43 protein-coding genes (1 of these 43 cut by a window edge) are annotated in these 57,671 nt (G+C 72.2%); 28 read left to right on the top strand and 15 right to left on the bottom strand.

All coding sequences use genetic code 11. The annotated features are described in order from the left end of the window. Positions 1-20: 20 nt before the first annotated feature. Entirely contained in the window at positions 21-260 is a 240-nt protein-coding gene (locus ACFYX4_RS13240; protein ID WP_389330702.1) for a hypothetical protein, read from the top strand. Positions 261-264: 4 nt separating this feature from the next. Here ACFYX4_RS13240 and ACFYX4_RS13245 read toward each other — a convergent pair whose 3' ends face one another. Both ACFYX4_RS13245 and ACFYX4_RS13250 read right to left on the bottom strand, forming a co-directional pair. After that, complete coding sequence (locus tag ACFYX4_RS13245; protein WP_389330704.1) at positions 265-972, bottom strand: 4'-phosphopantetheinyl transferase; 708 nt, start codon at positions 970-972, stop codon at positions 265-267. Continuing rightward, a complete protein-coding gene (locus ACFYX4_RS13250) occupies positions 969-1,829 on the bottom strand; it encodes a metallophosphoesterase family protein (RefSeq protein ID WP_389330707.1) in 861 nt (286 codons plus the stop codon). Before ACFYX4_RS13250 ends, ACFYX4_RS13245 begins: the two co-directional genes overlap by 4 nt. A gap of 269 nt (positions 1,830-2,098) precedes the next feature. On the opposite strand from ACFYX4_RS13250, the gene ACFYX4_RS13255 reads away from it, so the two are divergent. From ACFYX4_RS13255 to ACFYX4_RS13265, 3 genes are all read left to right on the top strand, one after another. Next, a complete protein-coding gene (locus tag ACFYX4_RS13255) occupies positions 2,099-3,274 on the top strand; it encodes an ATP-grasp domain-containing protein (protein WP_389330710.1) in 1,176 nt (391 codons plus the stop codon). Positions 3,275-3,547: 273 nt separating this feature from the next. Further along, complete coding sequence (locus ACFYX4_RS13260) at positions 3,548-3,976, top strand: hypothetical protein (RefSeq protein ID WP_389330713.1); 429 nt, start codon at positions 3,548-3,550, stop codon at positions 3,974-3,976. Continuing rightward, complete coding sequence (locus ACFYX4_RS13265; RefSeq protein WP_389330716.1) at positions 3,973-9,534, top strand: hypothetical protein; 5,562 nt, start codon at positions 3,973-3,975, stop codon at positions 9,532-9,534. The genes ACFYX4_RS13260 and ACFYX4_RS13265 overlap by 4 nt, the downstream gene beginning before the upstream one ends. A 285-nt stretch (positions 9,535-9,819) precedes the next feature. Here the strand turns inward: ACFYX4_RS13265 and ACFYX4_RS13270 are convergent, their stop codons facing one another. The 4 genes from ACFYX4_RS13270 to ACFYX4_RS13285 form a co-directional block, all read right to left on the bottom strand. Further along, positions 9,820-11,091, bottom strand: coding sequence for an alpha-L-fucosidase (locus ACFYX4_RS13270; protein WP_389331710.1), 1,272 nt, complete (start codon positions 11,089-11,091; stop codon positions 9,820-9,822). Continuing rightward, complete coding sequence (locus tag ACFYX4_RS13275) at positions 11,088-14,144, bottom strand: alpha-mannosidase (RefSeq protein ID WP_389330719.1); 3,057 nt, start codon at positions 14,142-14,144, stop codon at positions 11,088-11,090. Before ACFYX4_RS13275 ends, ACFYX4_RS13270 begins: the two co-directional genes overlap by 4 nt. Positions 14,145-14,224: 80 nt before the next feature. After that, positions 14,225-15,562, bottom strand: a complete 1,338-nt coding sequence (locus ACFYX4_RS13280) for a 6-phospho-beta-glucosidase (protein ID WP_389330722.1) — start codon at positions 15,560-15,562, stop codon at positions 14,225-14,227. Next, on the bottom strand, positions 15,559-16,323 hold the full coding sequence (locus ACFYX4_RS13285; protein ID WP_389330725.1) for a DeoR/GlpR family DNA-binding transcription regulator: 765 nt from the start codon (positions 16,321-16,323) through the stop codon (positions 15,559-15,561). Before ACFYX4_RS13285 ends, ACFYX4_RS13280 begins: the two co-directional genes overlap by 4 nt. 184 nt (positions 16,324-16,507) lie before the next feature. On the opposite strand from ACFYX4_RS13285, the gene ACFYX4_RS13290 reads away from it, so the two are divergent. The 7 genes from ACFYX4_RS13290 to ACFYX4_RS13320 all read left to right on the top strand — a co-directional run bounded on the left by ACFYX4_RS13290 (position 16,508) and on the right by ACFYX4_RS13320 (position 27,347). Then, positions 16,508-17,527 (top strand): carbohydrate kinase family protein, encoded by a 1,020-nt coding sequence (locus ACFYX4_RS13290; RefSeq protein WP_389330728.1) that lies wholly within the window; start codon positions 16,508-16,510, stop codon positions 17,525-17,527. 121 nt (positions 17,528-17,648) lie between these two features. Further along, positions 17,649-18,935: an ABC transporter substrate-binding protein gene (locus ACFYX4_RS13295; protein ID WP_389331713.1), complete on the top strand. Its 1,287-nt coding sequence runs from the start codon at positions 17,649-17,651 to the stop codon at positions 18,933-18,935. Next, positions 18,935-19,897 carry a carbohydrate ABC transporter permease gene (locus ACFYX4_RS13300; protein ID WP_389330731.1) on the top strand — a complete coding sequence of 321 codons (963 nt, stop codon included), beginning with the start codon at positions 18,935-18,937 and terminating at the stop codon, positions 19,895-19,897. Before ACFYX4_RS13295 ends, ACFYX4_RS13300 begins: the two co-directional genes overlap by 1 nt. 15 nt (positions 19,898-19,912) lie before the next feature. After that, the gene (locus ACFYX4_RS13305; protein ID WP_389330734.1) at positions 19,913-20,776 is read left to right on the top strand and encodes a carbohydrate ABC transporter permease; all 864 of its coding nucleotides are present in this window, start codon (positions 19,913-19,915) and stop codon (positions 20,774-20,776) included. Next, the gene (locus tag ACFYX4_RS13310; RefSeq protein ID WP_389330737.1) at positions 20,773-23,712 is read left to right on the top strand and encodes a glycoside hydrolase family 2 TIM barrel-domain containing protein; all 2,940 of its coding nucleotides are present in this window, start codon (positions 20,773-20,775) and stop codon (positions 23,710-23,712) included. Before ACFYX4_RS13305 ends, ACFYX4_RS13310 begins: the two co-directional genes overlap by 4 nt. A 74-nt stretch (positions 23,713-23,786) precedes the next feature. Next, positions 23,787-25,637, top strand: a complete 1,851-nt coding sequence (locus ACFYX4_RS13315) for a LamG-like jellyroll fold domain-containing protein (protein WP_389330740.1) — start codon at positions 23,787-23,789, stop codon at positions 25,635-25,637. Positions 25,638-25,664: 27 nt separating this feature from the next. Next, positions 25,665-27,347, top strand: coding sequence for a histidinol-phosphatase (locus ACFYX4_RS13320; protein ID WP_389330743.1), 1,683 nt, complete (start codon positions 25,665-25,667; stop codon positions 27,345-27,347). Positions 27,348-27,456: 109 nt separating this feature from the next. Here the strand turns inward: ACFYX4_RS13320 and ACFYX4_RS13325 are convergent, their stop codons facing one another. From ACFYX4_RS13325 to ACFYX4_RS13340, 4 genes are read right to left on the bottom strand one after another with little or no spacing between them, the layout of a single operon-like run. Then, positions 27,457-27,912, bottom strand: a complete 456-nt coding sequence (locus ACFYX4_RS13325; RefSeq protein WP_389330746.1) for a MaoC family dehydratase — start codon at positions 27,910-27,912, stop codon at positions 27,457-27,459. Positions 27,913-27,952: 40 nt separating this feature from the next. After that, a complete protein-coding gene (locus ACFYX4_RS13330; RefSeq protein ID WP_389330749.1) occupies positions 27,953-29,458 on the bottom strand; it encodes a long-chain fatty acid--CoA ligase in 1,506 nt (501 codons plus the stop codon). A 12-nt stretch (positions 29,459-29,470) separates the two neighbouring features. Beyond that, on the bottom strand, positions 29,471-30,346 hold the full coding sequence (locus ACFYX4_RS13335; RefSeq protein WP_389331716.1) for an amidohydrolase family protein: 876 nt from the start codon (positions 30,344-30,346) through the stop codon (positions 29,471-29,473). Between the two features lie 12 nt (positions 30,347-30,358). Next, complete coding sequence (locus ACFYX4_RS13340) at positions 30,359-31,276, bottom strand: SDR family NAD(P)-dependent oxidoreductase (RefSeq protein WP_389330752.1); 918 nt, start codon at positions 31,274-31,276, stop codon at positions 30,359-30,361. 235 nt (positions 31,277-31,511) lie between these two features. Between ACFYX4_RS13340 and ACFYX4_RS13345 the strand changes: the two genes are divergently transcribed. Next, positions 31,512-31,937 (top strand): MarR family winged helix-turn-helix transcriptional regulator, encoded by a 426-nt coding sequence (locus tag ACFYX4_RS13345; protein WP_389331719.1) that lies wholly within the window; start codon positions 31,512-31,514, stop codon positions 31,935-31,937. Positions 31,938-32,275: 338 nt separating this feature from the next. Further along, positions 32,276-33,085 carry an IclR family transcriptional regulator gene (locus ACFYX4_RS13350; protein ID WP_389330755.1) on the top strand — a complete coding sequence of 270 codons (810 nt, stop codon included), beginning with the start codon at positions 32,276-32,278 and terminating at the stop codon, positions 33,083-33,085. A 45-nt stretch (positions 33,086-33,130) separates the two neighbouring features. Here ACFYX4_RS13350 and ACFYX4_RS13355 read toward each other — a convergent pair whose 3' ends face one another. Next, positions 33,131-33,325 carry a hypothetical protein gene (locus tag ACFYX4_RS13355; RefSeq protein WP_389330758.1) on the bottom strand — a complete coding sequence of 65 codons (195 nt, stop codon included), beginning with the start codon at positions 33,323-33,325 and terminating at the stop codon, positions 33,131-33,133. A gap of 223 nt (positions 33,326-33,548) precedes the next feature. Here ACFYX4_RS13355 and ACFYX4_RS13360 point away from each other — a divergent pair, with 223 nt between their 5' ends. Beyond that, positions 33,549-34,955, top strand: coding sequence for a glycoside hydrolase family 16 protein (locus ACFYX4_RS13360; RefSeq protein ID WP_389330761.1), 1,407 nt, complete (start codon positions 33,549-33,551; stop codon positions 34,953-34,955). A gap of 52 nt (positions 34,956-35,007) precedes the next feature. Here ACFYX4_RS13360 and ACFYX4_RS13365 read toward each other — a convergent pair whose 3' ends face one another. Next, positions 35,008-35,901, bottom strand: coding sequence for a helix-turn-helix domain-containing protein (locus ACFYX4_RS13365; RefSeq protein WP_389330764.1), 894 nt, complete (start codon positions 35,899-35,901; stop codon positions 35,008-35,010). A gap of 145 nt (positions 35,902-36,046) precedes the next feature. Here ACFYX4_RS13365 and tkt point away from each other — a divergent pair, with 145 nt between their 5' ends. Genes tkt through ACFYX4_RS13400 form a run of 7 tightly spaced genes read left to right on the top strand, consistent with a single transcriptional unit; the run spans position 36,047 to position 45,823 of the window. Further along, on the top strand, positions 36,047-38,140 hold the full coding sequence (gene tkt, locus ACFYX4_RS13370) for a transketolase (RefSeq protein WP_389330767.1): 2,094 nt from the start codon (positions 36,047-36,049) through the stop codon (positions 38,138-38,140). Between the two features lie 19 nt (positions 38,141-38,159). Continuing rightward, the gene (gene tal, locus ACFYX4_RS13375; protein ID WP_389330770.1) at positions 38,160-39,329 is read left to right on the top strand and encodes a transaldolase; all 1,170 of its coding nucleotides are present in this window, start codon (positions 38,160-38,162) and stop codon (positions 39,327-39,329) included. After that, a complete protein-coding gene (zwf, locus tag ACFYX4_RS13380) occupies positions 39,326-40,858 on the top strand; it encodes a glucose-6-phosphate dehydrogenase (RefSeq protein ID WP_389330773.1) in 1,533 nt (510 codons plus the stop codon). Before tal ends, zwf begins: the two co-directional genes overlap by 4 nt. Next, entirely contained in the window at positions 40,855-41,790 is a 936-nt protein-coding gene (gene opcA / locus ACFYX4_RS13385; protein ID WP_389330777.1) for a glucose-6-phosphate dehydrogenase assembly protein OpcA, read from the top strand. The genes zwf and opcA overlap by 4 nt, the downstream gene beginning before the upstream one ends. Then, positions 41,783-43,429: a glucose-6-phosphate isomerase gene (gene pgi, locus ACFYX4_RS13390; RefSeq protein ID WP_389330780.1), complete on the top strand. Its 1,647-nt coding sequence runs from the start codon at positions 41,783-41,785 to the stop codon at positions 43,427-43,429. The genes opcA and pgi overlap by 8 nt, the downstream gene beginning before the upstream one ends. Position 43,430: 1 nt before the next feature. Beyond that, positions 43,431-44,321 (top strand): phosphogluconate dehydrogenase (NAD(+)-dependent, decarboxylating), encoded by an 891-nt coding sequence (gnd, locus tag ACFYX4_RS13395; RefSeq protein ID WP_389330783.1) that lies wholly within the window; start codon positions 43,431-43,433, stop codon positions 44,319-44,321. Positions 44,322-44,380: 59 nt separating this feature from the next. Further along, positions 44,381-45,823, top strand: a complete 1,443-nt coding sequence (locus ACFYX4_RS13400) for a membrane-associated oxidoreductase (protein WP_389330786.1) — start codon at positions 44,381-44,383, stop codon at positions 45,821-45,823. Between the two features lies 1 nt (position 45,824). Here the strand turns inward: ACFYX4_RS13400 and ACFYX4_RS13405 are convergent, their stop codons facing one another. Both ACFYX4_RS13405 and ACFYX4_RS13410 read right to left on the bottom strand, forming a co-directional pair. Beyond that, positions 45,825-47,630 (bottom strand): bifunctional sugar phosphate isomerase/epimerase/4-hydroxyphenylpyruvate dioxygenase family protein, encoded by a 1,806-nt coding sequence (locus tag ACFYX4_RS13405; RefSeq protein WP_389330788.1) that lies wholly within the window; start codon positions 47,628-47,630, stop codon positions 45,825-45,827. A 23-nt stretch (positions 47,631-47,653) separates the two neighbouring features. Then, positions 47,654-48,529 (bottom strand): shikimate dehydrogenase, encoded by an 876-nt coding sequence (locus ACFYX4_RS13410; protein WP_389330791.1) that lies wholly within the window; start codon positions 48,527-48,529, stop codon positions 47,654-47,656. 156 nt (positions 48,530-48,685) lie between these two features. Between ACFYX4_RS13410 and ACFYX4_RS13415 the strand changes: the two genes are divergently transcribed. The 4 genes from ACFYX4_RS13415 to ACFYX4_RS13430 all read left to right on the top strand — a co-directional run bounded on the left by ACFYX4_RS13415 (position 48,686) and on the right by ACFYX4_RS13430 (position 54,074). Next, positions 48,686-49,351, top strand: coding sequence for a TetR family transcriptional regulator (locus ACFYX4_RS13415; protein ID WP_389330794.1), 666 nt, complete (start codon positions 48,686-48,688; stop codon positions 49,349-49,351). Positions 49,352-49,623: 272 nt separating this feature from the next. Further along, positions 49,624-50,991 (top strand): MFS transporter, encoded by a 1,368-nt coding sequence (locus tag ACFYX4_RS13420; protein ID WP_389330797.1) that lies wholly within the window; start codon positions 49,624-49,626, stop codon positions 50,989-50,991. Between the two features lie 160 nt (positions 50,992-51,151). After that, positions 51,152-51,595: a helix-turn-helix transcriptional regulator gene (locus tag ACFYX4_RS13425; protein ID WP_389330800.1), complete on the top strand. Its 444-nt coding sequence runs from the start codon at positions 51,152-51,154 to the stop codon at positions 51,593-51,595. Positions 51,596-51,683: 88 nt separating this feature from the next. Next, positions 51,684-54,074, top strand: a complete 2,391-nt coding sequence (locus tag ACFYX4_RS13430; protein ID WP_389330803.1) for an ATP-binding cassette domain-containing protein — start codon at positions 51,684-51,686, stop codon at positions 54,072-54,074. Positions 54,075-54,344: 270 nt separating this feature from the next. On the opposite strand, the gene ACFYX4_RS13435 is transcribed toward ACFYX4_RS13430, so the two are convergent. Further along, complete coding sequence (locus tag ACFYX4_RS13435) at positions 54,345-54,752, bottom strand: VOC family protein (protein ID WP_389330806.1); 408 nt, start codon at positions 54,750-54,752, stop codon at positions 54,345-54,347. A 91-nt stretch (positions 54,753-54,843) separates the two neighbouring features. On the opposite strand from ACFYX4_RS13435, the gene ACFYX4_RS13440 reads away from it, so the two are divergent. The 3 genes in view from ACFYX4_RS13440 to ACFYX4_RS13450 are tightly spaced (at most 58 nt apart) and all read left to right on the top strand, a layout consistent with a single transcriptional unit that may run on beyond the window. Beyond that, positions 54,844-55,500 carry a TetR/AcrR family transcriptional regulator gene (locus ACFYX4_RS13440; RefSeq protein ID WP_389330809.1) on the top strand — a complete coding sequence of 219 codons (657 nt, stop codon included), beginning with the start codon at positions 54,844-54,846 and terminating at the stop codon, positions 55,498-55,500. Next, positions 55,497-57,008, top strand: coding sequence for an MFS transporter (locus tag ACFYX4_RS13445; protein WP_389330812.1), 1,512 nt, complete (start codon positions 55,497-55,499; stop codon positions 57,006-57,008). The genes ACFYX4_RS13440 and ACFYX4_RS13445 overlap by 4 nt, the downstream gene beginning before the upstream one ends. A 58-nt stretch (positions 57,009-57,066) precedes the next feature. After that, on the top strand, positions 57,067-57,671 hold the 5' end (the start) of the coding sequence (locus ACFYX4_RS13450) for a serine hydrolase domain-containing protein (protein WP_389330814.1). 625 nt of this gene lie beyond the right edge of the window; 605 of the gene's 1,230 nt are visible here — the first part of the coding sequence; it begins with the start codon at positions 57,067-57,069; the stop codon falls past the right edge of the window.

Genomic DNA, 57,671 nt, shown 5'->3' on the forward strand with positions numbered 1-57,671 from the left:
GACACGGGGAGAGCCGACCGATGCCCACTGCCGTACTGACCGACCGCGAGCGCACCGCCGTCCAGGCCTACCTGCGGCTGCTGCACACCGTCCGAGCCGCCTTCGGCGAGGAGACCTCCGACCCGCCGCACGCCCGCCGTCCCCCGGTGGTCCCGCCCGCCGTCCTGGCCGAGGCGGAACAGGCGCTGGCCGAGGCGGGGCTGACGGGCAACGAGGAGGAGTTCTTCCGTCTGCTCCGGCACTGGTGTCCGCCGTCGTGACGGGCTACCGGCTCGCGGCGGGCGGCGGCACCGTGACCGCCGTCGCCGCCAGACCGCGCCCCACCGTCCAGCGGCCGTCGAAGTGCGTGAGCCGCCGCTCCCCGACCAGCGGGCCGGGGACGAGGAGACGGGCCCGGAACGTGCCCCGGGGCTCGGCGCCCGTCGTGGGGCCGGCGTCGATGTCGATGTCGGCCTCGTTGAAGTCGAGCCACTTCCGGGTGAGGGGGAACCACGCCTTGTAGACGGACTCCTTCGCGCTGAACAGCAGCCGGTCCCAGTGGATCCCGGGGCGGTCCGCGGCCAGCCTGCGCAGGCGTTCGGTCTCCGCCGGCAGGGCGACGGCGGCCAGCACGCCTTCGGGCAGCGGTTCGTGCGGTTCGGCGTCGATGCCGAGGGAGGCCAGCTCGGTCGCCCGGACGAGGGCCGCGGCGCCGTAGTCCTCGCAGTGGGTCATGCTGCCGGTCAGCCCGTCCGGCCACCGGGGCGCGCCGCGCTCGCCGGGCAGCACCGGCTGCGCCGGCACGCCGAGCTTCTCCATGGCGCGCCGGGCGCAGGAGCGTACGACGGTGAACTCGCGGCGGCGCTTGAGGACGGCGCGCGCGACGAGCGCCTCCTCCTCGGGGTACAGCGGCCCCTCGCCGAACTCCCGGACGCCTTCGTCGCCGTACGCCTCCACGACGACGACGGTGTCCGGGAGCAGCTTGTCGATCACGGGGCGTGGTCCTCACTCGGCAGGATCCGGCGCAGTCGGCCGGGCGGTCGCGGGCGGTCGCGCCACTCGCGGGGGTAGCCCACCGACACCTCCTCGAAGCGGACGCCTTCGTGCCAGGTGGTGCGGGGGATGTGCAGATGACCGTAGACCATGGTCGTCACGCGGAACCGGCGGTGCCAGTCCGCGGTGAGCCGGGTCCCGCACCACATGGCGAACTCGGGGTACCACAGGACGTCCGTGGGGTGCCGGTCCAGCGGGTAGTGGTTGACGAGGACCGTGGGCAGGTCGGCCGGGAGGGCGGCGAGCCGGCGTTCGGTCTCGGCGACGCGGGCCCGGCACCAGTCCTCGCGGGTCGGGTACGGGTCGGGGTGCAGCAGGTGCTCGTCGTTGCAGACGACGCCCGTGGCGTGCGCGTAGGCCAGGCCCTCGTCCTTGGTGGCGCAGCCGGCCGGCAGGAACGAGTAGTCGTACAAGAGGAACAGCGGGGCGACGGCGACCGGGCCGCCGGGGCCCTCCCACACCGGGTAGGGGTCCTCGGGGGTCGTCACGCCCAGCTCGCGGCAGACCTCGATCAGGTGCTCGTAGCGGGCGACGCCCCGCAGGGTGACGGGGTCCTCGGGGTGGGTCCACAGTTCGTGGTTGCCGGGCGCCCAGAGGACCTTGCGGAACCGGCCGGCGAGCGTGCGCAGCGCCCAGCGGATGTCGGCCACGCTCTCCGAGACGTCCCCGGCGACGAGCAGCCAGTCGTCGTCCGACTCCGGGACCATGCGCTCGACCAGTGCTCGGTTCTCCGGATAGCCGATGTGGAGATCGCTGATGGCCAGCAGCTGCCCGGCTCCACCGGCCGTCGCCGTCACCTCGCGCCCCCGCTCCGCTCGCCCTGTGCGCCGTGCCCGCCGGAAGACCGCACGACAGTCCATCCTTACCCGACCCGGCGTCCGCCGTGAACAAGATCGGAAAATCCGTAACATCCGCGTTGCACGCGGCACCCCTTCGAAGCCGTATGATCGCCCCAACACCACCGCCTCGAACCTCCCTTCGCGCAGGGCGGTTTGGTGTCCCTCCATTTCCCCTGCCCGGGCCGGGCCTGCTTCGCCCTGCCCGCGAACCCCGGAAGGCGGCCTGCATGGTCTCTCGCGTACGCGTCTGGCTCAACCGCACGTACGCGGAGAACGTGTTCTTCATGGATCAGCTGCGGAGAAATCCGAACGATCGCGCGGTCGAGATCCACGCCACGCACGGGGACGCGGACTCGCCCGTCCTGGCCGCCGCCGACACCGCCGACCTGGAGCCGGAGGGCCTGTCCCCCGCCGCGTACGTCGAGTTCGCGCTCGACCAGTGCGCGCGTCGCGGCATCGACGTGTTCGTGCCCCGGCTGCACCAGTCGGCGATCGTGGCGCACCGCGCCGACTTCGAGGCGGTCGGCACGGCGCTGCTGGCGCCGACGCCCGAGGCCGTCGCCGTCTTCCACGACAAGGTGATCGCCTACGAGGCGGTCCAGGCGATCGGCGTTCCGGTGCCGCCGTGGTGGCGGGTGCGGACGGCCGAGCAACTCGTCGCCGCTGTCGAGGAGTTGGAGGCCGGCGGCTATCGGGCGTGCTTCAAGCCGGCGTCCGGCGCGGGCGGTGTGGGCTTCCGCGTGATCACGCGTTCGCCGTTCTCGCTGACGCAGCTCAACGGGTTCCCCAGCTCCTACGTCCAGCTGGACACGGTCGTGGCGGCGCTGGAGCAGGCCGAGGAGCAGGTGGACTGGCTGGTGATGCCGCGCCTGGAGCAGCCCGAGGTGTCCGTGGACTGCCTCACCGGTCCCGACAACGTGCTCCGGATGGCCATCGGCCGCACCAAGAACGGCCGCCGCCGCGGGTTCACCCTCCAGGACCAGTGGCTGGAGCCGGCCCGGCGGATCGCCGAGGGCTTCGGGCTGCACTACCTGTCCAACATCCAGTTCCGGATGCTGGGCGAGCAGCCGGTCCTGATGGACGTCAACACGCGTCCCGCCGGTGGACTCCATCAGCTGTCGCTGTGCGGGGTGAACGCTCCGTGGGCGGCGGTGCAGCTGGCGCTGGGCGAGGACCCCGGGGAGATCGCCCCGCCGTTCCTCGGCCAGGACTACACGGTGGTGTCGGGACCGCGCCCGCTGCGCGCGGTGACGCTGCCGCACCAGCGCGTGGAGGACACGGAGGCGCTGCTCCCGGCGTTGCCGGCCCCGGCCCCCCAGCCGGAGCCCGAGCACACGGCCCAGCCCGCCCCGGCGACGCCCACGGCCCCGCCGGCGACGGCAGCCGCACCGGCCACGGCGTAGGACGGGGACGCCGGGCACGGCGTAGGACGGGGAGAAACCGCCGGGCACGGTGACCGGTGAGCCTCGCAGGGGCGCAGTGCGCCGCGCGCACCCGGGTGGCGCGCCCCGCGTCCGCACCGGGAAGGTTCCGAGGTCGGCCCGGCCCAGCCGTTTCGCCCGCCTGGAGCCCTTTCCTCTGCGTCTGCCGGAACTGTCCCGCGCGGCCTGCCCGCCGGTCTACGCTGGGGCGTCCGACGTGGCCCGGCGGTGGGCGGGCCAAGGAACGGGGGCGACATGGATCCGGTGTCCTTGATCCTCGGGGCGCTGGCCGCCGGGGCGGCGGGCGGCGCCGTCGAAGGGGTGCGGGAGTCGGCGAGCACGGCGGCGCGAGGGGCGTACGACCGGCTGCGCGCGGCGCTCGCGGGGCGCTTCGGCGGTGACCGGCGGGCCGAACGGGCGCTGGCGCGCTACGAGGCCGACCCGCGGGATCCGGCCGTGCGCGACGCGCTCGACGCCGAGCTGACGCGGACCGGAGCGGCCGAGGACCCCGAGGTGCTCGACGCGGCGGCGGCCCTGGTCCGGCTGTCCGCCGGGAGCCGCGTGGTGCAGAAGTACGGCCTCCAGGTCGACGGCGACGTCCACGGCCTGGCGCAGGGCGACCAGCAGCACGTCACGATGCATTTCGGCACGCCACCGCCCGGCACGCCGCCGCGCGGGGAATGACGGCTCCCGGCCCGCCCCGGACCACGGTCACCGCCGACGCCGTACAGGGGCTGGTCGTCGGTGACGGGAACGTCGTCCACCAGCACTTCCTGGGCGGCATCACCGGCCTGCCCACGGACTACGCCCAGCGCGTCGCGAACTTCCTCGTCGAGTACCTCGGGACCCCGGACCGGCCCGTGCCGTTCGGCGGGCGGCGCCGGGAGGCGGAGCTGCTCGACGCCTGGCTGGCCGACCCCGGCGCACCGCCCTGCCTGCTGCTGTGCGCGGGGGCCGGGCAGGGCAAGTCGGCCCTGCTGGCGCGCTGGTCGCGGGCCCTGCTCGCGCGGGGCGAGGCGGTGGCGTTCGTCCCGGCGAGCATCCGCTACCGCACCAACCTGGCCGGTGTCTTCTTCCCCGCGCTGGCCGCCCGCCTCGCCGGGTTCCACGGCGACGAGACGCCGTCGGACTCGCACGCCCCGGCCGAGGTGTGGCGCGGGATGGTCGCCGACTATCTGGCGCGTCCCCTGCCGGACGGACGCCGGCTGCTGGTCGTCCTGGACGGGCTGGACGAGGCGGCCGACTGGGAGGCCGGGGCGGACCTGCTGCCCGCCGCTCCGCCGCCGGGGCTGCGGGTGGTCGTCTCGGCCCGCACGACCGCCGCCGTGCCGACGGGCGCGGACTGGCTGCGCACGCTGGGCCTCGACGGTCCGGGCCGGGCGGTCTCGCTGCCCCTGTCCGGGCTGACCGAGGACGACGTCCTGCACCTGGTCGGCGCCGACGCGCCCGCTCTCGCCCGCGAGTTGCACCGCCTCAGCGGCGGCGACCCGCTGCTGCTCTCGCTCCACCTGCGCGACGGCAGACCCGACGACCTGACCGCGCTCGCGGCCACGCCGCCGGGGCTGGCGGGGTACTTCGACCGCTGGTGGGCGGAGCAGCGGCAGCTGTGGCGGGCCCAGTACGGCGCGTTCGACGCGCTGGAGGTCGAGCGCCGGGTCGGTGCGCTGCTGGCGCTGTTCTCCCGCGCCGCCGGACCGCTCGACCGCGACGACCTGACCGCCCTCGATCCGGAGCTGCCCCCGCACGCGATCACGGCCGCGCTGGCCCCGCTCACCCGTTTCCTCCTCGGCGACGGCCGCTCGTACGCCCTCGCGCACTCCCGGCTGGGCGAGTACTGGGCCGAACGGCACGTCGGCGCCGCCGAGTCCCGGCGACTGGACCGGCGGTTCGCCGCCTACGGCCTCGAGGTCGCGCGGGACCTGCGCGAGGGGAGCCTGACTCCGGCCGAGGCGTCGCCGTACGTCGTGCAGTACCTGTCCACGCACCTGGACCGGGTCGCCGCCGGCCCGGAGGACCGGCTTCCGCTCGTGCACGAGCGCTGGCGGCAGGCCTGGCAGTACGTCGAGGGCACGGACAGCGGCTTCCTTGCTGACGTACGGGCGTGCCGGCGGGCGCTGGGCGAGGCGAACGGGCGTGCGGTCGCCGAGGGGCGGAATGTGCCGTTCCTCGCAGCGGAGGTCCGGTGCGTCCTGACGGAGAACAGCGTCGTGGACCAGTCCCGCAACCTCTCGCCGGCACTGCTGTCCGCGCTGGTGGAGCGCGGTATGTGGAGCGCGGTGCAGGCTTTGGTGCACGCCCGGCGGATACCCGACCCCGATCCCCGGGCGCGGGCGCTGCTGGCCGTCGCGGAGCGGCTGCCGGAGGGGCGGCAGCGCCGGGAGGTGTGCGGGGAGGCGATCGCGGCGGCGGGCGGGGAGATCGCCGGCGGCCGCGACGCTCTCCAGGGTGAGGTACTGCCCCACGCGGCTCGGCTCGGGGCCGCCCGGGAGGCGTGGGAGGTCGCCCGGAACAGGTGCGGGCCTGTTCTCCCGACGATCCTCACCGGGCTCGCGCCGTACGCGGACGACGGGCTGCGCGCGGACGTGCGCCGCTGGGTGGAGGAGAACGTCGACGACCTCGCGGACTTCGAGGACACGCTCGACGTCGCCGGCCCTCACCACCACAGGTGGCCGCTGCTGGCGGGCTGCGCCCCGTTCCTATCCGAGGATCGTCGTCGCGCGCTCGAACGCCGGCTGTCCGACGCGGAGTGGTTTCCGTTCGGTTTCCGACCCCGTGTTCCCTCGGCGGAGACGTCCGCGCCCCCCTCGGCCGAGAAGCGGAAGGCGGCCGTCGAGCAGGCCTCCAAGTCCTTCGCGGACGCCATCGCGTACGACACCGCCGCCACCGACGAAGGCGCGCGGCCGGCCGATCACGCGGACGCGCTGATCGCCCTGGGCCCGTGGCTCCCCGACCGTCAGCACGCCCCGCTCGCAGACGCGGTGGTGGCCCTCCGCCACCCCTGGCCCCGCACGAATGCCCTCGCGGGCGTCCTCGCGCACGTGCGGGGCGAGCCGCGTGCGCGGCTGCTGGCCGCCGTCGAGCTTCTGCCGCTCCATCTGATGCGATGCAAGGCCTACCTCGCCGCGGCGGACAGCGAGGACCGGCCCGACCACCGCGCCCGGCACGCCGTGCGCGCGCTCCAGGAGGCTCACGCCTCGGGCAGCGAGGCGTACTGGCTGGACGCCCTGGAGCGGACGGGCGACGCGCTGCCCGATTCCGCCCTGCCCGGCCTGGTCGAGATCGCGGCCGCCTCGGAGTACGCGGTCGGCGCCCTGAGGTCGCTCATCGGCGTCCACATGCGCCGGGGCCGGACACGGGACGCGCTCGCCGTCGCGGCCCGGGTCCCCGAGGCGGAGGAGCGGCCCTGGCTGCTGCTGCCCCACTGCGACCGGCTCTCCGGAAACGAACTCCGGGATCTGGCGCGCGAGGTGGAGCGGTTCGCGGCGTGCGCGGAGCTGTGGTGGCTGGTCTCGCGGGTCCGCCAGGTGACGGCCGACCTCCCCCCGGACATCGTCGATCCCGCCTGCGCGGCGCTTCTCGCCCGGGGCGGGTCGGCCCTCGGGAACAAGGCGTCAGCGCTGCTCCTGGCGCGACGAAGTCCGGGTACGCCACTGCCGTTCGAGCTGCTCACCGTGTTGCGGGACCTCGGTGACGCCTCGTCCGACGAGGAGCAGCGGCAGGGGGCGCTGGTCGGACTTGTGAGAGCCGGACACACGGCGATGGCCCTCACCATGGTCGGCAACCATATGCGAGGCACGAAAACCCACCTCCGTTTCGTCGAGGCCGTCGTCACCCATGGCTCCGATGCGGACGTGGAAGCCGTGCTGGCGGAAGAACTGCCGCCCGCCGAAGCACGGCTGGAGGCGCTGGCGGCCCTGATCCCCCGAGCACCGGCCGAAGCCCTGCCCGGCTTGGGCGCGGCTGTCGGCCAGAACCGTTCCGACCGCTTCGCCTCTCCGGCCGCCTGCGCCCTGGCCCGCCGCCTGCTGGAAGAAGAGCAGCCCGAGAGGGCCCTCGCGTGCCTGCGGGACACCGAGTTCATCACTGGCGTCACGGCCACCGCCGAGGCAGTCGCGGACGTGCTCCCGCACGTCCCGCGGGAGGCGGTGGCCGCTTCGCTGGACTGGCTCGAAATCCTGTCGCGGCACACATACGAAGAGCAGGCGGCCCAGCGCCTCGCCACGGCTCTGCCGCCGGGCCTGGCCGAGGAGTTGCTCGCCCGTCTCCGGGACGGCTCCGACGGTCGGCAGGGCTGGAGGCCCGTCCCCGCGACCGTCGTGGCCGCGCTGCCGGCACCGCGCAGACAGCGGGCGGCGCTGGAGTCGTGGGCCGACCTGGAGGCCGACCCGAGGCCGGCCGACGGTCTCTTCCTCGCCGCCCCTCCCCTCGTGCGATGGCTGCCCGCCGAGCGACAGGACGCCGCCACGGCCTGGCTCCTGCGCCGCGCCCGGGAGACCGGGTCCGGATTCTTCTCGGACGCGGGCCGGGTGGAGCACCTGCTGCCCTTCCTCCACGACGACGACCTCGACGAAGCGGTACGTCACATCGTCCATTCCTCTTCCACCCAGGAGCGGACCGTCGCCGCCCTGGACGCCCGGCTCGCCGAGTCCGGCCGGGCCGGGCAGCTCAAGGACCGCCTCCCGGAGCTGGACCCTCGACTGAGGACGATCTTCCTCGTAGGGCTGTCGCAGCGAGCAGGCCCGGAAGAGGCCCAGGCGATGCTGCGCGATGCGCTGCGGACCGCGCAGCGCATCGGCGATCAGGAAACGGCCCTCACCGTGATGGCGGACACGGCCCGGCAGGCGATCGGAGAGCGCAGGCCTGCGCTGCTCGAACGATGCCTGCTCGCCTGTAGGCGGTCGCCTGCGGCATGGGAGAGCCCTGCCGTACTTGACGCGCTCGTACCGCAGTTGGGCCCCGAGGACCGCCGAGACCTGCTCGTGCGGGCCGCCGGCCACTGGGAGGCGGGGCACGCCCCGGACGGCCGCCTGCTGGAAACCGTGTTCCGGTTGATGGCCGAGCACGGGCACGCCCGACTCGCGCTGGAGAGACTCGCCTTGTCACCGCTGGGGCCCGGGTGGTCCACCGCGTTCTGCGGGGCCGTGTCGGCGCTCCCTGCGGCGCTGCTGCCCGAGGCGCACGCCCTCGCCGGGCGACAGCGGTCGGATGATGGGGTGTTGGCGTTCGTCGATGTGCTGCTGGCGCTGGCCGTACGGCTACCGGCACCCGAACGCGCGCCGCTGGTCGACGAGTTGCTGGATGTGCTCCCGCTTCTCCAGCCGGAGGAGATCGTCGCCGCCGCGCTGGCCGAACTGCCCGAGGTGACAAGGGAGCAGCGAGCAGCCATCGTCCGCCGGGTCACAGCCGATGCACACCTCTGGCGCCATGTCGGTGCGCTGGTGCATTTCGACCCGGGCGAACTCCTGGACTTGGTGCCGGGTGTGCTCAGGTTGTATTACGGCACGGCCGAACTCGCCCTGCGCGCTGTCGCGCAGCGGCTGCACGTCCTGGGCGAGACCGGACAAGCGATCGATCTTCTGCGGGCCCAACTGGCGGACGCAGCGTTCTGCCGGTCCGTCGTCGTCCTGTCGCCGATGACGACCGGTCCTCAACTCACCCGCCTCGTCCGAGCGGTTCTCGACTGCCCGCCCCACCCGGACCGCGACCGGGCGATCCGCTGCCTCGCCCCTCACGCGGACGCCGTCGACTGGAAGCGGCTCCGGGACGAACTCCCCTCCCTGGTCGGCGAGAACCGCGCCTTCCTGCTCGCCGAGGCGGCCCGCCGCAGCGCCGCCGGCGACGAGGCCTCCCGGTGGATGAAAGCGTGCTTGGACCAGGCAGAAGCGGACCTCGTGCCCGACGAACCCTTCATCCGCCATGCATGCGTTCCGCTGCTCGACCGCCTGAAGGACATGTTGCCGCCCGACCTGGTCGTCGACAAAGCACTGCCTCTACTGACCCACCCGGCCCGGGACGACGCCCCGCAACACCGGAACATGTTCCGCACGCTCGTCACCCCCCTGCCCCCGTCGCTCCAATACACCGCGTTGCGCCAGCTGTTGACGGCCTGCGAAGCCAAGTCCCGCGCCGAGACGCTCGCCTGGATCAGCGACCTGCTCCCCGTCCTGACCCGGCTGGGCGGCCCGGACACTCCCGAGCGGCTGTTCGACGTGGTCGAGGAGATCGCCGCCGCCTGGCCCTGACCCCCGAACCTCGGCCCCGGACCCCTCCCCCCTGGCGCGGAAAGTTTTTTTCCCGGGGGGTGTATCAGGGCGCGGAGTGCGTGCTCTAAACGGTGTAACGCCGAAGGCCCGCGGAGGACATCGGGGGATCACGGGGGAACGGGGGACCACGGGGGCCTCCGCGGGCGGGGAAGCGTTGCACGGCACAGGGACCAACGGGGGACGGGGATCGACGGGGGATCCCCGGGGGTATGGGGGATCGGGTCGGTCGGCCGCTGTCACGGGGAGCGGCCGGCCGGCCCGACGTCAGAACCGCCCCGACCCGCGGTACAACTCCAGCTCCCCGTCCAGCTCCACCGCCAGCACCGTGGCGTACGGGTCGAGGTCGGAGGCGGCCGGCGGGTCGATCCACAGCACGCCCACCGCCTCGTGCAGCCCGCCGACGACCCGGTGGGCCAGTTCCGTTCCGCTGCCGAGCACGGTGACTCTCCGGACGGGCGTGACGATCCCGCGGACGCCGATCTCGGCGCGCGGGGCGTCGAACAGGGTGAGGTAGAGCGTGCGGCGGTCGGCGGAGAGGGTGCTCGGCCCGTAGTGGTGCCCTGCGGGCAGCCCCCGTACCGTGCCGTACACGGCGTCCGCGTGCTTCGCGATCCACTCCCCCAGGCCCTCCAGCCGCTCGACCTGCGGCTGCGGGATGGTGCCGTCCTCCTTCGGTCCGACGTCGAGCAGCAGGTTGCCGCCCCCGCCGATGGTCTCGGTGAAGTAGCGGACGAGCTGGGCGAGCGACTTGTGGTTGTGGTCGTGGTGCTGGAAACCCCATGAGTCGTTGATCGTCAGGCACAGTTCCCAGGGGCCGTCCGGCGGGACGACGGGGGCGCCCTGTTCGGGGGTCGCGTAGTCGCCCTCGCCGAGCATGCGGGCGTTGAAGACGACGTCGGGACTGTACGAGCGGATGAGCGCGGCGAGTTCGGGGATGCGCCACTGCTCCTCGCTGCGGTCCCACTCGCCGTCGAACCACATCAGGTCGGGCCGGTGGCGGGAGGCCAGCTCGCGGATCTGCCCGTCGCGGTAGGCGATGAACCGTTCCCAGGCGTCCAGGTCCTCGTCCTCGGCCGCGCACTCGGAGTAGCGGTTGTCCTCCAACTCCGGTGGGCGGCCGGGCTTGCGGGTGGTGGCGTAGTCGGGGTGGTTCCAGTCGGAGTGCGAGTAGTAGAAGCCCACCTTCAGGTTCTTCTCGCGCAGGGCGTCGACGTAGCCGGAGACGTAGTCGCGGCCCAGGCTGAGGTCGCCGTGGGCGGTGTCCCACAGGGCGACGCCGTCGTGGTGGCGGGTGGTGAGCACGGCGTACCGGGCGCCGGCGCGCGCGAACAAATCGGCCCAGGAGCGCGGGTCGTAGCGGGCGCCGGTGAAGCGGTCGAGCTGGGACATGTATTGGTCGTGCGGCACGATGTCGTCGTAGAACGACCAGGACTCCTGGACGCCGTCGACGGCATAGATGCCCCAGTGGACGAAGATCCCCAACTTGGCGTCGGTGAACCAGGGTTGCATGGGCACGGCTGAACTCCCCTCCGCTATCGGCCGTCGGCGGCGCGTCCCAGACGGAGCGTCAGGATCTGGAAGGGGCGCAGGGCGACGAAGACGCCGCCGTCGCCGTCGGTGTCGGCGGTCTCCAGGGGGCGTTCCAGGAGGTCGGTGACATGGGCGCCGGCCAGCGGGAAGCCGGCGCGCAGGACGCCGGTGGCACGGCCGCCGCGGGACTCGTACAGGCGCACCACCACGTCTCCGGAACCGTCGTCGGCGAGCTTGACGGCCTCCACGGTGACGCCCTCTCCGCTGACGGAGACGACCGGCTCGGGCGCGCCGGCCGCGTCCGCCACCCGCAGCGGCAGGTTGAGGGAGTAGCCCTCGGCGACCGCGTCCTCGATGCTCGCGCCCGGCAGCAGGGAGTAGGTGAAGCGGTGGCGGCCCTGGTCGGCCTCGGGGTCCGGGACGCGCGGGGCGCGCACCAGGCTGAGCCGTACGGTGGTCGTCGTGCCGCCGTCCTCGCGGACCGTGCGGGAGACGTCGTGGCCGTACGTCGAGTCGTTGATGACGGCGACGCCGTAGCCGGGTTCGCCGATGTGCACCCAGCGGTGGCCGGAGACCTCGAAACGGGCCGCCTCCCAGCTGGTGTTGGTGTGGGTGGGGCGCTGGACGTGGCCGAACTGGATCTCGGCGGAGGAGTGCGGCGCGCGGATGTCGACCGGGAAGCCCGCCTTGAGGATCTTCTCCGCCTCGTGCCAGTCGATGTCGGTCTCGAAGTCGATGCGGGGGCTGCCGGCGCGGACGGTGACGGTCTGGGTGATCGTGGAGCCCTTGCCGAAGGAACGGATCACGCGGATCGCGCCGATCAGCGGGTCCTCCTCGACGACGGTCACCGAGTCGGCGTCCAGGAGGTCCGTGTAGCGGTTCTTGTAGTGCTTGTCGATATCCCAGGCGTCCCAGTAGTTCGGCAGGTCGGTGTGCAGGCGGAGCAGGTTGCCCTGTTCGGCGAGGACTTCGCGGCCGGAGCGCAGGTCGAACACGGAGGACAGGGTGCCGTCCTCCGCGATCTCCACCCGCACCAGGCCGTTGTCGAGGACGCGGCCGGTGACCTTGACCGGCTGCGGCGGATCGGCGTCGGTGAGCGGCGCGCTGCCGCCGGCCGGCACCTCCGCGTACGCGGGCACGCCGTCGGCCGTGCGGACCACCTCGGCGCGGTCGTAGGGGCTGGTGTTGAACACGCGGGCGCCGCCGGCGCCGAGCGCGGCGATCGCCTGCGCGGTCAGCTCCTCCAACTCCACTGCCACGCGGGCGTATTCGGCTTCCGCCTCGCGGTGCACCCAGGCGATGGAGGAGCCGGGCAGGATGTCGTGGAACTGGTGCAGCAGGACCGTCTTCCAGAGCCGGTCGAGCTTCTCGTACGGGTAGGCGTAGCCGGGGGCGTGCAGTGCGGCCGTCGTGGCCCACAACTCGGCCTCGCGGAGCCGGTGTTCGCTGCGGCGGTTGCCCTGCTTGGTGCGGGCCTGGGAGGTGTAGGTGGCGCGGTGCAGCTCCAGGTAGAGCTCGCCGACCCAGACGGGGGCGTCCGGGTACTCCTCGCGGGCCTTGGCGAAGAACGCGTCGGGGTGTTCGACGACGACCTTGGCGGAGCCCTCCAGGTCGGCGAGCCTGCGCGCCCGTTCCATGATCTCGCGGGTGGGGCCGCCGCCGCCGTCGCCCCAGCCGAACGGGGCGAGCGAGCGGGTGCCGGCGCCCTTCTCGGAGTAGTTGCGGACGGCGCGGGCCAACTCCTCCCCGCTGAAGCGGGCGTTGTAGGTGTCGACGGGCGGGAAGTGGGTGAAGATGCGGGTGCCGTCGATGCCCTCCCACCAGAAGGTGTGGTGGGGGAACTTGTTGGTCTGGTTCCAGGAGATCTTCTGGGTGAGGAACCAGTCGTTGCCGGCGAGCTTCGCCAGCTGCGGGTAGGCGGCGGTGTAGCCGAAGGAGTCCGGCAGCCAGACGCCCTTGGTCTCGACGCCGAAGTGCTCGATGAAGAACCGCTTGCCGTGGACGAGTTGGCGGGCGATGGCCTCGCCGCCGGGCAGGTTGCCGTCGGCCTCGACCCACATGCCGCCGACCGGCGCCCACTGGCCCTTCTTCACCGACTCCTGGATGCGGGCCCACACATGGGGGTAGTTGTCGCGCACCCACTCGTACTGCTGGGCCTGGGAGCAGGCGAAGATGAAGTCGTCGTACTCCTCGGCCAGCGACGTCACGTTGGAGAAGGTGCGGGACGTCTTGCGCTTGGTCTCGCGGATGGGCCACAGCCAGGCGGAGTCGATGTGGGCGTGGCCGACGCCGGAGAGGGTGTGCGCGCTGGCGTGGGCGGGCTTGGCGAGGACGGGGGCGAGCACCGCGCGGACGGCGGCGGCGCTGCCGGAGACGTCGTCCAGGTCGAGGGCGTCCAGGGCCCGGTCCAGGGCGTGCAGGATCTCGTGCCGGCGGGGCTCGTGCTCGCCGAGGTGGACCATCAGCTCGCGCAGGACCTGGAGGTCCAGGTCGAGGTGCCAGACCTCCTCGTCGAGGACGGCGAGGTCGGCGCGGCGGAAGGTGTACAGCGGGCGGTCGCCGGCCGTGAGCACGTCGCCGAGCTGCGTCGGCCCGGAGAAGTCGCCCGCGAGGATGTCGGGGTTGGAGGCCGCCTCGACCAGGTAGTCGATGCGCTCGCCGCCCGCCGCGGGGTGGGCGACGGGCACGTACTGGTTGAGCGGGTTGACGGCCTTGAGGGGCCGGCCGTCGGGCAGGTGGACGAGCGCCTCGGCCTGGTTGCCGGGCCAGTCGCCGACGAAGCCGAGGTCGATGACCGTCTCGACGCGCTTGCCCGCCCACTCGGCGGGGACCTGTCCGCCCATCCGGAACCAGGTGGTGCCCCAGGGCGGCCCCCACGGGGTGTCCATCGCGAAGGGCTCGTACGGCGCCCCCGCGGCCTCCTCGAACGGGACCGGCTCCCCCGGCGCCTGCCAGGCCTCCACGGTGAGGGGGACGGTGGCCGCGTAGATCGCGGGCTTGATGCGCTGAGTGTGGAGGCGCTCGGCGCGCTCCTCGATCCGGCGGCGTTCGTCGTGCATGAGAGGTCTCCAGGGAGGGAGCGGGGCGAGCGGGGAAAGCGGCGGCCAAGCGAGATGAAAGCGCTTTCCGGACGGGGAGCCTACTTCAGGTACGCGAGGCCGGGGTGGACTTCGGCGTAGCCCTCGACCAGCCTGCGGGCCACGTTGACCGAGTCGACGAGCGGGTGCAGCGCGAAGGCCTTGACCGCCGTCGCCCGCGCGCCGGACTCGGCGGCGGCCAGCACCTCGCGTTCGACCGCCTTCACCGCGCAGACCAGGCCGGTGGCGTGGTCGGGCAGCGGGTCCGCCGCGACGGGGTGCGCCCCGTTGGCGTCGACCAGGCAGGGGACCTCGATGACGGCCTCGGAGTCGAGCACGGACAGCGTGCTGCGGTTGCGGACGTTGAGGATCAGGGTGGTGCGCTCGTCGCGGGCGATGGCCCGCATCAGCGCCAGGGCGACCTTCTCGTAGCCGCCGGACAGGTCGTCGGCGTCGCGTTCGCCCGCGCCGGCCGTCTCCCGGTTCTCGGCCATGTAGGTGGCCTCGCGCTCGGCGCGGGTGCGGTCCCAGGCCGTGAGGGCCGAGGCGTCCGGCTTGCGCGTCTCCTCGTAGAAGTGGGCCTGCTGGTCGCGCAGGAAGGCGCCGCGGGTCCTGTCGGCCTGCTGGTAGGCGCGGACGGCTTCCCGGTTGAAGTAGTAGTAGTGCAGGTACTCGTTGGGGATCGCGCCGAGGGACTGGAGCCAGTCGACGCCGAAGAGCTTGCCCTCCTCGAAGGAGCCGAGCAGGTCGGGGTCGGCGAGCAGGCGGGGCAGCTCGTCGCGGCCGGCCACGCGCAGGCCGCGCACCCAGCCGAGGTGGTTGAGGCCGACGTAGTCGATCCACGCCTCGCGCGGGTCCGCGCCCAGCACGCGGGCGATACGGCGGCCGAGGCCCACCGGCGAGTCGCAGATGCCGATCACGCGGTCGCCGAGGTGGCGGGACATGGCCTCGGTGACCAGTCCGGCCGGGTTGGTGAAGTTGATGACCCAGGCGTCGGGGGCGAGGCGGGCGACCCGGCGGGCGATGTCGACGGCGACGGGGACCGTGCGCAGTCCGTAGGCGATGCCGCCCGCGCCGACCGTCTCCTGGCCGAGGACGCCCTCGGCCAGGGCGACGCGCTCGTCGTTCGCCCGTCCCTCCAGACCGCCGACGCGGATTGCGGAGAACACGAAGTCGGCGCCGCGCAGCGCCTCGTCGAGGTCGGTGGTGGCGGTCACCGAGGGGGCGTCCGGCGCCCCGGCGGCCTGCTCGGCCAGCACGCGGGCGACGGCGTCCAGCCGGCTGCCGTCCAGATCGTGCAGGACGACCTCGGTCACCCGCCCCTCGCCGCGGTCCGCGAGCAGCGCCCCGTAGACCAGCGGCACCCGGAATCCGCCGCCGCCCAGAATCGTCAGTTTCACGCTTGAACCTTTCCTGCCACGACCACCTCGACGCCCGCCTCCTCCAGCGAGGAACGGGTCACCGGGTCGACCGGCGCGTTCGTCACCACCACGTTCAGGTCCTCGGGACCGCAGACCTTCGCCATCCCGGTACCCGGGAACTTCGCCGCGTCGGCGAGCAGGACGGCCTTGTCGCTCGCTTTGATCATGGCTCGCTTGACCGGCACCTCGACGACCGTCGTGTCCATCACCTGCCCGCCGGGGCGCACTCCGCTGGTGCCGAGGAAGAGCCAGTCGGCGTGCAGCTGGCGCAGGTTGTCCTCGGTGAGGAAGCCGACCAGGGAGCGGTACTCGCGGCGGACCATGCCGCCGAGCAGGACCAGCTCGATGTCCTCGTCGTCGGCGAGCTCCTCGTAGACCACCAGGTTGCTGGTGATCACGGTGAGCCGGCGGCCGTGCAGCTGGCGGGCCAGCCGGTAGGCGGTGGTGCCGATGTCGAGCAACACCGACTGTCCGTCCGCCACCATGGCCGCCGCGTGCGCGGCTATGGCGTCCTTCTCGGGCACCCGCACCTCGGCGACCTCGGCAAAGGGCTGGTCGCCCTCGTCGACGACGGCGCCGCCGTGCACCCGCGTCAGCAGGCCGTCCTCCTCCAGTCTGACCAGGTCGCGCCTGATGGTGGCGGGGCTCACACCCAGTTGTTCGGAGAGATCGGTCACGGCTGCGGGGCCGCCGGAGCGCAGGGCCCGCAGGATGAGTTGGTGTCGTCGTTCTGCCAGCACGCCATGAACACTACTCGTCATCTTCAATCATTTCTATGCTCACTTCTGCTCGGCTCTTGACCAATCCCCCGGAGCGGCGCACGATTCCGGTCACGAAATGAAGAAGTTTGACGAGCGCCGGTTCTGACGAGCGCTCGTGCTGGCGAGCCCCTGTGCTGACGAGCCCGGACGAGAGGACGTTCCCGTGGACGACGACCGGCCCGACGTGCTGCTGACCGGGCTGCTCTTCTACGACCTCGTCCTCACCGGGCTGGGGAAGCCGCCGACCCCGGGCGAGGAAGTGTGGACGGCCGGCATGGGCTGCGGCCCCGGCGGCATCGCCAATCTCGCGGTCGCCGCCTCCCGCTTCGGTCTGCGGACCTCGCTGGCCACCGTCTTCGGCGACGACTTCTACGGCGGCCACTGCCGGGAGGTCCTCGCCGGCCAGGAGGGCGTCGACCTCTCGCTCTCCCGTACGGCGGACGGCTGGCCCACCCCCGTCACCGTGGCCCTCGCCCACGGCCACGACCGGGCCCTCGTCACCCACGGCCAGGAGCCGCCGTACTCGCAGGACGTCCTGATGGGCGACCCGCCGGAGGCGCGCACGGCGCTGGTGCACATCGAGGCAGAACCGCGCGCGTGGCTCGGCAAGGCCGCCGCGAACGGCACCCAGATCTACGCCGACGTCGGCTGGGACCCCACCCAGCAGTGGTCCCGCGACCTCCTCGACCAGCTCGCCCTGTGCCACGCCTTCCTCCCCAACGAGGCGGAGGCGATGGCCTACACGCGCACGGACTCCGCGGTCGCCGCCCTCGGCACGCTCTGCGAGCTGGTGCCGGTGGCCGTGGTGACGCGCGGCGGGGACGGCGCGCTCGCCGTCGACCAGACGACCGGCGAGTACGCGGAGGTCCCGGCCCTGGACGTCGACGTCCTGGACGCGACGGGCGCCGGGGACGTCTTCGGCGCGAGCTTCGTCGCGGCCTCGCTCGGCGGCTGGCCGTTGGAGCAGCGGCTGCGGTTCGCGGTACTGGCCGCCGGGCTGTCCGTCCGCCACCACGGGGGCGCGCTGGCGGCGCCCGGCTGGTACGGCGTGGACCGCTGGTGGCGCTCGCTGACCGACCCCGACCTCAAGCGGGCGTACGGCTTCCTGGCGGACCGCCTCCCGGCCGACCCCGGCCCCGCCGTCCGCCACGCCCCCGTCACCCCGCCCGCACCCCGTACCTGACCCGTCACCCCGTCCCGCCGCCCGACCCGTCCCTGACCCGTCACGGCGGTCCGGGCGGGGCGAGCACCGACCCCCCACAGGCATGCGATGAAGCGAACAGATGCGAAAGGCGGTGGGAGCCGTGCGGCTCTCGCGTAGAGGCCTGCTCCGTGCGGGCGCGGCCGGTTCGGCCGGCGCGGCGCTCGGCGGACTGGCGTCCGGCTGCGCCGTTCCGGCCGGCTCCACCGGGCGCGACATGGTCCTCTGGTACTGGAGCGGCGGGCTGAGCGACACCGTCGTGAAGAACGCCAAGGCCCGCTACGGCGGCGAGGTGAGCCTCCAGGCCGTCCAGATCGGCGGCTACTACCGCTCCAAGCTGATCACCACGATGGCCGGCCGCGCCCACGTCCCCGACATCGCGGGGCTCAAGGGCGAGGACATGGCGTCCTACCTGCCCAACGCCGACCAGTTCGTGGACCTGCGGACGCTCGGCGCGGAGAAGTACAAGAACCGGTACCTGTCGTGGAAGTGGGACCAGGGCATCGCCGACGACGGCACGATGGTCGGCTTCCCCATCGACTGCGGCCCCGTCGCGCACTACTACCAGTACGCCGTGTTCCAGAAGGCCGGACTCCCCCACGAGCCCGCCGACGTGTCGGCCGAGCTGAACACCTGGGAGAAGTTCTTCGGCGCGGGCGAGCAGCTCAAGAAGCGGATCCCGGGGACCTACCTGCTCACCGACGTCAACAGCGTCTTCGAGAACGCGGTGCAGCAGGGCGGCGAGCGGTACGTCGACAAGGACCGGCACTTCATCGGCGACGGGGAGCATGTGCGCCGGGCCTGGGACCTCGCCGTCGAGGCCAAGCGGCGCGGGATCGTCTCCGACATCGTCAACGGCACCCCGGACCAGCTCTCGGCCGTCGAGTCCGGGAAGCTGCCCAGCCAGCTCGGCGCCTCCTGGGCCACCAGCGACATCAAGAACGGCGTGCCGAAGACCGCGGGCCGGTGGCGGGTGGCCGACATGCCCGTACGGCCCTCGAACAACGGCGGCTCCTTCCTGTCGATCACCAAGGCGTGCCGCGACCCCGAGCAGGCCTTCCGGATCATCACCTGGCTGCTGGACCCGACGAACCAGACGCAGGGCTTCGTCGACGCCGGACTGTTCCCGTCCACGCCCGCCTCGTACGACATGCGGCAACTGCGCGAGCCCGACCCCTTCTTCGGCGGTCAGATCACGATGGACGTGTTCGGGCCCGCCGCACAGAAGATCACGGTCGCCTACAACAGCCCGTACGACGTGGCGCTCGGGCAGCCCGTCAAGGACGAGATCAAGAACGTCGGCGTCCTCGGCAAGGACCCGCGCAAGGCCTGGAGTGACGCCATGAGCAAGTGCCGGCGCATCGCCGACCACCTGGGGGTGAGCCACTGATGGCCACCGTCCCCGCACTGGAGAAACCCCCGGTGACCGTGGTGGAGACGCCCGCCGTACGGCCCCGTTCGGGCCTGCGCAAGCACTGGCACCTGTACGCCGCGATCTCGCCGTTCTACCTGCTCTTCCTCGCCTTCGGCCTGGTCCCCGTCGGCTTCTCGCTCTATCTCTCCCTGCACCGCTGGGACGGCCTCGGCTCGATGGAGTGGGCGGGCCTGTCGCAGTACGAGTACCTGATCGGCGACTCCGAGTTCTGGAGCTCGATCGGCAACACGCTCGTCATCTGGGCGCTCGCCACCTTCCCCATGATCTTCCTGGCGATGGTGACGGCCGTGATGCTCAACTCGGCGGTCCGTCTCAAGAACCTCTACCGCTTCGCCTACTTCCTGCCGAACGTCACCTCGGTGGTGGCGATCGCGATCGTCTTCGGCTCGGTGTTCTCCACCAACTTCGGCCTCGTCAACGCCCTGTTGCAGGCGGTCGGCCTGGACCAGGTGGCATGGCTGAACACCCCGTGGGGCATCAAGGTCGCCATCGCCACCCTGATGACCTGGCAGTGGACCGGCTACAACGCGATCATCTTCCTCGCCGGTCTCCAGACCGTCCCGAGCGAGCTGTACGAGGCGGCGCGCATCGACGGCGCAGGACCGGTGCAGACGTTCTTCCGGATCACGCTGCCGATGATGCGGCCGGTGCTGCTGTTCGTGCTGGTCGTCTCGACCGTGACCGGCCTCCAGAGCTTCTCCGAACCGCAGGTGCTGCTCCAGACCACCGCCAACGACTCGACGTTCTCCGGCGGTCCTGACCACGCCGGCCGGACGATGGTCCTCTACTTCTTCCAACAGACCTTCGACAACAACGACTTCGGCTACGGCGCCGCCGTGGCGTGGGGCATCTTCCTCGTCGTCGTCCTCTTCTCGATCATCAACTGGCGTCTGGTGCAGCGCCGGGGCGAAGACTAGGAGGGCCCGCTCACCATGGCATCCACCCAAGACACCGCTCGCCCCAGGGGAATTCAGGGCTCGCGACGCCGGGGCGTCGCGCTGCACACGGTGCTGGTCCTCGGACTGCTGCTGTCGGCCTTCCCGTTCTACTGGGCCGTGATCATGTCGACGCACACCTCGTCGGAGATCTTCTCCTACCCGCCGAAACTGCTGCCGGGCTCGCACTTCCTCGAGAACGTCCGCAGCCTGTTCGACACCGTCGACTTCTTCGGCTCGATGGCCAACTCGCTGCTGGTGGCGGGCTCGGTGACGTTCCTGGTGCTGCTCTTCGACTCGCTGGCGGCCTTCGTCTTCGCGAAGTTCGAGTTCCCCGGGAAACGACTGCTGTTCGTGCTGCTCATGTTCATCTTCATGGTGCCGGCGCAGCTCGCGGCGATCCCGCAGTTCGTCATCATGGCGAGGATCGGCTGGATCGGCTCGATGACCGCGCTGATCGTGCCGGCCGCAGCCAACGCCTTCGGGATCTTCTGGATGCGCCAGTACATGAAGGGCGCGATCCACGACGAACTCCTCGACGCCTCCCGCATCGACGGCGCGAGCTTCCTGCGCCAGTACTGGCACGTCGCCCTCCCGGTGGTCCGGCCGGGCCTGGCCTTCCTCGGCATCTTCACCTTCATGGGCCAGTGGAACGACTACGCCTGGCCCCTGATCGCCCTGACCGACCCCGACAACGTCACCCTCCAGGTCGCGCTGTCCCAGCTGAACGGCACGCACGGCACCACCGACTACGGAATGGTCATGACCGGCGCACTGCTCGCCCTGATCCCCCTGCTCGTCGTGTTCGCGATCGGCGCCCGCCAGATCATCGGCGACCTCGCCAAGGGAGCCATCAAATGACGGACCCGCTGACCCGGACGACCGACCCCCTGATCGCGCTCCGCCCCTGGGAGTCGCCCGAGGCGACCTCCTGGCGGCGGCTGCCCATGAACGCCGTCGACCGGCGCTCCGGAGCTCACTCCCTGGACGGCGGCTGGCGCTTCCAGCTGCTGCCCGCTCCGGACGCGCCGGTCGGCGGCACCTGGTCGACGGCCACCGTCCCGGGCGTGTGGACCATGCAGGACACCGCCGACCTGCCCCAGTACCTCAACATCCGCATGCCGTTCCCGGAGATCCCGCCGTCCTCGCCCGCGGCCGATCCGACGGGCGTGTACGAGCGGGAGGTCGACGTCCCCGCCGACTGGGCCGGGCGGCGGATCGTGCTCCAGGTCGGGGCCGCCGAGAGCGTGCTGCTGGTGCACGTCGACGGGCGGCCCGTCGGCCTGTCCAAGGACTCCCACCTGGCCGCCGAGTTCGACCTGACGGGCGTCGTGCGCGCCGGGGAGCGGGCCGTCGTACGGCTGACCGTCGTCAAGTGGTCGGACGCCTCGCACATCGAGGACCAGGACCACTGGTGGCACGGCGGGATCACCCGCTCAGTGCTGCTGTACGCGACCGACCCGCTGCACCTGGCCGACGTGACCGTGCGGGCCTCCCGAGGCGGTGAGCTGCGGGTGGACTGCCGGGTGCGGGACGCGCGCGGGGCGCTGCCCGAGGGCTGGTACGTCAGCGGGGAGCTGGACGGGCTGCCGCTGGCGCAGGACACGGCGTTCGACCGGGCCAACGCCGAGGACGAGCGCGTCTCCGGCTTCCTCGGCGAGGCCCGGCTGCACGCGCGCGTGCCCGACGTGCGCCCGTGGACCGCCGAGACGCCCGAGCTGTACGACCTGACCGTCCGGCTGCACCGCGCCGACGGCACGATCGCCGACGTCTCGCGCCACCGCGCCGGGTTCCGCGACGTGGAGATCGTCGGGCGGGACCTGCTGGTCAACGGCGAGCGGGTGTTCATCCGGGGCGTCAACCGCCACGACTTCCACCCGCTGACCGGCCGCACGGTGTCGTCCGACGACATGCGGGCCGACCTGGTGCTGCTGAAGCGCTTCGGCTTCAACGCGATCCGCACCGCGCACTATCCGAACGACCCGGCGCTGTACGACCTCGCCGACGAGCTCGGTTTCTACGTCGTCGACGAGGCGGACATCGAGTCCCACGACCACGCGCACGAGATCGCCGACGACCCCCGCTATCTGAGCGCCTTCGTGGACCGGGTCTCGCGCATGGTCCTGCGCGACAAGAACCATCCGTCGATCATCGTCTGGTCGCTGGGCAACGAGTCCGACTACGGCGCGAACCACGACGCGGCGGCCGGCTGGGTGCGCCGCCACGACCCGACCCGCCCGGTGCAGTACGAGGGCGCCGCCAAACGCGGCTGGGCCGACCCGGACGTCGCCTCCGACATCGCCTGCCCGATGTACGCGCCGCTGGAGGACTGCCTCGCGCACGCGCTGTCCGGTGAGCAGACCAAGCCGCTCATCCAGTGCGAGTACTCCCACGCGATGGGCAACAGCAACGGCACGCTCGCCGACCACTGGGCCGCCATCGAGGCCACCCCGGGTCTTCAGGGCGGGTTCATCTGGGAGTTCTGGGACCACGGGATCCTCCAACGTGTGAACGACGGAAGACCGGCCGGCCTCGCGGGCGCCGGACACTATGACAACGGTGTCACCGCACCCGGCTACCGCTGGGCCTACGGCGGCGACTTCGGCGAGCCGGACCACGACGGCGCGTTCATCGCGGACGGCGTCGTCCTGCCGGACCGCACGCCCAAGCCCGTGATGTACGAGCACCGCGAACTCGCCGCGCCGGTACGGCTGAAGTGCTTCCGGCACGAGGGCCTGGTCCTCTCCAACCACCAGCACTTCCGCGGCCTGGAGTGGCTGGCCGCCGAGTGGGAGCTGTCCCTGGAGTACGACGGCACGCTGACCGCGCCGGCCGAACTGCCGGACCTGCGGCCGGGCGAGACGGCGGTGGTGCCGCTGCCGTTCGAGCTGCCCCCGGACGGCGGCGAGGCCTGGCTGACCCTGCGGGTGAGGACGGCGGAGGACCTGCCGTGGGCGCCGCGCGGCACGGAGGTGTGCGCGCCGCAGCTGCGGCTGCGGGCGGCAGAGCCCGTCGAGGAGCAGGCGGTGGCGGCCCGTGTCGAGGTCGACGACGAAGGCCTGCTGTCGCACCCGCTGTTGACGGCGGCGCCCACGCTGTCGCTGTGGCGGGCGCCCACCGACAACGACGAGCTGGGCGGGATGGCGCGGCGCTGGCGGGCCTGGGGGCTGGACGCGCTGGTGCGCAAGCCGGTGTCGGTGGGCCGGGACGGTGTGTCGGTGACGGTGGTCGCCGAGTACGCGGGCGCGGCCGGCGTCGTCCGGCATCGGCAGGTGTTCACCCCGGTCGAGGGCGGCATCCGGATCGACGAGGAGGCCGAACTGCCGGACGAGTTCGACGACGTGGCCCGGGTCGGCTCGGTCTTCGAGACGGTCGCGGGACTCGATCTGCTGGAGTGGTTCGGGCAGGGCCCCTGGGAGTCGTACCCGGACCGCAGCACGGGCGCCCCGGTGGGCCATCACTCGGTGCCCGTCGACGCGCTGTTCACGCCCTACCTGCGACCGCAGGAGAGCGGCGGCCGGCACGGGGTGCGGCGCTTCACGCTGTCCGCGCCGGACGCCACGGGCCTCGCGGTCACGCTGGACGAGCCGCGCCAGGTCTCCGTCACCCGGTACCGCGCCACGGAGCTGACCGCCGCCGCCCATCACGACGAGCTGGTGCCGCGCGCGGGCTGCGTGGTGCACATCGACGCGGCCCACCGGGGCCTGGGCACCGCCTCCTGCGGCCCCGACACCTTCCCGTCCTACCTCGTCGCGCCGGGCGTCCACCGCTGGAGCTGGACCCTGCGTGTCCTGTAACCGCCCCTGAAATCGACCCACTTCACTCTGTCCGGCTCGTGGCTTAGTCCGCCGGCTTTCCCCATGGAGCACCCGTGTGTACTTCGCATGCCCAGGAACAGGGCGAGGCCGCGCAGGCCGGCGCCGGGCGGCGCGGCTTCCTGAGAGCCACCGCGCTGCTCGGCGCGGCCGCCACCGCCTCGGTCGCGCTGCCGGCGACCGCCGAGGCGGACGCCAAGGCCGCCCCGGCGTCGGCCCGTTGGCGTCCCGACCCCGACAGCCGCCGGTTCACGCTCGCGGTGATGCCGGACACGCAGTACCTCTTCGACGGGCCGAGCATCGACAAGGCCCCGGTGGAGGCGTCGCTGCGGTATCTGCTGGAGCACGGAGGGAGCGAGAACGGCGAGAACATCGTCTTCCTGTCCCACCTCGGGGACCTCACGCAGAACGGGACGAAGGACGAAGTCACCGCGATCGGCGAGGCGTTCGCGCTGCTCGACCGGCGCGGCGTCGGTTACAGCGTGCTGGCCGGCAACCACGACGTGAAGTCGTCCACGACCGACCAGCGCGGGGCTAGTCCCTACCTGGACGTCTTCGGCCCCCGCCGCTTCCGGGGCGGCCCGGCCTTCGGCGGGGCCTCGCCGGACGGCTACAACACCTACCACCTGTTCCGGGCCGCCGGACGGGAGTGGATGGTGCTGGCGCTGGACTGGCGGCTGTCGGACCAGGGTCACGCGTGGGCCGCCGACGTGCTGGCGCGGCATCCGAAGACCCCCGTGGTGCTCACCACGCACGAACTGGTCGTCGAGGACGACGCGTTGTCGGCGTACGGGCAGCAGCTGTGGGACCGGCTGATCGCGGACCACGACCAGATCTTCCTGACCCTCAACGGCCACTACTGGCCCGCCGGGCGGGCGGTCCGCCGCAACAGGGCGGGCCACGACGTCCATCTGCATCTGACGAACTACCAGAACCGCTACTTCGGCGGCGCGGCGATGATCCGCCTCTACCGTTTCGACCTCGACCGGAACGTCATCGACGTGGAGACGGTCTCCCCCTGGATCCTGGGCCGGGCCGCGAAGGGGCTCAACGAGCTGGAGCGCCAGGAGATCGAACTCAGCGGCGACGCCGACCGGTTCAGCGTCGACATCGACTTCGCCGAGCGCTTCTCCGGCTTCGACCCGGTGCCGGTGCGCCCCGAGCGCCCGGTGGCGCGGACGCTGGTCCGCGGCACGGTCGCCTACTGGCGCTTCGACTCCGCCGTCTCCGGCACCGTGCGGGACCTGTCCGGGCACGGCAACGACCTCACCGTCGTCTCGGTCGGCGGCGGCTCCCTCGGCTGGTCCCCGGACCACCACCCGGACCAACCCGGCCACGGCAGCCTGGAGTTCCAGGGCCACAAGTCCCCGCTGAAGGGCGCGTACCTGCGCACCGTCGACGGGGCTCCGCTCAACTCGGCCACTTTCCGGCGCGGTTACACCATCGAGGCGTTCTACCGTCTGCCCGCCGACTGGGACCCCGCGCACCACGCCTGGTCCGGGATCGTCGGCCGCGCCGGCACGGGCGGGGCCGCCGGGAAGACCGCCGACGACCCCGACGAGCCGCTCGCCACGCTCTCCCTGTCGAACGACCGTGAGCCGCAGTGGGCGATGCGCCCGCTGAACCAGCAGGGCATCGCCACCAACTGGGGCCAGGAGACGCCGTTGGAGACCTGGTGGCACCTCGCCGTCGTCAACGACGGCAAGCACACCACGCTGTACGTCGAGGGCTGCCCGGTGGTCCGCAACCCGAGGGCGTCCGCCGTGGGGATCGCCTCCGTCGGGCTGCCGTGGCTGCTCGGCGGCTACGAGTACGCCGGACGGATCGACCAGATCCTGCACGCCCGCCTCGGCGACGTCCGGATCGTCGAACGGGCGCTGCCGGTGACCTCCTTCATGACCCACTGACCCACTGAGATCCGCTGAGAGACTTCGATGACCGAGCAGCAACTGCCCGCCTGGGCCGACCCGTCCGTCTCCCCCGCCGACCTCGACGCCCAGGGCGTCTCCCGGCGCGGACTCCTGCGCCGCGCGGGCCTGTTCGGGGCCGCGTTCGCCCTGGGCGGTGCGGCGGCCCCGGCCGTCGCCGCCCCGGCCGCCGCCGCCGCGGGCCGGGGCTACGGCGGCGAGGACCCGCGGCTCGCCTACCTCGTCGGCGACCACCACGTCCACTCCGTCTACAGCCACGACGCGAAGTACACCTTCTCCCAGCAGGCCCGCGCCGCCGCCCGGTACGGCCTGGACTGGATGGTGTTCAACGAGCACTCCAACTTCGGGCACGCCCGCTACGGCGCCGCGCTGGAGCACAAGGAGATAGTCAAGGCGCGCGCCGAGAACCCGCGCCAGCTGATCTTCCAGGGCCTGGAGTGGTACATCCCGGCCGCCGAGCACTGCACGGTGTTCGCGGCGCCCGGCCCGCACGAGGTGGACCTGCTCACCCGGTTCGAACTCGCCTACGACGGCAAGCTGCTCGGCTACACCGAGGGCGCCGCCGGAGCGGCCGACACCGCCCGCAACGAGGCCCACGCCGTGAAGGCCCTCCAGTGGCTGGCCGAGCAGCGCCGCACCGGTTACGTGGACGACGTCCTGGTCCTCGCCAACCACCCGCTGCGCCTCGGCATCGACTCCCCGCACGAGCTGCGCGCCTGGCGTGACGCGGCCCCCGAGATCATGATCGGCATGGAGGGCGCGCCCGGCGCCCAGGGCGCGGCGATCCCCGGCTGGCGCGGCACCACCTCGATCCGGGGCGAGTACGAGAACAAGCCCTCGGCGCAGTCCTGGGCGGGCTACCCGGCGGACGCCTACCTCACGTACGGGGGTTTCGACTGGGCGACCGCGACGGTCGGTGGACTGTGGGACGCGATGCTGGCGGAGGGCCGGCTGTTCTCGATCACCACCAACTCCGACAACCACCGGACCGTCTTCGACACCTGGAAGAACGGCGACTGGCCGGCCGGCCAGAACTTCGACAGCACCGGGAAGCTCCCGGACCCGGTGAACACCGACACCCCGCAGCCCGGCAGCGACTTCTGGCCGGGTCAGTTCAGCCGCACCCACGTGGGCGTGACCCGGCACGGCTACCGGGCGGTGATGACGGGCCTGCGCGAGGGGCGGGTCTGGGTGGACCACGGGCATCTGCTCGACGGACTGGAGGTCCGCCTGCGGCGTGAGCACAGCGACGGCCGGGGCGTCACCCTGGGCGGCCGACTGCGCGTCCGCAAGGGCGAGAAGCTCACCCTGAACATCACGGTGACCTCCGCGACCCGCCGCAACCCCCAGGGGATCCTGCCCGAGTTGGCGCACGTGGACGTGATCCGGGGCGCGGTGCGCGGCCCGGCGTCCGACCGCGACAGCTGGCGGGCCCCGGACACGAAGGTCGCCTGGACCAAGGACGTGAGCGGCCGCAAGGGCACGTACACCCTGCGCGTCCCGCTGACCGTGGGCGAGGACTCCTTCTACATCCGCCTACGAGGCAGCGACGGCAACCGCAACGCCGCAGGCTACCTGGGCGCCTCGACCGACCCCCACGGCCCGATCCCCCACGCCCCGGGCAACGGAGACCCGTGGGCAGACACGTGGTTCTATACCAACCCGATCTTCATAGACGTAGTTCACTGAAGCGCCCCAAGGGGGCGCGGGGAACTGCGCGATCAGCCACACTGAACCCGCACTCCCCCACGACCAAAGCCCCAACGGCGCCCGCTTTTACGGCGCACCCGGCGGAGCCTCACGCGTAGAAGCGCGAGAGGCTCTGAAGAACAGCGGCGGGCTTCCCACCGCCGTCGATCTCGATCGCCCCGTCCACGGTGATCTGCACCCCGCCCGGCACCTCCTCGACATCGCTCAGCTTGCCGACCAGCCGGATCCGGGAACCGACCTTCACCGGCGAGGGGAACCGCACCTTGTTCAGGCCGTAGTTGACCTTCGTCGTGACGCCCTGCACGTCCAGCAGCTCGGTGAAGAGCGGGATGAACAGGGAGAGCGTCAGATACCCGTGGGCGATGGGCGCGCCGAAGGGCCCGTCCTTCGCGCGCTCGGGGTCGACGTGGATCCACTGGTGGTCCCCGGTCGCGTCGGCGAACGTGTCGATGCGCTCCTGCGTGACCTCGATCCACTCGCTCGTGCCGAGGTCGCTGCCGGCGAGCTTCTTGAGTTCGTCGAGGCCGTTGACGGTGATGCCCATGTGGCTTTCCTTAACTGGGAGTTGAAGTTACGAGTCGAGGTCAGGAGTCGATGCCGAAGCGCTGCCGCACCCGGGCTTTCAGGAGCTTTCCGGAGGCGGTGCGCGGGAGTTCGTCCGCGACCACCACCGACTTGGGGATCTTGTACTTGGCGAGCCGGCCGACGAGGGACGCGAGCACCTCGTCGGGATCCAGCGAAGCGCCCTCGCGGGGCACGACGACCGCGCGCGGCACCTCGCCCCACTTGTCGTCGCGCACGCCGATGACCGCGCACTCGACGACGTCGGGGTGGCCGAGGAGCAGGTCCTCGATCTCGGCGGGGTAGATGTTCTCCCCGCCCGAGATGATCATGTCCTTGATGCGGTCGACGATGTGGACGTACCCGTCCTCGTCGACCTTCGCCGCGTCCCCGCTGCGGAACCAGCCGTCGGCGAAGGAGGCGGCCGTCTCCTCGGGCAGCCCCCAGTAGCCGGGCATGACGTGCGGTCCGCGCACGATCACCTCGCCGGTCTCGTCGACGTCGACGGGGGCCAGGTCGGGCCGGACGACCCGGACGTCGCTGAAGAAGTGCGGGACGCCGGCCGAGCCCGCCTTGCTGATCGCGTGCTCGGCGTCCAGGAAGAGGGTGCCGGGGGCGGCCTCGGTCATGCCGTAGCCCTGGAGGAAGGTGAGTCCGCGCTTCTGGTAGGCCGCGATCAGCGGGGTCGGGACCGGGGAGCCGCCGCAGGTCAGCAGGCGCAGCGAGGACAGGTCGGCGTCCGGCCAGCGCGGGTGGCGGGCGATCTGGTCGAACATGGTCGGCACGCCGAACATGAAGGTGATCCGGTGCCGTTCGACCAGATCGAAGGTGGCGTCCGGGTCGAAGGCCTCGACCAGGACGCACGCGCCGCCCTTGAGCAGCACCGGCAGCGTCAGCATGTTCAGCCCGGCCGTGTGGAACAACGGCGCGGAGACGAGGGCGCGTTCGTCGGCGATCAGATCGGTGTCGACGAGGACGTTGATCGCGTTCCAGGTCAGGTTGCCGTGCGTGAGCATGGCGCCCTTGGGGCGGCCGGTCGTGCCCGAGGTGTACATGATGATGCAGGTGTCGTCGGCGCCGACCGGCTCGTCGACGGGCTCGTCCTTGGCTCCGGCGAGCGCCTCCTCGTACTCCGCGCCGACCTCGACGTAGGTCCGTACGTCGGTGCTGCCGGGCAGTCCGGCGACGAGGCCCGCGTAGGCCGGGCCGTAGACGAGGGCCTTGGCGCCGGAGTCGGCGAGCTGGTAGGCGATCTCGGGGCCGGCCAGCCGGGTGTTGAGCGGGACGAAGACCGCGCCGAGGGTACCGGCCGCGAACAGGGTCTCCAGGTAGGAGGGGTGGTTCGGGCCGAGGTAGGCGATGCGGTCGCCGCGGCGCACGCCCCGGGCGCGCAGGGCGTGGGCCAGGCGTGTGGTGCGGAGGTGCAGGGTGCGGTAGTCGGTCGACTGCTCGCCGTGGATCAGGGCGGTGCGGTGCGGGGTCTTGCGGGCCCGGCGTGCGGGCCACGACCCCAGTCCCTCGTTGCGCATCTTCACGCCCCTTTACGGTGTGGTCAGCCCGAGCAGACGGGCCGCGTTCTCCTTGAGGATCTTCGGCTTCACCTCGTCCTTGATCGTCAGCTTGTCGAAGTCGGCGAGCCAGCGGTCGGGGGTGAGGACGGGGAAGTCGGAGCCGAAGAGGACCTTGTCCTTGAGCAGGGTGTTGGCGTACTGCACGAGCTGCGGCGGGAAGTACTTCGGCGACCAGCCGGACAGGTCGATGTGGACGCCCGGCTTGTGGGTGGCGACGGCGAGGGCCTCGTCCTGCCAGGGGAAGGACGGGTGCGCCAGGATGATCTTCAGATGGGGGAAGTCGGCGGCCACGTCGTCCACGTGGAGGGGGTTGCTGTACTTCAGCCGGATCCCGCCGCCGCCCGGGACGCCCGCGCCGATGCCGGTCTGCCCGGTGTGGAAGAGGGCGATGGAGCCGGTCTCCTCGATCACCTCGTAGAGGTCGTAGGCGACCGCGCGGTCGTTGGGGAAGAAGCCCTGGATGCTGGGGTGGAACTTGAAGCCCTTGACCCCGTACTCCTCGACCAGCCGGCGGGCCTGCCGCACGCCCGCCTTGCCCCGGAAGGGGTCGATGGAGGCGAAGGGGATGAGGACGTCCGCGTTGGCGGCGGCGGCCTCGGCGACCTCCTCGTTCGGCACCGGCGGGGTGCCCGTGGCGGACTCGGCGTCCACCGTGAAGATCACGGCGGCCATCTTCCGCTCGCGGTAGTAGGCGGCCGTCTCCTCGATGGTCGGCTTCCGCTTGCCCTCGACCTTGAAGTAGGCGGAGGAGGCGTCGTGCAGGTCGTCGTCCAGCGAGGAGTGCCCCTTGGAGGACACCTCGGCGTGGGTGTGGACGTCGATCGCGACGAGTTCCTCGACGTCGATGCTCGTCATGGCTCACGCCTCCGGGAACTTGGGCGCCGGGATGCCGACCGTCTGGAGCTCGGCGCCGACCGAGGTGGGGAAGGCGTCGGCCAGGGTCGCCGGGGTCCAGCCGCCGTCGGCGTAGGCCGCGCGGATCTCCTGCGGATGCGACCAGAGTGCCACCTTGTCCCCGCCGATGCCGATGGCCTGGCCGGTGACGCCCCGGGCGGCCTCGGAGGCGAGGAAGGGCACGAGCGCGGCGCAGTCCTCGGGGGTGCCGAAGCCCTCGCCCTTGCGCAGGAAGTCCGGGAGCGGCTCGCCGTTCTTCATGGCCTCGATGTACGGGGCGAAGGCGGGGATGGTCTCGGTCATCGCGGTGGCGGCGACCGGCACGATCGCGTTGACGGTGATGTTCGCGCGGCCCAGTTCCATGGCCCAGGTGCGGGCGAAGGCGGCGATGCCGGCCTTGGCGGCGGCGTAGTTCGTCTGCCCGAAGTTGCCGCGCTGTCCGGCCGGGGAGCCCACCAGGATCAGGCTGCCGCCGTCGCCCTGCTCGCGCATCCGTACGGCGGCGGCGCGGGCGCAGGTGAAGGTGCCCTTGAGGTGGGTGGCGATCACCGCGTCGAAGTCGTCGTCGGTCATCTTCCACAGCACCTTGTCGCGCAGGATGCCGGCGTTGGTGACCAGGACGTCGAGCCGTCCGAACTCCTCGACCGCGCGGCCCACGAGCCGGTCCGCGGCCTCGGTCGTGCCGACCGGCACCACCTCGGCGACGGCGGCGCCGCCCGCCGCGACGATGGACTTCACGGCCTGCTCGGCGACGGTCTCGTCGACGTCGTTGACGACCACGGAGGCGCCGTGGGCGGCCAGGGCGTGCGCGTAGGCGAGGCCGAGGCCCCGGCCGCTGCCGGTGACGACGGCGACCTTGCCGGTGAGATCGATGGTGGGCACGGGTGAGTCCCTTCACGCGGTGACACGGGTGGTGCGGCTACGGAATCGAAGCTAAGAGCAATAATTGTTGTCGTCAATAGTTGTTGTCGACCTTCGGGTGAGTCATGCTGGAATCTGTACGACGACGAACCCGCACCGCCGACGTACCCGCGCCGCCGCCGAGACCAGGGAGCACGCCATCGCCCGCCAGCACGACACCGTGAACGCCACCCCGATCGACTCGGAGGAGCCGTGGATGCGCGGGCTGCACGCGGACACGGGCTACCTCCTCTACCGCCTCGGCCTGCGCTCGGGGCAGTTGTTCAACACGTTCCTCCAGGAGTCGGGGCTGCGCCTGCGCCACTACGCGGTGCTGCGCTTCCTTGCCACCGCCGAGGGCGCGCTCCAGCGTGAACTGAGCGCGCGGCTCGGCTACGACCCGAGCGCGATCGTCGGTCTGGTTGACGACCTGGAAAAGCTGGGCTTCGCGGAGCGCCGGCCTGCCCCGGACGACCGCCGCAGCCGGATCGTCGTCCTGACCGAGGCCGGCGGCGCGTTCCTGCGCGGCACCGACGAGGCGGGGCTTCGTGTGACCAACGAACTGCTGGCCCCGCTCGCCCCGGCCGAACGCGAGACGCTGCACGCCCTGCTGCTGCGCGTCGCGGAGGACGGGCTCAGCTGAGCAAGGGCCCGGCCGAGCGAGAACCTGGCCGACGCCGTGCGCCCGATGTCGTGCGGCCGGCGTCGTGCGGACGATTGACGTCGGCTCGCCGGTCTGCCTAACTTCGCGACGGAGGGGGACGACGTCCGTCTCGCCGCAGCACGGGGAGGAGGAACCCCTTGCCGACGACCCCGAAAAGGCCCCTGGCGGCCATGCCCCCGGCCGCCGCGCCGTCACGGGCCGCCGCGGTCCCCCCGACCGGGACATCGACCGCGACGCCCGCCGCGACGAGACCGCCGACCACACCCGCGACCCCGGCTCCAGCCCCAGCCCCGGCCGCCGGACCGGCCCGCGCCGCCGTGACACACCCCGCCCCGCCCACGACCAGGCCGCCGTCCGCACCCGCGCCCCCCGCCCCCAACTCCTCCGCCCGCTCCGCCCCCGACCGGCTGCTGGCCGTGCTCGCCGCGTTCGATCATGCTCATCCGGCGTTGTCGCTGACCGACATCAGTCGTCGGGCCGGGCTGAGTCTCACCACCGCTCACCGGCTCGTGGCCGCCCTCACCGAGTGGGGTGCGCTGGAGCGGGACCCGGTGGGCGCGTACCACGTGGGGCTGCGGCTGTGGGAGGTCGCGGCGCTCGCCCCGCGGGGGCTGGCCCTGCGCCAGGCGGCGCTGCCCTACCTGGAGGACCTGTACGAGGCCACGCACGAGAACGTGCAGCTGGCGGTGCGGGACGGCGCCGAGGTCGTCTACACCGAGTGGCTCTCCGGGCACTCGGCGGTCGGCGTGCGCATCCGCGTCGGCGCGCGCTGGCCGCTGCACGTGACCGGCGTCGGACTGGTCCTGCTGGCACACGGCGGGCCGGAGCTTCAAGAGGCCTACTGCGCGGCCCCGTTGTCCGCCTACACCGATCACACGATCGCCGACCCCGCGCGGTTGCGCCGGGTGCTCGCCGAAGTCCGGCGCACCGGAACGGCGGTGAGCGACCGTCAGGTGACCGACGACGCCCTGTCGGTGGCCGCTCCGGTGCGCGGGCCGGACGGCACGGTGGTGGCGGCGGTGTCGGTGGTCGTGCCGGCCGCGGACGCCCAGGTCCCGGCGCTGCGACCGGCGGTGCGGCTCGCCGCCCGGGGAATCTCCCGCGCCCTGGGCTGGCAGCCGGGCTGACCTACCCGTCGTCCGCCGCAGGGCGCCCACACCGAACAGCCTCCCTCAGCCGCGACGCCGGGCGCGCAGTTGCCGCACGTCACGCACGAGCGTGTAGGCGGCGATCCCGAAGACGCAGGCTCCGAGCACGGGCCAGAGGGCCGACTCCCCGTCGCCGTAGTCGCGCACGCCGACGACGAGCAAGAGGGCGCTGGCCATGACGCCGACAACCGAGATCGACACACTGATGCGTTGGTCCACGGGGACATTCTGCCCGCCGGCCCAGCCCAGCGGCCGGCGTCCCCGTCGATTCCCCCATTCACAGACTGAACCCGCCCGCCCCGGAACGACTTTCACTGTTTCACCTCTTGACGGCCGGAGTGCCCGAGAGCACATTGGGCCCACTTTGAGAGCGCTCTCACCCTCCCCTCGCGTACTCGAAGGCACCCGCACTCCCCCACTCCGTACCCGAGAGGCACACCCCATGAGTGAAACCTCCGGCACCCCCCGCGGACGGCGGCGCCCCCTGCGGCGGGCGTTCGCCGCCGTCCTGAGCACCCTGGGTCTCGCGGCCCTCGCCGCCACGGCCGTCACCCTGCCCGCCGACGCCGCCGCGCCCACGCCCCCGACGGGCTGGACGCAGGTCTTCCTCGACGACTTCAACGGCGCCGCGGGCACCGGCGTCAGCACCTCCAACTGGCAGTACGCCACCGGCACTTCGTACCCCGGCGGCCCCGCGAACTGGGGCACGGGCGAGGTCGAGACGATGACGAACAGCACGAGCAACGTCTCGCTCGACGGCAACGGCAACCTGCGCATCACCCCGCTGCGCGACTCCGCCGGCCGCTGGACCTCGGGCCGCATCGAGACCAACCGCACCGACTTCCAGCCCCCGTCCGGCGGGAAGCTGCGCGTCGAGGCCCGCCTTCAGATGCCCAACGTCACCGGCACCGCCGCCGAGGGCTACTGGCCGGCGTTCTGGATGCTGGGCGCGCCCTACCGGGGCAACTACCAGAACTGGCCCGCCGTGGGCGAGTTGGACATCATGGAGAACGTCCAGGGCCTGAACCGGGTGTGGGCGACCCTGCACTGCGGCACCAACCCGGGCGGCCCGTGCAACGAGACCAGCGGCCTCGGCAACTACACCGCCTGCCCCAACACCACCTGTCAGTCCGGCTTCCACACCTACACGATGGAATGGGACCGCTCGGTGACCCCGGAGGCGATCCGCTTCTCGGTCGACGGCGCCGTCTTCCACACCGTCACCGCCAACCAGGTGGACGCCACGACCTGGAACAACGCCACCAACCACGGCTTCTTCATCATCCTGAACGTGGCGATGGGCGGCGCGTTCCCCGACGCCTTCGGCGGCGGCTTGGACGCGGACACCCGCTCGGGCGTGCCGATGGTCGTCGACTACGTGCAGGTCCTCCAGGCGGCGGGCGGCACCGGCGGTACCACCCCGCCCCCGACCGGCAACCGTGACGCCTACAGCGCCATCCAGGCCGAGTCCCACGACGGCCAGTCCGGCACGACGACCGAGACCACCACCGACACCGGCGGCGGACAGAACATCGGCTCCCTCGCCAACGGCGACTGGGCGCTCTTCCGCGGTGTCAACTTCGGCTCCACGGCGGCGAGTCAGTTCGTCTGCAGGGTGGCGAGCGGCGCGGGCGGCGGCGTGAGCGGCCTGGTCGAGGTCCGCCTCGACAGCCGGAGCAACGCGCCCGTCGGCAGCTTCGCCGTCGGCAACACCGGCGGCTGGCAGTCCTGGCGGACGATCCCGGCGAACATCGCCTCCGTCACCGGCACCCACGACGTCTACCTCACCTTCACCAGCGGCCAGCCGGCCGACTTCGTGAACGTGAACTGGTTCAACTTCGGCCGGTGACAGAAGGGTTCGGCCCGTCCACGGCCTGAACAGCCCGGCACCCGGCGGCGTTTCAGCGCAAGTCCGCGCGGAACGCCGCCGGTGTCGTGTCCGTGTGCTGGTGGAAGAACTTGGAGAAGTTCGCCGGGTCGGGGAAGCCCACCGCCGCGCCGACGCGGCCGATGGGCAGGTCGGTGTGGGCCAGCAGGCGCTTGGCCTCCAGGACGACCCGCTTGTCGATGAAGCCCTTGGGCGTCTCGCCGGTCGCGGCGCGGACCGCGCGGACGAGGGTGCGGCGGGAGTAACCGAGCGCGTCGGCGTAGGCGCTGACGCTGTGCACGGTGGCGAAGTCCCTCTCCACGGCCTCCCGGAAGAGGGTGAACGTGGTGTCGGCCTGGCGGCGGGCCGCCTCGGCGGAACTGGCCGCGAGGTGCGCGAGGCGCAGCAGGAACGCGGTCAGGGAGTGCCGCAGCACCGAGGTGTGCAGGCCGGGAGGCAGGGTCGCGCTGTCCTCGTACTCGCGCCGCAGTTGGGCGAGGGCGGCGCGCAGACCGTCCGACTGGGCCGCGTCGGGGTGGAGCAGCGGCGGCAGGTCGTAGCGGTACAGGCCCGCCGCCTCGACGGTGGCGCGGGGCAGGAAGCCGGGCTGCATGGTCAGGGCGGTTCCGCGGTACTCGCCGGCCCGGGAGAAGCGGTGGACCTGTCCCGGGCGGATCCACAGGACGTCGCCGGCGGTCGCCTCGTACTCGTGGAAGTCGACCATGTGACGGACGGGGCCGTCGGTGAAGAGCAGCACGACGTGGAAGTCGATCCGGTGGACGCGTTCCAGCGGTGCGTCGGCGTGCCAGGTGCGGCCCGTTCCCATGGGGCCGACCTGCATGCCGACGCCGCCGACGCTCAGTTCGACGGGGAAGGGGAAGGTTCTGATCCCGTCATCGGCGTCGTCCTGGGTACTTGTATCCACCATGTCCTTCTTGTGCTGCTCCGCTGCCGCGGTCCGTGTCCCACTTTCACCACAGGCTGACACAGGCTGACCTTCCCCCGTAAAAGTCAGACTTTTAAGTTTGAACGCGTAGCACCAAGAACCGGCTCCTATCGAGGATTTCTTGAAGATGAGCACGCAGACCACGAACAGCTTCGAGTGGACCGACCTGGACCGGCGCGCCGTCGACACGGCCCGCGTCCTGGCCGCCGACGCCGTGCAGAAGGTCGGCAACGGTCACCCCGGCACGGCGATGGCCCTGGCCCCTGCCGCGTACACGATCTTTCAGAAGGTGATGCGGCACGATCCCGCGGATCCGGAGTGGACGGGACGTGACCGCTTCGTCCTGTCCCCGGGCCACACCTCGCTGACGCTCTACACCCAGCTGTTCCTGTCCGGCTACGAGGTCGAGCTCGACGACCTCAAGGCGTTCCGCACCCACGGGTCCAGGACGCCGGGGCATCCCGAGTACGGCCACACGGCCGGTGTGGAGACCACCACCGGGCCGCTCGGCCAGGGCGTCGCCAACGCCGTCGGGATGGCGATGGCCGCCCGCTACGAGCGCGGTCTGTTCGACCCGCGGGCCCCCGAGGGCGACTCCCCCTTCGACCACACGATCTGGGCGATCGTCTCCGACGGCGACCTCCAGGAGGGCGTCTCCGCGGAGGCCTCCTCCCTCGCCGGCCACCAGCGGCTCGGCAACCTCGTCTTCCTCTACGACGACAACCACATCTCCATCGAGGGCGACACCTCGACCGCCTTCTCCGAAGACGTGCTGAAGCGCTACGAGGCCTACGGCTGGCACACCCAGCGCATCGAGCCGCGGGAGGACGGCGACGTCGACGTGCACGCGCTGCACGCGGCCCTGGAGGCGGCGCGGGCGGAGACCGGCCGCCCCTCCATCGTCGCCATGCGCACGATCATCGCCTGGCCGGCCCCGAACGCGCGGAACACCGGGGCCTCCCACGGCTCCGCGCTCGGCGAGGACGAGGTGGCCGCCACCAAGCGGATCCTCGGCTTCGACCCCGAGCGCTCCTTCGAGGTCGCCGACGACGTCCTCGCGCACACCCGCGCCGCCCTGGACCGGGGCGCGGAGGCGCACGCCGCCTGGGACAAGCGGCTCGCCGTCTGGCGCGGCGCCGAACCCGAGCGCGCCGAGCTCTTCGACCGCGTCGTCGCCGGTCAGCTCCCCGAGGGCTGGGAGGACGCGCTGCCCGTCTTCGAGGAGGGCAAGTCGGTCGCCACCCGCGCCGCCTCCGGCAAGGTGCTCCAGTCGCTGGGCGCGGTCGTCCCCGAGCTGTGGGGCGGCTCCGCCGACCTGGCCGGCTCCAACAACACCACCATCGACAAGTCCTCGTCGTTCCTGCCCGAGGGCAACCCGCTGCCCGAGGCCGACCCGTACGGCCGCACCCTCCACTTCGGCGTCCGCGAGTTCTCGATGGCGGCCGAGATGAACGGCATCGCCCTGCACGGCAACACCCGTGTCTACGGCGGCACCTTCCTGGTGTTCTCCGACTACATGCGCAACGCCGTCCGGATGTCCGCCCTGATGCAGCTGCCGGTCACCTATGTGTGGACGCACGACTCCGTCGGGCTCGGCGAGGACGGCCCCACCCACCAGCCCGTCGAGCACCTCGCCTCGCTGCGCGCCGTCCCGGGCCTCAATGTCGTGCGCCCCGCCGACGCCAACGAGACGGCGATCGTCTGGGCCGAGATCCTGAAGCGGCACGCCACCCGTCCGGCCCCGCACGGCCTCGCCCTCACCCGGCAGGGCGTGCCGACGTACGCGCCGAACCCGGACGCGGCGAAGGGCGGTTACGTCCTGGCGGAGTCCTCGAAGGGGACCCCGGACGTCGTCATCGTCGCCACCGGCTCCGAGGTGCACCTCGCCGTGGACGCCCGGGAGCGGCTGGAGGCCGAGGGGATCGGGACGCGGGTGGTGTCGATGCCGTCGGTGGAGTGGTTCGAGGAGCAGCCGCGTGAGTACCGGGACAGTGTGCTGCCGCCGTCCGTGAAGGCCCGCGTCGCCGTCGAGGCGGGCATCGGCCTGACGTGGTACCGGTTCGTAGGTGACGCAGGACGCATCGTCTCCCTCGAACACTTCGGCGCCTCGGCCGACGCGAACACCCTGTTCGCCGAGTACGGCTTCACCGCCGACAACGTCGCCGCCGCGGCCCGTGCCGCGCTCGATCAGGCCGCCGGGCCCGCTGCCGCGCGCGGTTGATCCGACCGCCGGAAAGAGGATGATCACAGTGACCGAAACAGCCGCCACCGGGGGAGCGCTCCGGCGTCTCTCCGAGGAGGGCGTGTCCGTCTGGCTCGACGACCTGTCGCGCGGGCGGATCACCTCCGGCGACCTCGCCGAACTCGTCGCCACCCGGCACGTCGTCGGCGTCACCACCAACCCGTCCATCTTCCAGGCCGCCATCGGCTCCGGAGAGGGCTACGAGGAGCAGCTCACCGACCTCGCCGCGCGGGGCGTCACGGTCGACGAGGCCGTGCGGATGATGACGACCGCGGACGTGCGTGCCGCCGCCGACGTCCTGCTGCCCGTGCACACCGCCACCGGGGGCCGCGACGGCCGGGTCTCCATCGAGGTCGACCCCCGGCTCGCCCATGACACCGCGGCCACGGTCGCCGAGGCCAAGCAGCTCGCCTGGCTGGTCGACCGCCCCAACGTGATGATCAAGATCCCGGCGACGCAGGCCGGTCTCCCGGCGATCACCGAGGTGACCGCCCTCGGCATCAGCGTCAACGTCACGCTGATCTTCTCGCTGGAGCGCTACCGCGAGGTCATGGACGCCTACCTGGCCGGTCTGGAGAAGGCCGCCGCGAAGGGCCTGGACCTCGCCCAGATCCACTCCGTCGCCTCCTTCTTCGTCTCCCGCGTCGACGCCGAGATCGACAAGCGGCTGACGGTCCTCGGCACGGACGAGGCCCTCGCGCTGCGCGGCCGGGCCGCGCTCGCCAACGCCCGTCTGGCCTACCAGGCGTACGAGGAGGTGTTCGGCTCCGCCGGCGCCTCGACGCCGTCCGGGCGGCGCTGGACCGCCCTCGGCGGCGCGCGGGCGAACAAGCAGCGTCCGCTGTGGGCGTCGACCGGGGTGAAGGACCCCGCCTACAAGGACACCCTGTACGTGGACGAGCTGGTCGCCCCGGGCACCGTCAACACCATGCCGGAGGCCACGCTCGCCGCCACCGCCGACCACGGCCGGATCACCGGCGACACCGTCAGCGGCGGCTACGCCCAGGCCCGCGCCGACCTGGCCGCCGTGGAGGCGCTCGGTGTCTCCTACGACGAGGTCGTCACCCGGCTGGAGCACGAGGGCGTCGCCAAGTTCGAGGCGGCGTGGCAGGACCTTCTGAACGCGGTCACGAAGTCGCTCGACAGCAAGGGAGTTGACGCGGAATGAACGCACGGGTGTGGAGCAATCCGCTCAGGGACCCCCGCGACCGGCGGCTGCCGCGGATCGCGGGACCGTCGGGGCTCGTCATCTTCGGCGTGACCGGCGACCTGTCCCGCAAGAAGCTGATGCCGGCGGTCTACGACCTCGCCAACCGCGGACTGCTGCCGCCGGGCTTCTCGCTCGTCGGCTTCGCCCGCCGAGACTGGGAGGACCAGGACTTCGCTCAGGTCGTCCACGACGCGGTGCGCGAGCACGCGCGCACCCCGTTCCGTGAGGAGGTCTGGCAGCAGCTCGCCGAGGGCATGCGGTTCGTGCCCGGCGACTTCGACGACGACACGGCGTTCAAGCAGCTGCGCGACGCCGTCGACGAGCTGGACTCCTCCCGCGGCACGGGCGGCAACTTCGCCTTCTATCTGTCGGTGCCGCCGAAGTTCTTCCCCAAGGTGGTCGAGCAGCTCAAGAAGCACCACCTGGCCAAGGCGCCGGAGGGCTCCTGGCGGCGGGCGGTCATCGAGAAGCCGTTCGGGCACGACCTGGCCAGCGCGCGCGAGCTGAACGCGGTCGTGCACGACGTGTTCGAGCCGGACCAGGTGTTCCGCATCGACCACTACCTGGGCAAGGAGACCGTCCAGAACATCCTGGCGCTGCGCTTCGCCAACCAGTTGTTCGAGCCGATCTGGAACCGCTCGTTCGTCGACCATGTGCAGATCACGATGGCCGAGGACATCGGCATCGGCGGCCGGGCCGGCTACTACGACGGCATCGGCTCGGCGCGTGACGTCATCCAGAACCACCTGCTCCAGCTGATGGCGCTGACCGCGATGGAGGAGCCCGCCTCCTTCGACGCGGCCTCCCTGCTCACCGAGAAGCTGAAGGTCCTCAAGGCGGTGAAGCTGCCGGAGGAGCTGGGCCAGCACACGGTCCGCGGCCAGTACGCGGGCGCGTGGCAGGGCGGCGAGAAGGTGCGCGGCTATCTGGAGGAGGACGGCATCGACCCGGCCTCGACGACGGACACGTACGCCGCCGTCCGGCTGAACGTCGACAACCGCCGCTGGGCGGGCGTGCCGTTCTATCTGCGCACCGGCAAGCGGCTCGGCCGGCGCGTCACCGAGATCGCGGTCGTCTTCCAGCGCGCCCCGCACTCCCCCTTCGACTCCACCGCCACCGAGGAGCTGGGCGAGAACGCCATCGTCATCCGGGTACAGCCGGACGAGGGCGTGACGGTCCGCTTCGGCTCCAAGGTGCCCGGCACGTCGATGGAGATCCGGGACGTCTCCATGGACTTCGCGTACGGCGAGTCCTTCACGGAGTCCAGCCCGGAGGCGTACGAGCGGCTCATCCTGGACGTGCTGCTCGGCGACGCCAACCTGTTCCCGCGCCACCAGGAAGTGGAAGAGTCCTGGAAGATCCTCGACCCGATCGAGGAGTACTGGACCGCCCACGGCAGGCCGGCCCGGTACGCGTCGGGCAGCTGGGGACCCGAGGAAGCCGACGAGATGCTCGCACGAGACGGACGGAGCTGGCGCAGGCCATGAAGATCGACCTGACCGACACCACGGCAAGCAAGATCAACAAGGCGCTGGTGCGGGGTCGCCGCGCCATCGGCACACCGGCCGTGGGCATGGTCCTGACGATGGTCATCGTCACGGACGAGGAGAACGCCTACGACTCGATCAAGGCGGCCGAGGAGGCCTCGCACGAGCACCCCTCGCGCACCCTGGTCGTCATCAAGCGGCACGCCCGCAACCCGCGCGAGCGCACCAACTCCCACCTGGACGCCGAGGTGCGGGTGGGCGCGGACGCGGGCACCGGCGAGACGGTCGTGCTGCGGACCTACGGCGAGGTGTCCGACCACGCCGACTCCGTGGTCCTGCCGCTGCTGCTGCCGGACGCCCCGGTCGTCGTGTGGTGGCCGGTGGACGCGCCCGTGAACCCCGCGAAGGACCCGCTGGGGGCGCTGGCGCAGCGCCGGATCACCGACATGTACGCCGTCGAGCAGCCCCTCCAGGCGCTGGAGGCGCGCGTGAAGTCGTACGCGCCCGGCGACACCGACCTCGCGTGGACCCGGCTGACGCCGTGGCGTTCGATGCTGGCGGCGGCGCTGGACCAGGCGCGGGTGCCGATCGTCTCGGCTGCCGTGGAGAGCGAGGCGGACAACCCGAGCGCCGAACTGCTCGCCCGCTGGCTGGAGGCCCGGCTGAACGTGTCCGCCGAGCGGGTCGTCACCGCGGGCCCGGTCGTCACGGCCGTGCGGCTCGGCACCGAGAACGGGGAGATCCTCATCGACCGCCCCGAGGGCCCGCTCGCCACGCTGACCCTGCCGGGCCAGCCCTCGCGCACCCTCGCCCTGAAGGTGCGCGCCACCTCCGAACTGATCGCCGAGGAGCTGCGGCGCCTCGACGCCGACGAGATGTACGCCGTCGCCCTGCGCGGCGAGAACGCCGAGGAGGCCGTCTCCCATGCCTGACTCCCCCCTGCTCACCCAGCGGCCCGAGTGGACCGCCCTGGCGGACCACCGCGCCGGGTGGCAAGCGCACCTGCGCGAGCTGTTCGCCGAGGACCCCGGGCGAGCCGAGCGGTACGTGGTGCGCGTGGGCGATCTGCGCATCGACTACTCCAAGAACCTGGTCACCGACGAGACCCTCGCCCTGCTGCGCGAACTCGCCGTCGCCACCGACGTGTTCGGCCTGCGCGACGCCATGTTCCGCGGGGAGCGGATCAACATCACCGAAGACCGGGCCGTGCTGCACACGGCGCTGCGCGCCCCGGCCGACGCGGTGATCGAGGTCGACGGCGAGAACGTCGTGCCCGAGGTGCACGCCGTGCTGGACAGGATGAGCGGCTTCGCCCGCCGGGTGCGCTCCGGCGAGTGGACCGGGCACACCGGCCGCCGTATCCGCAACGTCGTCAACATCGGCATCGGCGGCTCCGACCTGGGCCCGGCCATGGCATACGAGGCGCTGCGCGCCTACACGGAACGGGAGTTGACGTTCCGGTTCGTGTCCAACGTGGACGGCGCGGACCTGCACGAGGCGGTGCGGGACCTGGACCCGGCCGAGACGCTGTTCATCGTGGCGTCCAAGACGTTCACGACGATCGAGACGATCACCAACGCCACCTCGGCGCGCTCCTGGCTCCTCGACGGACTCGGAGGCGACGAGAAGGCGGTCGCGAAGCACTTCGTGGCACTGTCGACGAACGCCGAGAAGGTCGCCGGCTTCGGCATCGACCCGGACAACATGTTCGAGTTCTGGGACTGGGTCGGCGGCCGCTACTCCTTCGACTCGGCGATCGGGCTCTCGCTGATGATCGCCATCGGCCCGGAGCGGTTCCGGGAGCTGCTCGACGGGTTCAGGATCGTCGACGACCACTTCCGCAACGCCGACGCCGAGTTCAACGCCCCGCTGATCCTGGGCCTGTTGGGCGTCTGGTACGGCGGTTTCCTGGACGCTCAGTCGCACGCGGTGCTGCCGTACTCGCACTACCTGTCGAAGTTCACCGCCTATCTCCAGCAGCTCGACATGGAGTCCAACGGCAAGTCGGTGGACCGCGAGGGCCGGCCCGTGCAGTGGCAGACCGGTCCCGTGGTGTGGGGCACGCCCGGCACCAACGGGCAGCACGCCTACTACCAGTTGATCCACCAGGGCACCAAGATGATCCCGGCCGACCTGATCGGGTTCGTCCGTCCCGTCGCTGAACTGAACGACGAACTCAAGGCGCAGCACGACCTGTTGATGGCGAACCTGTTCGCGCAGGGCCAGGCGCTCGCCTTCGGCCGGACGGCGGAGGAGGTCCGCGCGGAGGGCGTGCCCGAGGAGCAGGTCCCGCACCGCACCTTCGCCGGCAACCACCCCACCACGACGGTGCTCGCCACCGAGCTGACCCCGTCGGTCCTCGGTCAGCTCATCGCCCTCTACGAGCACAAGGTGTTCGTGCAGGGCGCGATCTGGAACATCGACTCCTTCGACCAGTGGGGCGTGGAACTGGGCAAGGTCCTCGCCAAGCGCGTCGAACCCGCCCTGACCGAGGGCGCTTCCGTCCCCGGCCTCGACCCCTCCACCGCCGCCCTCGTGGCCGCCTACCGTGAACTCAAGGAAGTGCACTGACATGGCATCGACGCAGTTGGGCCTGATCGGTCTCGGCAAGATGGGCGGCAACATGCGCAGCCGCATCCGCAACGCCGGACACACCGTCATCGGCTACGACCGCAACCCCGAACTCTCCGACGTGGCGGGGCTGCCCGAGCTGGTCGCCCGGCTCGACGCGCCGCGCACCGTCTGGGTGATGGTCCCGGCCGGCCCCGCCACCCAGTCGGTCATCGACGAGCTCGGGGACCTCCTGGAGGCCGGCGACACCGTCGTCGACGGCGGCAACTCCCGCTGGACGGACGACGAGAAGCACGCCGCCGAGCTCGGCGCCAAGGGCATCGGCTTCGTCGACGCCGGCGTCTCCGGCGGCGTCTGGGGCCTGGAGAACGGCTACGCCCTGATGGTGGGCGGCGACAAGGAGCACGTCGAGCGCCTGAAGCCCATCTTCGACGCGCTCAAGCCGGAGGGCCCCTACGGCTACGTCCACGCGGGCAAGGTCGGCGCCGGGCACTTCTCGAAGATGGTCCACAACGGCATCGAGTACGCCATGATGCAGGCCTACGCCGAGGGCTGGGAGCTGCTGGAGAAGGTCGACTCGGTCACCGACGTGCGCGAGGTGTTCCGCTCCTGGCAGGAGGGCACGGTCATCCGTTCCTGGCTGCTGGACCTGGCGGTCAACGCCCTCGACGAGGACGAGCACCTGGACAAGCTGCGCGGCTACGCGGAGGACTCCGGCGAGGGCCGCTGGACGGTGGAGGCCGCGATCGACAACGCGGTGCCGCTCCCGGCGATCACGGCGTCGCTGTTCGCGCGGTTCGCCTCCCGCCAGGACGACTCCCCGCAGATGAAGATGATCGCCGCGCTGCGCAACCAGTTCGGCGGCCACGCCGTCGAGTCGGCCAAGGAGTGAATCCGGCCGCGGGGGCGCGTGGTTGACACCTCCCGGAGGGCCCGCCAGAGTCGCGGCTGATGGAGATCGACGATCTGACACCGGCCGAACGGCGCGTCTGGCGGGCCTTTCCCACGGGCGCCACCGTGGACCTGCGCGCCCTGGGTGAGGAGGACGGTCCCGAACGCACCGTCCGCGCGGTCGTGTTGCGGGCCCTGCTGCTCAACGGCCCCCGGGAGGCGGGCGAGGTGGCCGCTCTCAAGGTGCTGGGCGCGCGCGTCACCGGCGTGCTCGACCTGCGGTACGCGGTCGTCGACAGCGTGGCCCGTCTCGGGTACTGCCGCTTCGAGGAGGCGCCCCGCCTGGCCGGCGCCCAGCTCGGCTACCTCAGTCTGCGCGACTCCGTCCTGCCCGGGCTCGGGGCGGCGCGGACCCGGATCGACGGCAGCCTGCGGCTGACGCGCTGCCGCATCGACGGGCCGGTGTACCTCGGCGGCGCCCAGATCTCCGGAGCGCTGTTCCTGGACGAGGCGCGGATCACCAGCGAGGACCCCGACCGGCCGGTGCTCCAGCTCAACCAGATCACCGTCGACGACGACCTCTGCGCCCGCGGGCTGCGCGCCCGGGGGCTGATCCGGCTCGACGGCGCCACCGTCGCCGGCTCCCTCGACCTCCAGGACGCCGAGCTGAGCAACCCCGGCGCCCACGTCCTGGACGCCGAGTCCCTGGACCTGGGCGCCAACCTGCTGGGCCGACGGCTGCGCGCCCATGGCCGGATCGATCTGCGCGGCGCGCGCATACCCGGCCGGCTGGACCTGATGCGGACGACTCTGTCCAACCCCGGCGACACCGCCCTGCGGGCCAGCAGCTGTGTCATCGGCGAGCTGTGGCTGCGCGACGGCGACCCCGTCGAGGGCCGCCTCAACCTGCGGCGCGCCGAGATCAACCAGCTCCATCTGTCGCCGGAGATGCTGCCCGACCAGGTGCGCCTGCTCGACCTCACCTACACCTTCCTCACCCCGCACGAGCCCGCCGAGCGGCGGCTGCCGATGCTGGAACGCGACGACGACGCGTTCGACCCGCACGCCTACGAGCAGCTGACCGCCGCGTACCGGCGCGTCGGCGACGACCGGGCCGCCCGGCTCGTCCAGCTCGCCAAGCAGCGCCGGCACCGCGGCACGCTCCCCTGGTACGGGCGGCTGTGGGGCCACCTCCAGGACGCCACCGTCGGCTACGGCTTCCGCCCGCTGCGCGCCGCGGTCTGGCTGCTGTCGCTGCTCGCCGTCGGCTCGGTCGCCTTCGCTCAGCGGCACCCGCGCCCTCTGAAGCCGTCCGAGGCGCCCGACTTCGACCCGGTCTTCTACACGCTCGACCTGCTGCTGCCCGTGATCTCCTTCGGGCAGGAGTCGGCGTTCGCCCCGGCGGGCGGCTACCGGACGCTGTCGTACGTCCTCGTCCTCACCGGGTGGATCCTGGCCACGACCGTCGTCGCGGGCGTGACCCGCAGCGTCAGCCGCCAGTGATTCAGCGGGCGGCGCCGTACCGGGCGGTGCGCTGGGCGGCGAGCCGCACCGGCGCGTTCGCCGCGCCGTAGCCCTGGTAGCCGCCGTCGCGCTGGACCAGTTCGAAGAAGACCCGGCCGACGGTGTGCGTGTAGCAGTGCCGGAACACGCCGTGGGCGTCCCGGTCGTAGAGGATGCCCAGCTCGCGGTAGACGTCCAGCTCGCCGTCGGCGAACTCGTACCGGGCCGCGAGGTCGTCGTGGTAGTTCGCCGGGATCGGCAGCAGCCGGCCGCCGGCCTCGGTGAAGCGGCGGGCCGCGGCGACCACGTCGTCGGTGGCCAGCGCGATGTGCCGGGCGTGCGCGGTGTCGTCGCCGGGGGCCGCGCCGACGGTGAGCGGGAAACGGACGCCGCCGTCGGCGGTGCTGACGGCACGGCTGCGCAGCAGGCCGTAGGGGTCGGCGACGTCCACGCTCTCCTGGGCGTCCAGGCCGAGGACCGCGCGGTGGAAGAGGACGGCCTCGTCGAAGTGGTGCCAGGGCTGGGTGAGGGAGAGGTGGTCGATGCGAAGGGGGTCCGGTGCGGGAGGTGTGTGCGGGAGATCCTCGAAGTCGGCGCGCCAGTCGGGGAGTTCGGGGCGGCCGGTGGCGCAGAGGAAGAGTTCCGTGCCGTCCGGGGCGGCGACGGCGTCCAGCGGGGCGTCCTCGGGGGCGCGGCGGCGCGGCAGGACGGGCGACAGCAGGGCCTCGGCGCGGCGGGCGGCACCGGCCGGGTCCGGCGACTCCAGTCCGACGGCGGCCAGGCAGGCGCCGTCGCGCCGGGCGGCCGGGCCGGTGTTGACCAGGACGCGGGCCTCGCCCCGCTCCCACAGCTCGACCGGCTTGCCGCGGTGGCGGGCGGTGCGGGTGAAGCCGAGGGCGCCGAGGAGCCCGGAGACGGGTTCGGCGTCCGGGGCGACCAGCTCGGCGAAGGCGATCCCGGTGGGGACGACGGGGGCGGGGAGGTCGCCGAGGCCGACCTGTTCCTGGAGGACGAGGAGGGAGCGGCGGGCGTCCAGTGCGGTGGGCCCGGCGTCGGCCTGCCGGAAGACGTCGTTGAAGACCTCCAGGGAGAGCGGCCCTTCGTAGCCGGCGCGCAGCACGTGCCGCAGCAGTCCGGCGACGTCGAAGCCGCCCTGGCCGGGGAAGCAGCGGTGGTGGCGGCTCCACTGGAGGACGTCCATGCCGAGGAGCGGGGCGTCGGCCAGCTGGAGGAAGAAGATCTTCTCGCCGGGGATGTCCGCGATGCCTTCGAGGTCCTTCGGGTCGGACGACCGGGAGAGGATGTGGAAGCTGTCCAGGCAGGTGCCGAGCGCGGGGTGGCCGGCCTGTTCGACGATGCGCCAGGCGTGGTCGTACGTGCTGACGTGCCGTCCCCAGGCGAGTGCCTCGTAGGCGACGCGGACGCCGTGGTCCCGGGCGAGGTCGGCCAGCCGGCTCAGCTGTCCGGCGGCGAGGGCGTCGTCGTCCCGGGCGAGCGGGGAGACGCTGGAGCAGACCAGGACGGTGTCGGCGCCGAGCCGGTTCATCAGCGCGAACTTGGCGCGGGCGCGGCGCAGGTTGCGGGCGAACTCGTCCTCGGGCACGGCCTCGACGTCACGCATCGGCTGGTAGAGGTCGATCGTGAGGCCGAGGTCGGCGCAGCGGGCGCGGATCTCCTCGGGGGCGAGGGGGCTGGCGAGCAGGTCGTTCTCGAAGATCTCGACGCCGTCGAAACCGGCCCGCGCGGCTGCCGTGAGCTTCTCGGTGAGGGAGCCGCTCAGGGAGACGGTGGCGATGGACGTACGCACCTGGGTGCCTCTCTTCCGGGGGGCTACTTGGAGGTCGGGACGGCGCCGGCCAGTGCGGCGATGTCGGCGAGCATGCGCGCGCTGTCGGGTTCCCGGCCGGTGAACAGGCGGAACGCGTCGACGGCCTGGAACACGGCCATGCCGCCGCCGTCCAGCACGGCGCAGCCGGCCGCGCGCGCGGTGCGCAGCAGCTCGGTCTCCAGCGGCCGGTAGACGACCTCCGCCACCCACAGCGCCGGGCGCAGCAGCGCGGCCGGGAAGGGCAGGCCGGGGTGGGCGGCCATCCCGGTGGGGGTGGCGTGCACGACGCCGTCGGCCCCGGCGAGCAGTTCGCCGAGGCGGTCCGGGGCCGCGGCGGCCGCCCGGCCGGCCCCGAAGTGCCGGTTCAGGGAGTCGGCGAGGGCGGCGGCCCGCTCGGGCAGCGCGTCCACGACGGTCACCCGGCCGGCGCCCAGGGTGAGCGTGGCGTGCGCGACGGCCGCGCCCGCGCCGCCCGCGCCCAGTTGCACGACCCGCTCCAGCGGCACGTCGGGCAGCCCGCGCGCGAAGGAGGCGGCGAAGCCGGTGACGTCGGTGTTGTGGCCGACCGCCCGGCCGTCCTCGAAGACGACGGTGTTGACCGCGCCCAGCGCCTCCGCCTGCGGGGCGAGCGCGTCCAGGTGGGGGATGACGAGCTGCTTGCAGGGGTGCGTGATGTTCAGCCCGTCGAAGCCCAGGTCGCGGGCGGCGCGCACCAGATCGCCGACCGCCTCGGGGCCGACGCCCAGCGCGTCGATGTCGATGAGCCGGTACACGTAGCGCAGCCCCTGGCGGTCCGCCTCCCGCTCGTGCAGCGCCGGGCTGAGAGAGGGGCCGATGCCGGAACCGATCAGTCCGACGAGATACGAGTCCTTGGTCACGCGGACCTCCTGAACGGCCGAGCAATGTACGAACCAGTGAGTTAGTCATAACACCGGTGAGGGTGCGCGCGGAAGACCTCTCTGCCCACGGGGACGGTTCAGGCTTCTAGAATCGCGGCACGCGAGTGACCAGCGCCCTACGCCCGAAGGATCCCGATGACCAGCGTCGACGAACCGGCACGACCGAACGGGCGGATCCGCGACGCCGCCCGCACCCAGGCCGAGATCCTCGACGTGGCCACCCAGGAGTTCGCCCGGGTCGGGTACGCCGGGGCCCGCGTCGACGACATCGCCGCCCGCACCAGCACCACGAAGCGGATGATCTACTACTACTTCGGCGGCAAGGAGCAGCTGTTCACCGCCGTGCTGGAGCGGGCCTACGGCGTGATCCGCGAGGCCGAGCAGCAGCTCGACGTCGAGCATCTGGACCCGGTCGCGGCGATCCGCCGGCTGGCCGAGGTGACCTTCGACCACCATGAGCGGCACCCGGACTTCATCCGCCTGGTCAGCATCGAGAACATCCACGAGGCCGTGCACATCGCCGCCTCCGAGAAGCTCGGCAAGATCGGCTCGCCGGCGCTCGACGTCATCCGCCGCATCCTGGCCTCGGGGCAGGAGTCCGGGCTGTTCACGGCCGACGTCGACGCGGTCGACCTGCACGCGATGATCAGCTCGTTCTGCTTCTTCCGGGTGGCCAACCGGCACACCTTCGGGGCCCTGTTCGGACGGGACCTGGTCGACCCGGCGCAGCGCGAGCACTACCGCGCCATGCTGGGCGACATGGTGATCGCCTACCTGACGGCGGAGCGGACGGCGCACTGACACCGCGGCGGACGGCGGCCTGACACCAGTCCGGACGGCGGACCGACGCCGGGCACGGCGGGCGGCGCCGCACACCGCGCGGAAACGGCGCGCGGGACCCCTTGACAGCAGCGAAACGCGGGCGCAACATCCCTACCCAACCGCTACTAACTATCCAGTGCGTTAATTAGCCGGGTAGCGCCCGGCAGAGCCGCCCCGTCACCCCAGGGATCCGGCCCCTTCTCCCCTTCCCTCACTCCGCCTACGTTGGAGTCCCCTCGAAGGAGCACGCCGTGTCCGTCCCCGCAGCACCCCACGACGACGCCCCTCCGCCCGCCCACACCGGTCAGCCCAAGAAGGCCGCCGCGGCGGCCTGGATCGGCAGCGCCCTGGAGTACTACGACTTCTTCATCTACGGCAGCGCGGCGGCGCTGATCTTCCCGAAGGTCTTCTTCGACGAGTCCGACCCGGCCACGGCGACCCTGCTGTCGCTGGCCACGTTCGGCGTCGCGTACGCGGCCCGCCCGATCGGCGCGCTGTTCCTCGGCCACTACGGCGACCGCGTGGGCCGCAAGAAGATCATGGTGTTCACGCTCATCCTCATGGGCGTGTCGACGTTCCTGATCGGCTGCCTGCCCACGCGTGCCCAGGTCGGCACGCTCGCCCCGGTCCTGCTGGTGCTGTGCCGGGTGCTCCAGGGCATCTCGGCGGCCGGCGAGCAGGCCAGCGCCAACTCCATGACGCTGGAACACGCCCCGGCGGCGAAACGGGGCTTCTTCACGAGCTTCACGCTCAGCGGCACCCAGGGCGGTCAGCTCCTGGCCACGCTCGTCTTCATCCCGATCGCCGCGCTGCCCGAGGACCAGTTGCTGTCCTGGGGCTGGCGGGTGCCGTTCTGGCTGAGCTTCGCGGTCGCCGTCGTCGGCTTCGTCATCCGCCGCAAGCTGGACGAGACGCCGGCCTTCGCCCAGCAGGCCGAGACCGAGGGCGTCGCGAAGCTGCCGCTGGCGATCCTGCTGCGCGAGCACTGGGCCGACGTGCTGCGGGTGATCGCGGGGGCGCTCGTCGCCTCGGTCTCCACGATCTTCACGGTGTGGGCGCTGGCCTACGCCACCAGCGACGCGGTCGGGATGAGCCGCTCGTCCATGCTGTGGGTGGGCGCGCTGGCCAACCTGGTCGCGCTCGGCGCGATCCCGCTGTGGGCCTCGCTGTCCGACCGCATCGGCCGCCGCCCGGTGTTCCTGATCGGCGCGGCCGGCAGCGCGGCGGCGATGTTCGCCTACCTGTGGGCGATCTCCACGGGCAGCTACCCGCTGGCCCTGGTGCTGGGCGTCATCACCTTCGGCGTCGTCTACAGCGCCGCGAACGGCGTGTGGCCGTCCTTCTACGGCGAGATGTTCTCCACCCGGGTCCGGCTGTCGGGCATGGCGATCGGCACCCAGATCGGCTTCGCGGTGGCGGGCTTCGCGGTCACCTTCGCCGCGCAGATCGCGGGCCCGGACGGCGACGACTGGTCGGCGGTGGCGCTCTTCACGGCCGCGCTGTGCGTCCCCCCGGTGATCGCGGCGCTGACGGCCCGCGAGACGGCGAAGGTCCCGACGGAACGACTGGGCGTGCGCACTCCCGAGGAGACCCCCCGGCCGGAGACGGTGACGGCCTGATCCCCACGCCGCCGCTCCCTCGCTCCCCCACTCCCCCAGCCCCGGATGCCGCCCACGGCCCGGGGCTGGGGCACGCCTGCGCGATGTTGGCCGAACATCGCCCGTGGAGTGGGCGGACGACACTGGGCGACTCGGCCGGTGGCGTGGCACGATCGCCCAGGTGACGAGCAGACCTGACGCGGCGCAGCGCCTCAGCGACCTGGCGCGGCTGCGCCGCGTCCGCGACCGGATCGACCGGGAGTACGCGCAGCCGCTGGACGTGGAGGCGCTCGCGCGCGGCGTGCACATGTCGGCCGGGCACCTCAGCCGTGAGTTCCGGCGCGCCTACGGCGAGTCGCCGTACTCGTACCTCATGACGCGGCGCATCGAGCGCGCGATGGCCCTGCTGCGGCGCGGCGACCTCAGCGTCACCGACGTCTGCATCGCCGTCGGCTGCTCCTCGCTGGGCACCTTCAGCACCCGTTTCACGGAGCTGGTGGGCGTGCCGCCCAGCGTCTACCGGCAGGACCCGGAGCGTGCGACCGCCGGGATGCCCTCCTGCGTGGCGAAGCAGGTCACGCGACCGGTCAGAAAACGAGAAGCGCCGCCTCCCGGCCGCCCCTAGCGTGACGTCCATGGACACCAGCACTCACGCGGGCCTCCCCTCGGACCAGACAGCGAAGACGGCCCCGCGTGACAGAGGGAGAGACACGATGAGCACGGCCACGAGCACCGGCCCGGACGACAGCACAGGCGTTCACGTCGCCGACAGCCATGAGCTGATCCGGGTGCACGGCGCGCGCGAGAACAATCTCAAGGACGTCAGCATCGAGATCCCGAAACGCCGGCTGACGGTGTTCACCGGCGTCTCCGGCTCGGGCAAGAGCTCGCTGGTGTTCGACACGATCGCCGCCGAGTCGCAACGCCTGATCAACGAGACCTACAGCACCTTCGTGCAGGGGTTCATGCCGACGCAGGACCGGCCCGAGGTCGACGTCCTGGACGGACTCACCACCGCGATCATCGTCGACCAGCAGCGGATGGGCGCCGACCCCCGCTCCACCGTCGGCACCGCCACCGACGCCAACGCGATGCTGCGGATCCTCTTCAGCCGGCTCGGCAAGCCGCACATCGGCCCGCCGAGCGCGTACTCCTTCAACACCGCCTCGGTGCGCGGCAGCGGGGCGATCGCCGTCGGCGGCAAGAAGGCGGTCAAGGCGACCTACTCCCGCACCGGCGGCATGTGCACCCACTGCGAGGGCCGGGGCACGGTCTCCGACATCGACCTCACCCAGCTCTACGACGACTCCAAGTCGATCGCGGAGGGCGCGTTCACCATCCCGGGCTGGAAGTCGGACAACGTGTGGACGGTGGGCGTCTACGCCGAGTCGGGCTTCCTCGACCCGAACAAGCCGATCCGTGAGTTCACCGAGCAGGAGATGCGGGACTTCCTGCACCGTGAGCCGACCAAGGTGAAGGTCAACGGCGTCAACCTGACGTACGAGGGACTGATCCCCAAGATCCAGAAGTCGTTCCTGTCCAAGGACAAGGAGGCGATGCAGCCGCACATCCGGGCGTTCGTGGAACGGGCGGTCACCTTCACCACCTGTCCCGAGTGCGACGGCACCCGGCTCAGCGAGGGCGCCCGCTCGTCGAAGATCGGCGAGATCAGCATCGCCGAGGCCTGCGCGATGGAGATCCGGGACCTGGCCGAATGGGTCCGCGGACTGCGTGAGCCCTCGGTGGCCCCGCTGCTCAGCGCGTTGCAGCGGACCCTCGACTCGTTCACGGAGATCGGTCTCGGCTATCTCTCGCTGGACCGGCCGTCGGGCACCCTGTCGGGCGGCGAGGCGCAGCGCGTGAAGATGATCCGCCACCTCGGCTCCTCGCTGACCGACGTGACCTACGTCTTCGACGAGCCGACCGTCGGTCTGCACCCCCATGACATCCAGCGCATGAACGGCCTGCTGCTGCGGCTGCGGGACAAGGGGAACACGGTGCTCGTCGTGGAGCACAAGCCGGAGACCATCGCGATCGCCGACCATGTCGTCGACCTCGGGCCTGGCGCGGGCACGGCGGGCGGCACCGTCTGCTTCGAGGGCGACCTGGACGGGCTGCGCGCGAGCGACACCGTCACCGGACGCCATCTCGACGACCGGGCGGCCCTGAAGAAGTCGGTGCGCGCGTCCACCGGCACGCTGGAGATCCGCGGCGCGACCGCGCACAACCTGAAGAGCGTGGACGTCGACGTCCCGCTCGGCGTCCTGTGCGTGGTCACCGGCGTGGCCGGCTCCGGCAAGAGCTCGCTGATCCACGGCTCCGTCCCGGCCGGCGAGGGCGTGATCTCCGTCGACCAGACGCCGATCCGCGGCTCGCGGCGCAGCAACCCGGCGACGTACACCGGTCTGCTCGAGCCGATCCGCAAGGCCTTCGCCAAGGCCAACGGCGTGAAGCCGGCGCTGTTCAGCGCCAACTCCGAGGGCGCGTGCCCCACGTGCAACGGCGCCGGCGTCCTCTACACCGACCTGGCGATGATGGCCGGCGTCAGCACCACCTGCGAGGAGTGCGAGGGGAAGCGGTTCCAGGCGTCGGTGCTGGAGTACCACCTCGGCGGCCGGGACATCAGCGAGGTTCTGGCGATGTCGGTGACGGAGGCCGAGGAGTTCTTCGGCGCCGGCGAGGCGCGCACCCCGGCCGCGCACGCCGTCCTGACCCGGCTCGCCGACGTGGGCCTCGGCTATCTCACCCTCGGCCAGCCGCTCACCACGCTCTCGGGCGGCGAGCGGCAGCGGCTCAAGCTGGCCACCCACATGGCCGACAAGGGCGGCGTCTACGTGCTCGACGAGCCGACGACCGGTCTCCACCTCGCCGACGTCGAGCAGTTGCTCGGCCTGCTGGACCGGCTCGTCGAGTCCGGCAAGTCCGTCATCGTGATCGAGCACCACCAGGCGGTGATGGCGCACGCCGACTGGATCATCGATCTGGGCCCCGGCGCGGGCCACGACGGCGGCCGGATCGTCTTCGAGGGCACCCCCGCCGACCTGGTCGCCGCCCGCTCCACCCTCACCGGCGAACACCTGGCCGCCTACATCGGCCGGGACTGATCCGCCGGGCTCCGGACTCCGCCGCTGATCCGGCGGAGTCCGGGCCTCGACGCCGAATCGGCGGGTCCCGGACCTCGGTGTCGAACCGGCGGGCTCCGCGCCTCGGCGCCGATCCGGGCAGGCTCCGGACCTCGGCGCCACTCCAGCAGGCTCCGGACACGGCACCGATCCGGCCGGCTCCAGACCTCGGAGCCGATCCGGCCGGCTCCAGACCTGCCGCCACACCGGCAGGCTCCGGACCCGCCGCCGCTCCGGGAGACCCGGGCGGACTCACTCGTTGGACCAGCCCCGCCGGCACAGCACCAGCCGGTACCCGTCCGGGTCCTCCACCGTCACGCCCCACTCGTTCCAGTACGGGTTGGGCGACTCGACCCGCTTGCCCCCGTGCCCCTCCAGCCGGTCCACCAGTTCGCCGGGCACGGGGCCGTCGAGGTAGACGACGAGCAAGTCCTCCTCGGTGGGCCGGGGTTCGACGGGGCTGCCGGGGTCGTGGACCAGCTCCAGGTGCCAGCCGGCCTCGGGTCGGCCGAGCATCAGCAGATCGTGCTCCCCGGGGTGACCGCCCTCGGCCCGCCACAGGACGTTCAGCCCCAGCCCGTCGGCCCAGAACCGCTCGGCCGCGGCGAGATCGCGGGACGGGCGGGCGATCCGGATGTGACTGCGTCCGTCGAAGGGCATTGCGACATCTCCTCACGTGGCGGTGATCTGCCGTGCAGCGTAGGCAGATCACCCGTAGACACTGTCTACTCACGGCTGGTAGACAGTGTCTATGCATGAGTCGTCCTCCAGCGAACCGCCGAAGCCGCCGCAGACGCCGCCGCAGCGGCAGCGGCAGCCGCAGCCGCCGGACAAGAGCGAGCCCGATCTACGGGTCCGGCTCGTCGACGTCGGTGTGGACCTGCTGGCCGAGGAGGGCGTCGGCGCGCTGACGCTGCGGGAGATCGCCCGCCGGGCGGGCGTCTCGCACGGGGCGCCGCGCCGCCACTTCCCCACCCATCTGGAGCTGTTGTCGGCGATCGCCCGCCGCGGCTTCACCGAGCTGGCCGGCCGGGTGACGACGACACTGGGCGACGGCGTCTCGGCGCCGCGCGCACAGCTGACCCAACTGAGCCGCTCCTACCTGGAGTTCGCTCTGGAACGGCCCGGCATGTACGAGTTGATGTTCCGTCACGATCTGTTGCAGAGCGGTCACTTGCGGCTGAGGGACACCAGCCTTCCCCTGTTCCGCGTGCTGGTCGAGCTCGTCGGACGCGTCCGCCCCGACGCCGACGCCCGTGCGGTCGCGGGCGCGTTGTGGGCGAACCTGCACGGCCTCGCCCAGCTCTGGCGCTGGGGCAGTCTCCAACTGGCCACCGGAGCGGACGACTTCACCCCGCTCCTGCGGACCGCTCTCGACGCCCACCTGGGACCGGAGGCGGGCCGGTGAAGCGTCCCCTCGCCCTCGCGAGCAGTGTGGCCGGCGCGGCGGTCGTCGCGTTGGACGGCACGGTGCTCACCGTCGCCCAGCCCACCCTGCGGCGCGATCTGCACGCCTCGGTCGCGGAGGTCCAGTGGACCACCACCGGGTATCTCGTGGCGGTGGCCGGCCTGTTGATCTTCGCCGGGCGGCTCGGCGACCGGTACGGTCACCGCCGCACCTTCGCCGTCGGCATGCTCGGCTTCGGCGCGGCCTCGGCGGGCATCGCGCTGGCGCCCGACGTCGGCTGGGTGATCGGACTGCGGGTCGTCCAGGGCGTGTTCGGGGCGCTGTTGCAGCCGGCGACGCTCGGCATGCTGCGGATCGCCTACCCGCCGGAGGCGCTGCGGCGGCCGATCGCCGTGCGCACGGCGGCGATCGGGCTGGCGGCCGCCGTCGGACCGGTGGTGGGCGGGGCGCTGGCCACCGAGTACGGATGGCGGGCGGTGTTCCTCGTCAACATCGTGCCCGCGCTGGCCTTCGGCGTGCTCGCGCTGGCCTTCCCCGGTCGGGCCGGGGAGCGCGGGCGGGACGGGGAGCGCGGGTGGGACGGGGAGCGCGGGCGGGACGGGGAGCGCGGGCGGGACGGGGAGCGCGGGCGGGCCGGGGCAACGGACGCGAGGTCGCTGGACGTCCCGGGCGCGCTGCTGCTCGCGGTGGCGCTGGCGTGTCTGGTGCACACCCTCGTCGGCCTCGCCATGACCGGGTCGGTGGCCGTGACCGCCGTGACCGCCGTGACCGCCGTCGCCGCCGGCGTCGCCTTCGTCCGCCACGAGCGCCGCACCCCGGCCCCGCTGCTGCCGCCGGACGTGATCGGCTCACCGCCGGTGGGCGCGGCGCTCGCCCTGCTGGTCACCGCCTCTGCCGCGCTCAACGGCGCGCTGTTCGCCTGCGTCCACCTCCTCCAGGACGGCCTGGGGCTCACGCCGCTGCGCACCGCCCTGCTCAGCCTCCCGCTGGCCGTGCTGCTGGTGGCCGCCGCGCCCACGTCCGCCGTCCTGCTGCGCCGGGCCGGGGCCCGGGTGACCGTCGCGGGGGCGACGGCCGCCCTCGCCGCCGGTCCGCTCGTCCTCGCGCGGGCCTCCGGAGCACCGGCCTTCGGCTTCGGGTTCGCCCTGCTGGGGGCCGGTTTCGGCGCGGTGATGGTCGCGGCGACCCATGTCGTCGTACGGCAGGCTCCCGCCGAGTCCGCCGGGGTGGCGGGCGGGCTCCAGCAGACGGCGATGAACGTCGGACCGGCGCTCGGGGTGGCCGCGGCAGCCGTGCTGATGGAACTGGCCGGGCCCCGCTCGCCCCTCGCCGTACTGGCGGTGGCGACCGCGGTGGCGATCCCGGCGTGCCGCCTCCTGCCGGGCCGCTCCAAGCCGGGCACCGGGCCGCACACCGGGCCCCGCCCCGGCCCGAGCGACGCAAAGCACACAGGTCACGGCGTGGAAAGGGGTTCTTTCGCGTCGTCCCTACGCGACCATGAGGTCTGAGGGCGATCCGGTGGGGTATGTCGGACCGCACCTCGAACGAGCGCACCGGAGGAGAGCGATGGCACAACTGCGACAAGAGGTCGACCCGAGCGAGGTCGGGCTGGACGCGAAGGCGCTGGACCGTCTCGACCAGCATGTCGCCCACTACGTCGACGAGGGACGCCTGCCCGGCTTCCTCGTGGCCGTCGCCCGCGGCGGCCGTATCGCCCATCTCACCGCGCACGGCCACCGTGACGTCGCCGCCGGGCTCCCCGTCGAGGCCGACACCCTCTACCGGATCTACTCGATGACCAAGCCGGTCACCTCGGTCGCCGCGCTGATGCTGGTGGAGGAGGGGCGGCTCTCCCTCGACGACCCGATCGCCGACCATCTCCCGGCCTTCGCCGACCAGCGCGTGTACGTCTCCGGCTCCGGTGCCGACATGGCCACCCGGCCGGTCGGGCAGCCGATCCTGGTGCGGCATCTGCTGACCCACACCGCGGGGCTGACCTTCGCCTTCTACCACTGCCACCCGGTCGACGCCCTCTACCGCGAGGCCGGCCTGGAGTCGGCGGTGCTGCCGGGCTCGGACCTGGCCGGGACCGTCGAGGCGTACGCGCGGCTGCCCCTCCAGTACGAGCCGGGCACCCAGTGGAACTACTCGGTGGCCACCAACGTGCTGGG

This window comes from Streptomyces sp. NPDC002328, assembly GCF_042890065.1.
Taxonomy (GTDB): Bacteria; Actinomycetota; Actinomycetes; order Streptomycetales; family Streptomycetaceae; genus Streptomyces.

Excerpts from the sequence above, each read along its gene's own strand:
- ACFYX4_RS13345 (WP_389331719.1), top strand. The coding sequence starts at position 31,512 with ATGCGCGGGCTGCACGCGGACACGGGCTACCTCCTCTACCGCCTCGGC.
- ACFYX4_RS13415 (WP_389330794.1), top strand. The coding sequence starts at position 48,686 with ATGACCAGCGTCGACGAACCGGCACGACCGAACGGGCGGATCCGCGAC.
- ACFYX4_RS13320 (WP_389330743.1), top strand. The coding sequence starts at position 25,665 with ATGACCGAGCAGCAACTGCCCGCCTGGGCCGACCCGTCCGTCTCCCCC.
- ACFYX4_RS13330 (WP_389330749.1), bottom strand. The coding sequence starts at position 29,458 with ATGCGCAACGAGGGACTGGGGTCGTGGCCCGCACGCCGGGCCCGCAAG.
- pgi (WP_389330780.1), top strand. The coding sequence starts at position 41,783 with ATGCCTGACTCCCCCCTGCTCACCCAGCGGCCCGAGTGGACCGCCCTG.
- ACFYX4_RS13360 (WP_389330761.1), top strand. The coding sequence starts at position 33,549 with ATGAGTGAAACCTCCGGCACCCCCCGCGGACGGCGGCGCCCCCTGCGG.
- ACFYX4_RS13240 (WP_389330702.1), top strand. The coding sequence starts at position 21 with ATGCCCACTGCCGTACTGACCGACCGCGAGCGCACCGCCGTCCAGGCC.
- ACFYX4_RS13305 (WP_389330734.1), top strand. The coding sequence starts at position 19,913 with ATGGCATCCACCCAAGACACCGCTCGCCCCAGGGGAATTCAGGGCTCG.
- tal (WP_389330770.1), top strand. The coding sequence starts at position 38,160 with ATGATCACAGTGACCGAAACAGCCGCCACCGGGGGAGCGCTCCGGCGT.
- ACFYX4_RS13400 (WP_389330786.1), top strand. The coding sequence starts at position 44,381 with ATGGAGATCGACGATCTGACACCGGCCGAACGGCGCGTCTGGCGGGCC.
- ACFYX4_RS13275 (WP_389330719.1), bottom strand. The coding sequence starts at position 14,144 with ATGCACGACGAACGCCGCCGGATCGAGGAGCGCGCCGAGCGCCTCCAC.
- ACFYX4_RS13365 (WP_389330764.1), bottom strand. The coding sequence starts at position 35,901 with ATGGTGGATACAAGTACCCAGGACGACGCCGATGACGGGATCAGAACC.
- ACFYX4_RS13260 (WP_389330713.1), top strand. The coding sequence starts at position 3,548 with ATGGATCCGGTGTCCTTGATCCTCGGGGCGCTGGCCGCCGGGGCGGCG.
- tkt (WP_389330767.1), top strand. The coding sequence starts at position 36,047 with ATGAGCACGCAGACCACGAACAGCTTCGAGTGGACCGACCTGGACCGG.
- ACFYX4_RS13300 (WP_389330731.1), top strand. The coding sequence starts at position 18,935 with ATGGCCACCGTCCCCGCACTGGAGAAACCCCCGGTGACCGTGGTGGAG.
- gnd (WP_389330783.1), top strand. The coding sequence starts at position 43,431 with ATGGCATCGACGCAGTTGGGCCTGATCGGTCTCGGCAAGATGGGCGGC.
- ACFYX4_RS13325 (WP_389330746.1), bottom strand. The coding sequence starts at position 27,912 with ATGGGCATCACCGTCAACGGCCTCGACGAACTCAAGAAGCTCGCCGGC.
- ACFYX4_RS13440 (WP_389330809.1), top strand. The coding sequence starts at position 54,844 with ATGCATGAGTCGTCCTCCAGCGAACCGCCGAAGCCGCCGCAGACGCCG.
- zwf (WP_389330773.1), top strand. The coding sequence starts at position 39,326 with ATGAACGCACGGGTGTGGAGCAATCCGCTCAGGGACCCCCGCGACCGG.
- ACFYX4_RS13255 (WP_389330710.1), top strand. The coding sequence starts at position 2,099 with ATGGTCTCTCGCGTACGCGTCTGGCTCAACCGCACGTACGCGGAGAAC.
- opcA (WP_389330777.1), top strand. The coding sequence starts at position 40,855 with ATGAAGATCGACCTGACCGACACCACGGCAAGCAAGATCAACAAGGCG.
- ACFYX4_RS13435 (WP_389330806.1), bottom strand. The coding sequence starts at position 54,752 with ATGCCCTTCGACGGACGCAGTCACATCCGGATCGCCCGCCCGTCCCGC.
- ACFYX4_RS13430 (WP_389330803.1), top strand. The coding sequence starts at position 51,684 with ATGAGCACGGCCACGAGCACCGGCCCGGACGACAGCACAGGCGTTCAC.
- ACFYX4_RS13310 (WP_389330737.1), top strand. The coding sequence starts at position 20,773 with ATGACGGACCCGCTGACCCGGACGACCGACCCCCTGATCGCGCTCCGC.
- ACFYX4_RS13265 (WP_389330716.1), top strand. The coding sequence starts at position 3,973 with ATGACGGCTCCCGGCCCGCCCCGGACCACGGTCACCGCCGACGCCGTA.